The following is a 56,479-nucleotide window of genomic DNA, read 5'->3' as shown; positions in this document are numbered from 1 at the left end:
GGGCTGAATGGTTTTTCGAAATACATGTTTGATCGTTATGTTAGAAAAATTTACCAAAAAGGGGTAACTTTGCAGGTAACCGGCTTAAGATACTTTAATGTTTATGGGCCTAATGAGTTTCATAAGGGGAAGATGGCTTCGGTAATTTATCAGTTTTATAAGCAGCTTAAGGAAAAGGGCGTTATAAGGCTTTTTGGAGAAGGTGGCGGATATAGGGCTGGAGAACAAAGAAGGGATTTCGTATATGTTAAAGATGTAGTAAAAGTAAACCTATTTCTTTTTGAAAGGGAAATTTCAGGTATATTTAACTGTGGAACAGGGGTTTCAAGGAGCTTTAATGATGTGGTTAGAATATTAATTCAGCTAAACGGTAAAGGAAGCTACGAATATATTCCCTTTCCTGATGAGCTAGTTGGAAGATATCAAGGTTATACTCAAGCAGATTTAACCCTTCTCAGGGAGGAGGCAGGGTACAGCGAGGCTTTTGCCTCTTTGGAGGAGGGCATCCGTGAGTATTTTGCTTTTCTTGAGAGTTTATGATATACTTCAAAGAGCTTGTAAATCACACATGTCCGGAGAGAAGGGGCGGTGCCTAAGAAGGGGTTCCTCTTCTTGAAGATGGACATGGAGGGTATAAAACCAAAATTTTAAGGAGGGATGTTTGCGTGGCTATAGTTAGTATGAAACAGCTTCTTGAGGCTGGTGTACATTTCGGACACCAAACTAAACGCTGGAATCCTAAAATGAAGGAGTACATTTTTACAGAGAGAAACGGTATTTACATCATCGATCTTCAAAAGACCTTAAAGAAGATTGAAGAGGCTTATAACTTTGTCAAGGAGAGAGTTATGAATGGTGGGACTGTTCTTTTCGTTGGTACGAAACGTCAGGCACAAGACGTGGTCAAGAGCGAGGCTGAAAGGTGCGAGATGTTTTATGTTAACCAGAGGTGGCTTGGTGGACTTTTGACGAATTTTAAGACCATAAGAAAGAGGATTGAAAGGCTTAAGGAGCTTGAGGAGATGGAAAAGGAAGGAATGTTTGAGGTTTTACCTAAAAAGGAAGTAGTGAGACTTGAAAGAGAAAAGAGTAAGCTTGGAAGGTATCTCGGTGGCATTAAGGAAATGACCGATCTTCCTGATGTTCTTTTTGTCGTAGATCCAAGGAAAGAAAAAATCGCTGTTACCGAAGCTAATAGACTTGAAATACCTGTAGTTGCTATAGTTGATACTAACTGTGATCCAGATCCTGTTGATTATCCTATTCCGGGTAATGATGATGCTATAAGATCTATAAAGTTAATAACAAGTATCATAGCTGATGCTGTCTTGGAAGGTAAACAAGGGGTACAGATAAGAGGAGTACAAGAAGGTGAAGAGGTTGCGGCTGAGGAAGAGGATATGACCATGAGAGAGGAGCTTTTGGAGAAGTATGGAGATGTTTTTGATGAACTTGAAGAGGATTTTGATGAAGAAGAGGAAATAAAGAAACGTCGTCGTAAGGGGGAGATGTAGTTATGAGTATATCTGTGGATCAGGTCAAGGAGCTTAGGGCAAGGACTGGAGCAGGTGTTGTGGAGTGTAAAAAGGCTCTTGAGGAAGCAGGTGGGGATATAGAAAAGGCGATTGAGATACTAAGAAAAAGAGGGATAGCTAAAGCTGTTAAGAAGATGGGTAGAGCGACAGGAGAGGGAGTCATAGCTTCTTACATACATTCTGATAAGAAGCTCGGAGTTATAGTGGAGGTTAATTGCGAAACGGATTTTGTTGCTAGAACTAAAGAGTTTCAGGAGCTTGCTCATGAAATAGCTATGCAGATAGCTGCAGCGGCTCCCCAATATATTTCTCCTGAGAATGTGCCTCAAGATGTATTGGAGAAGGAAAAAGCGATTTATAGGGAGCAGGTGTTGGCCGAGGGTAAGCCTGAGCATGTGGCCGAAAAGATAGTAGAGGGTAGGATTAAGAAGTTTTTTGAGGAGACTTGTTTGCTCGAGCAAGCTTATATAAGGGACCAGAACAGAAAGATAAAGGATATAATAGCTGAGAAGATAGCCCTTCTTGGTGAAAATATAACAGTTAGGAGGTTTGCTCGTTTTAAGGTGGGGGAGGAGTAAATATGGATATTCCTCGATATAAGAGGGTCCTCCTGAAATTAAGTGGTGAGGTTTTGGGTGGAGAGCAAGGCTTCGGTATAGATACAGAAGAGATGAAGAGGATAGCTTCTGAGATTAGAGAGGCTAAAGAGGCAGGAGTTGAGATAGCTATAGTGGTTGGGGGAGGAAACATATTCAGAGGGTTAGCTGGAAGCGCTAAGGGTATGGACAGAGCTACTGCTGACTATATGGGTATGATAGCTACAGTTATAAATGCCTTGGCGTTACAGGATGCTTTGGAAAAAATTGGTGTACCTACCAGGGTTCAAACCGCGATAGAAATGAGGGAAGTTGCAGAGCCCTATATAAGAAGAAGAGCGATAAGGCACCTTGAGAAGGGAAGGGTAGTTATATTTGCCTGTGGTACAGGTAATCCATTTTTCTCTACTGATACTGCAGCTGCCCTAAGAGCTGCTGAGATAGGTGCAGAAGCCATACTTAAAGCTACAAAAGTTGACGGAATTTATGATGCTGATCCAAAGGTTTATAAGGATGCGATAAAGTTCTCTCATATTGAGTATCTTGAGGTTCTGAATAGAGGTTTAAGAGTTATGGACTCTACGGCTATATCTTTGTGTATGGATAACGAGATACCTGTTATAGTTTTCAATATAAAGGTTCCAGGAAATCTCCTCAGGATAATAAAGGGAGAGGAGATAGGCACCTGTGTTGGAGGTGGTGCTAAAAAATGAAGGATAAGCTTCTTAAGGACGTTGAGACTAAGATGAAAAAGGCCATCGATATGATAAAGAAAGATATGGCTTCAGTAAGAACGGGGAGAGCCCATCCTGCCCTTCTCGAGGATATAAAAGTAGATTATTATGGAACACCTGTACCGATAAACCAACTTGCTACCATAAGCGTTCCAGAGGCACGCTTAATAGTTATCCAGCCATGGGATAAAAGTACACTTAAGGAGATAGAAAAGGCTATATTAAGATCCCCATTAGGTTTAATTCCTCAAAATGATGGTAATGTTATAAGGGTTTCTATTCCGCCCTTAACAGAAGAAAGAAGAAAAGAGTTGATAAGATTGGTCAGAAAGAAAGCCGAAGAGGGAAGGATAACGGTAAGGAATATAAGGAGAGATGTTATGGAGGAGCTTAAGGAGAAGAAGGAAAATGGAGAGCTTCCTGAGGATGACTACTTCAGGCTTTCGAAGGATATACAGGAGTTAACCGATAAGTACATAGAGCAGGTTGAGGAGATACTAAAATTAAAAGAAGAAGAGATAATGGAGGGTTAAGGAAGAGCTAATTAGCTCTTCCTTGCCCTTTAGTGATGAGGAAAGTAATAGTAATTCTATTTTCAGTAATAATTGTGATATCAGCTTGTATTTTTTATTTTAGGGTAGAGAGCGCCTCTCAACCTCCTAAGATTTCGACTCTAAGTGTTAAGCTTGAGAAGATGGAAGAATTTATAGAGGCTAAAGCTTTTGTTTTTTGTGAGGGATCTCTCTTGGTTTCCCCTTCTTCTGGGAAGGTAACGTGGCTAAAAAAGGATGGAGAGAGGGTTAAAAAGGGCTCTATTGTTGCTAAAGTTGGTGATAGGGATGTTTTGGCTGGAGAAAGCGGCATCCTACTCTATGGAGTTGATGATCTTTCTGGTATATGGAAGCTCGAAGATGCTTGGGAGAGAGGGATTATAAATATACCTTCTGGGAAGATAAGGTTAATCGAAGATGGCTCAATTGTCAAAGCGGGCTCTCCTATAGGGGAAATCAGGGATAACTTATTTATAAATCTTTTTTTGAGAGTTAAGAAAGAAGATTTTGATGCTAGGTGGTTAGAGAAAAGGAAGATTTCTTTGGTTTTTCCTTCTTTTAAGAGAGAGGTATTAAGTAAGCTTGTAGATATAAAGGTTGTGGAGGGTGATCTTTTTGTTATTTTATCTTTAGTAGGCTGGGACGAGCTTGTAAGACTAAGGAGTGTTGATGTTAGACTTATCAAGAGGAAGCTTACGGGGGCTGTAATACCTATCAATGCTATAATAATTAAAGATGGTAAGAGTGGAGTTTATATGGTTAAGGGAGGGAGGGTTTTCTTTAAAGAAATAAAGTTTAAGGAGCTTAGCTCAGCTTTGGCTATAACTTCGGATTTAAAAGACGGTGATAGAATAGTTGTTGAACCTGATAAGGTAAGTGAAGGGGCTTTTGTAAGATGGTAGATGTGAAAAGCAGAGTTGAAAGCGTTTTAGAAAGAATAAATAGGGTATGTGAAAGGGTTGGAAGGTCTTATGAAGAAGTCAAACTTGTAGCTGTTAGTAAAACGTTTCCTCCGGAGGCGGTACGAGAAGCATTCTTTGCTGGAATTCGCTTAGTGGGGGAGAATAAGGTTCAAGAGGCTTTGGAGAAATATGAGGCTTTGAAGGATCTTGACATAAAATGGCACATGGTTGGTTATTTACAGAGAAACAAGGTTAAGAAGGCTTTAAAAATATTTGATTTCATTCAGTCGCTTGATCGTTTGTCTTTAGCAGAGGAGATAGATAAGGAAGCGAAAAGAATGGGCATAGGTAAGGTCAAAGTCTTAGTTGAGGTTAATATTTCTGGTGAGCCTACTAAGCATGGTGTTAAACCTGAGGAGCTTCTTGAATTTATAAATAGTTTAAGTAGTTTTGGATCTATTGATGTTAGAGGCCTTATGACTATAGGTCCGTTAACCGAAGATAGGGAAAAGATTAGAAAGTCATTTAGGAAAATGAAGGAGCTTTTTGATAAAGTAAGGCAAGAGTTTCCATCTCTTAATTGGGAGTATCTCTCGATGGGTATGACCGATGACTTCGAAATAGCTATAGAAGAGGGATCAAACATGGTTAGGATTGGGAGGGCTATATTTGGTCCAAGGAGTGATTGATATGGGGTTTTGGGATAAGGTTATGGGCTTTATAGGTTTTGTCGAGGAAGAAACAAAGGAGGAGCCTCAATCGAAGCTACCTGCTTGGGAAGAGCGGGAAAGCAAGATTTCAGCTTCCTCTGGAGGAAAGAAGGTAGTCCAAATATGGACTCCAAGAAATGGAAGCGATGCTAAGGAGATGGCAAATGCCCTTAAAAAAGGATGGCTTGTTATTATGGATCTTTCTCTTCTTGAGAAGGACGACGCTAAGCAAATGCTTCACTTCGTGTATGGGGTTGTCTTTGCTATAAGAGGTGTTATGAAATCTCTCGGAGAAAACGTTTTTTTACTTGTTCCACCAGGGTTTGAAGTTTTTGAACAGCCCTTTCCAAGAGGAGGTGTAAGGCTTGGCGAAGTTGACACCTCTGGACATTCAGAACAAGGAATTTAGCAGGGCTTTTAGAGGGTATAGGGAAGAGGAGGTAGATGAGTTTCTTGACTTAATAGTTGAAGATTATAGTGCCTTATTTAGGGAGAACGCGGAGCTGAAAGACAGGATAAAAGAGCTCGAGAATAAAATAAGCGAATATAGGAAGATGGAATCCTCCATGCAGGAGGCTCTTCTTTTAGCTCAAAAGGCTGCTGAAGAAAGGCGTTTAAATGCTGAAAGAGAGGCGGAAATAATAATTAAAGAAGCTAAACTTGAGGCGCAGAGGATAATAGATGGAGCATTAGCTAAGCTTCAAGAGGTAGAAAGAAGGATAAAGGAGCTTCAGAAGGAAAAGGAGAGATTCCTTTTAGAGATGAAAGCCCTTATTTCTACTTTCTGGGGACTTCTTGGAAAAGAGCTAGAGAAGGAGCAGAGACTTGAAATTAAAGCTCAAGGTTCAAACTGGGGTGAGGAAAGGGAAAGTAGCGGGCTTTCGAGAGGAAGCTCTTGAGGTTAGGGCTTTTGTGCAATCTTCAAGCTTAAAAGTGAAGATCGCTTGAATAACTGGAGAGGTAACCTTAAAGATAGGATTATAGAAATAGAAGGTTTAGCGAATATGAGGTTTCTAGAGCTCTTTGGACAGGAGATAAGGTACATTAAGGGTATCGGTCCAAAAAGAGCTTTAGATTTTGAGAAGCTCAATGTCAGAACCCTTGAAGATCTTATTTATCTTCTTCCTCGCCGATATGAGGATAGGAGAGAAGTTCGTTCTCTAAAGGAAGTGATTTTTGGTGACCTTAATCTGGTTAAAGCGAAGGTTCTTGGAGTTGAGGAAGTATCAGTTAGGAGGAATTTTAAGGTTATAAAGGCTCTTATTTCCGATGGAACAAGAAAAAAGGCTTATGCTGTTTGGTTTAATAAGGACTACGTGAAAAAACTCCTTTCTCTGGGAAAGGAGTTTTTATTTTATGGAAAGGTTGTGAGCAAGTATGGGGAGATACAGATTCAAGATCCAGAGTTTGAGCCGATTGAGGATGTAGGGGAACTTAGTGTTGGGAAGATTCTACCTATTTATCCTCTTGCAGGGAACTTGACCCAGAAGATCTTAAGATCTGCAGTAGAAACGGCTCTTGAGCTTCTGATTCCAGAGATCCCCGAGATAATTCCGCAAGACATCTTGGAAAGAAACTCGCTTATGCCTTTAACCTCTGCTTTGAAAGAGGTTCATTTTCCGTCTTCGTTAGAGTTGGCTTTGAAGGCTAGGGATAGACTGGCTTTTGATGAACTTTTCTTACTTCAGCTGTTTTTAGCTTTAAAAATGAGGGATAGAAAGATTGAGAGTGCTCCTATATTTAAGGTAAGAGGAGATCTTTTAAGGGAGTTTTGGAATAGGCTTCCCTTTACCTTGACCAATGCTCAGAAAAGGGCATGGAGGGAGATTCAGTCAGATTTATCAAGCGGTAAGCCCATGAACAGGCTTCTGCAGGGAGATGTTGGATCTGGAAAAACTGTTATTGCGATAGCATCTATGCTCCTTGCGGTAGAGAACGGATATCAAGCTGTATTGATGGCTCCAACTGAAGTTTTAGCTGAACAACACTTTTGGGTATTGGACCAATATCTTACCCCATTAGGAGTCAAGATAGGTTTACTAATCGGTAGCTTGAAGGATAGAACAAAAAAGCGTATTCTTGAAGAGTTATCTAATGGAGAAACTAAAGTAGTCGTTGGTACTCATGCGCTTATTCAGGAAGGGGTGGAGTTTAAGAACCTTGGATTAGTTATTATAGATGAACAGCATAGGTTTGGTGTTATGCAAAGGGCTGCACTTCTTAAAAAGGGCAATTCTCCTCACGTTCTTGTTATGACTGCTACTCCTATACCTAGAACCCTTAGTCTAACTATATATGGTGATCTTGACGTTTCAGTTATAGATGAGATGCCACCTGGCAGAGAACCCGTTATGACCTATTGGGTTACAAGTAAAAGGAGAGAGAAGGTATATGAGTTTGTGAAAAATAGAGTTTCTCAAGGGGAGCAAGCCTATGTTATATGTCCATTAATTGAGGAGTCGGATGTTCTTGAGGCTGAGGCTGCAACAAAGCTATTTGAAGAGCTTAAAGCTACTTTTCTAAAAGACGAAAAGCTTGGGCTTCTTCACGGAAGAATGAAGATCGAAGAAAAAGAAAGTGTTATGAAGGCCTTTAAGGCAGGTAAGATAGAAGTTCTTGTTGCTACTCCTGTAGTAGAAGTTGGTATAGATGTTCCTAATGCTACCGTTATGGTTATAGAGAATGCCGATAGGTTCGGTTTGTCTCAGATTCATCAGCTTAGAGGAAGAGTAGGAAGAGGTCATAAACGATCTTATTGCATTCTTTTGGCGGATCCCAAAACAGAAGAAGCTAGAAAGAGGCTGTCAGTTATAGTTTCTACGACAGACGGTTTTAAGATAGCAGAAGAGGATTTAAAACTGAGAGGGCCTGGAGAATTATGTGGTGTAAGACAGCACGGGGTTACCGATTTTAAAGTTGCAGATATATTAAGGGACTATGATCTTCTTTCAATAGCAAGAAATGAAGCATTTTCATTGGTTAAAGAATCCCCTGACCTTAAAGAGTATCCTATTTTAAGGTTAATGGTTAAAAGAAGATTTGCTGAAGCTGGTGATTTAATAAATGTCAGTTAGACATACTACTTCTCTTGTGATGAGAGCTCTTTTTGATACTTTGGGAAATATAAGGGGGAAAACATTTCTTGAGCTTTTCGCTGGAAGCGGTAAGATCGGTGAAGAGGCCTTAAAGAGGGGTGCTAAGGAGGTTTTTTTTGTAGAAATTGATCCGCGTATGGTAAGGGAGATTTCGAAAAAGGTAGCTCGTGACTATATTTTATGTATGGATTATAAAAAAGCAATTAAAAAGCTCTACCTTGATGGAAAAAAGTTCGATATAATCTTTGCAGATCCACCCTATGGGATGGGTTTTCCTAGTGAGATTTTAAGGGTTCTAGAGGAAGTTCCTTTACTTAAGGATGATGGACTTCTTGTTATTGAGAGGTTTTTCAAGGAAGATTTTGAACCGGGAAGTTGGAAATTACTTAAGGAGCGTAGATATGGAGATACTATTTTAAGTTATCTCTATAAGGGGGTGTAATGGGTGAAAGCAGCTGTTTACCCGGGGAGCTTTGATCCAATTACATATGGTCACGTGGATATAATTGAAAGGGCTTCAAGGATATTTGATAAGCTTATAGTTGCTGTTGTTACTAATCCTTCAAAGAGGCCGCTTTTCTCTATGGAGGAAAGAATAGACATGATAAAAGAAGCAATTAGGCATGTTAGTAATGTTGAAGTAGACGGTTTTGATGGACTTCTTGTAAACTACCTTAGAGAGAGGAAAATAGATGTAGTTATAAGAGGTATGAGGGCTGTAACTGATTTTGACTATGAGTTTCAGATGGCCTTAACCAATAGAAAGCTTAATAAAAATGTGGAAATCGTTTTTTTACTTTCTGATTCCAAGTATCTTTATCTTACTTCTCGCATGGTTAAGGAAATAGCGAGTTTCGGAGGATGTGTAAGGGGAATGGTTCCTCCTTATGTAGAGGAGATGCTACTTAAGAAGCTTAAAGTTTCTTCGTCAACATCTCTCTGAACAGGTTGGAAAAGCTCTAAGCGTTTTCCAATTCCCGCTTCGTATATTCTTGTGGCTTTCAGGTCGAGTTTAAGCATAATCGAGGCGGGTTCGTTTAGCCCCGTCGGTCTAGTTATAATGGGAATGGAAGATCGTCTTTTTATTTCTTTTAGAAGCTCTTTCCCTTTAGTTGAAAATCCTAGAAGGAAAGCGTAAAGCGCGCCTGTTTTTTGAAAGAGTTTGTTTTCCCTTTCCTTAAATCCTACTAGAAGATGTATCAATATTCTAGATATCCTTGTTAGAGTGTATCTTTTGGTTTTAATTCCCTGAAGTAATTCTTCAATGGTTATGGCCTTTAAACCAGCTTTTTTAATTCTATTCTCAAGGCCCTCCTTTACTTCGGCTATCTCTCTTATCTCACTTACTTCTAATCTCTTGATCAGTATTAATATCTCTCTTTCAAAATTTTTTATAGAGACGAGTTCGTTATTTTCTTCAGCCTTCTTTAATATCTTATAAGTTATTGGAGGAACTATATCTTTTACGCTAGAGACCCCGCTTTCAAGAATTCTCTTTCTTATTGCTGTTGCGCTTGAAAATTTTCCCTTTATTTCTGGATCAAGATAGGCGCTTCCTATCCTTTTTATTGTCATGGGTTTTATACTGCTTTTAAGCTTTAGTAGGCTTAAAAGGTATTCTATTCCTAAGATGTTGTTAGAGCCTTTAAGGGTTTCTGGATTAATTCCTTTTCTTTTAAGTTCGTTTTCTAAAGCCTTTAATCTTGCTTCAGGATATGGTAGTCCCTCTTTCGAAAATTTAACTATATCGGCCTTGAAATTTTCCGATTCTTGGTATAGAATTTTTGCGATAGTCTGAAGTTCTTCTAGGTTTCCTGATTCGCTTCCGAAGCAGAGATGAGTTATCACTCCTAGGGAGTTAAGAAGGGATATAGCACCGAACGCGAAAACGCCAGCATTATGTGAGGCAAAGGGAAAGGGGAGTTCAAAAACTATGTCTACACCAGCAGCGAGGGCCATTTCAGCTCTCTTATATTTGTCTACGATAGCGGGTTCTCCTCTTTGTAAGAAATTCCCGCTCATCACAGCTATGCTAAAATCGGCTTCCGTAAGTTTTATGCTCTTGTGGAGATGGTATAAATGCCCTGTGTGAAAGGGATTGTATTCAGTAATAAGGCCTACAACTTTCATATTTATTCCCCCTTAGTATATTTTATTAAGGCTTTTTATTTTTTTAAAGGGGGCGATTTTGAATGGCGATGGTGATAGAATTAGAAGAGCTTGAAAGAGAGCCTGGGAAAGTCTTAGAGTTTACTTTTGAGGAAAACTTCGAGTCCTTCGATTACAAAGGGGAAAAGGTAAATTTCTCTGAGGAGGTTTTTGTAGAAGGCGGTGTTGTTAAAGTAAAAGAGGGGTTTATGGTTTGGGGCGAGGCTACAACAACTTTAAAGCTTCACTGTAGTAGGTGTTTAGAGCTTTTTAGCTTTCCTGTTAAGGTTGAGTTTGAAGTAGAATATAGGAGGGGGGAGGAGCAATTTACTTCTTCCAAGGAAAGATCCTTGAACGAAGATGATTTTAGAATATCTTACTTCGCTGGTGAAAATATAGACATAGAAGGGGATATAAGGCAGTTTATAATTTTATCTATACCAATGAAACCCTTATGTAAAGAGGATTGTAAGGGACTTTGTCCCGTGTGTGGTAAAAATCTCAATGAGGGAGATTGTGGATGTGAGCGTGATGTAGAAGATCCCAGATGGAGTGCTTTAAAAGGGCTTATGAAGGGAGGTGTGAGCGATGGCAGTTCCGAAGAGAAAAACGTCAAAGGCTCGTAGAGATAAGAGACTGGCTCAATGGTTAAGGAGTATTAAGACGCCCAGTTTAACTACTTGCTCTCATTGTGGGGAAATAGTTCCCACTTATAGGGTTTGTCCTGAGTGTGGTTATTACGATGGAAGAGAGGTACTTGTTGTAGAGGAAAAAGAGGAAAAGTAATTTAAGGTGACTGAATTATGAGGCTCCCTCAGTGTTTTTTGAGGGAGCCTTTTTCTTTTTAGGCTTTTTCTATTTCTATTCTGTCTCCGTCATCAAGCTGGTCTAATAAATTAAGGTCTCCTTCTATTTTCCCTACGATTGTTACAGCGCTTGCTGGTATTATCTTATCTGGAGGGCTTATGGGAGTAGGTCCCCAGAAGATGCACATGGCTTTTCCAGGAGGCCAGTATCCTATGTCTCCTTTGTTTACCACCTCTTTTCCATCTTCTAACTCCATGGTAACGGGTATCTTAAAGTAAAACTCTTGTCCCCATCTATTACCGTGGGATTTTATAGGTAATGCTTCGTAGATCTTTTGAGCAGTTAAGGTTTCATTCAAAACCCCCTTTAGCTCTAATCCTTTAAATCTTATTACAATGCTTTTCACTATCTTCACCTCCTTTTTCAAAATAGAGAAAAGAATATTATATTAGATAGAGCATGAAAGATGGTAGAAGCTAAGATAGAGCCGGTTTCCTCACGAAGGTAGCCAAATATAAGAGATGGTAAGAAGACCCCAACATTTACGGGAGTTATACCCTTAAAAAGGTGAACGACTGTGAAAAGGATAGAGGTAAGTATAATGCTTTTCCAAGGATTTAGGGTAAGCTTCGATATCTCCGTTTGGAGATACCCTCTAAAAAAGAGCTCTTCAGGTAAAGCTACACCGATAAATTGATATAAAGCTGCGCTAAAGGTTATACCCCTAAAGCCCTGACTAATAGACAAAGCTATGGAGGCTATAGTGAAAGGTAAGAGAAAGATTAATGAAGCTAAAGCGCAAAGCTTTAAAGATTTTTCCCAGCTTTTTAGTGTTATTCCATAGCTCTCCCAATGTTTCTTTGGAACGATTAAGAGAGGAAGATAAAGCATGTAGGCTATAGCTAAGTCTCTCTTTAACCAGATCGTTAAGAAAAGCCCAATGTAGCTAAACAAAACTTTCAAAAACCTGGTTTCCAAGAAGAAGACCCCTTTCGGTTAGCTTTATTCTATTTTGATCTTCTTCAAGAAGTCCCTCTTTTTTCAATTTTTCTATAATTTCTTTATATTTTTCTTCTATCCTAATGCCGAACCTTTTAAAGAAGCCCTCTTTATCTATGCCTTCTAACATTCTTAAGTTCATAAATATGGTTTCCTTCATTTCCTCTTCCTTGTCTATCCTTATAACCTCTGAATATCCTAAGAACCAATCAAAGTTTTCTTCCCTTTTAAATCTCCATCCTTCGTAAAAAGAGGAAGCTCCCGGTCCTATTCCTATATAGGGTTCGTTTTTCCAGTAAGTAATGTTATGTTGGCAAAAGTGCCCTTCAATGGCAAAGTTAGAAATCTCATAGTGTATATAATTTTTCTCTTTAAGGAGGTTCTTTGCCATAGTGAAAGCTTCATATCCTTCATCTTCCGGAAGTTCATATAGCCCTGATTTAATTTCCTCGTATAAGGGGGTTTTTTCTTCGAGAATTAGACTATAAAGTGAAAGATGCGGAGGGGAAAAGGAAAGCACCTCCCTTAGCGTTTTTTCCCATTCATCTAAAGTTTGGGTTGGTATAGCATATATTAAATCTACGTTCCAGCTCTTAAAGTTAACTTTACTAACAAGTTCCATTGCCTCTATAGCCTCTTGAGCTGAGTGAGGTCTTCCCAAGATTTTGAGTAGCCTGTCATTTAGACTCTGTATTCCTAAGCTTAGCCTGTTTACCCCTTCCTCTTTAAGGCCTTTAAGCTTCTTTTCGTTTATGGTTTTAGGGTTAGCTTCGACTGTTATCTCAGCGTTTTCACTTATATTGAAGCTCTCTTTAATTTTTCTTAGTATTAGAACTAACGTTTCTTCGTCATATACGGTTGGTGTTCCTCCACCTATATAGATGGTTTTTATTACCTTTTCGGATAGTTTCTCGCGCCAGAAATCTATCTCTTTAAATAAATTTCTTAGATATCTTTGAGATAATTGATCTTCAAAGGGAATAGAAAAGAAATTACAATATTTACACTTTCTTATACAAAAAGGAACATGCACATAAAGGGCTATCATTCTTTCTCTAGCTTCATTAAAGCTAAGAAGGCCTCTGTTGGGACATTTACCTTTCCTAAGGCTTTCATTCTCTTTTTACCTTCCTTTTGCTTTTCTAATAGCTTTTTCTTTCTTGTTACATCTCCACCGTAGCATTTTGCAAGAACATCTTTTCTTAAAGGTTTAATATCGACTCTTGCTATAACCTTTTTTCCTATAGCTGCTTGGATCGCTACTTCGAATAGCTGACGAGGTATCATCTCTTTTAGCTTTTGAAGGAGAGCTAAAGCCTTATGGTAGGCTTTCTCCCTGTGGACTATAAAGGAGAAGGCATCTACAGGTTCATAATGAATGAGTATATCTACTTTTACCAAATCAGAAGTTTTATAACCTATAGGTTCGTAATCCATTGATGCGTATCCTTTGCTTAGCGATTTTAGTTTATCGTGAAAGTCGATGATTATTTCCGCAAGCGGAACCTCGTATATAAGCATGACCCTTTCTGGACTTAAGTAATCCATGCTTTTGAAAGAACCTCTTCTTTCCTGAAGGAAGGACATTATGTTTCCAACGAATTCTGTTGGAGTGAATATGGTTACTCTAGCGAAAGGCTCCTGTATTTCTCTTATCTCTCCCAGAGGTGGAAACTTGGCAGGGTTATCTATCTCTAAAACCTCTTCAGAGTGTTTTACTACCTTGTATACTACGTTAGGTGCGGTAGCTATAAGGTCGAGTTCAAACTCTCTTCTTAGTCTCTCTAAAGCTACCTCCATATGAAGCATTCCTAGGAATCCGCATCGAAAACCTGCTCCCAAAGCTGCTGATGACTCTGGCTCAAAATAAATGGAAGCATCGTTCAATCTTAACTTTTCAAGAGCGTCTCTTAGGTTTTCAAAATCATTTCTATCTACAGGATAAACACCACAAAAAACCACCGGTTTTACCTTTTTGTAGCCTGGTAAGGGTTCTTTCGCTGGGTTTGAGGCATCGGTTATAGTATCTCCAACTCGAGCTTGTCTTATCTCTTTTATTCCTGCTATAACGTATCCAACCTCGCCTGGGCCAAGCTCATTTATAGGCTTCATATGAGGTGTAAAGATTCCAACCTCTTCTACCTCGTAAATATTTCCTGTAGACATCATGATTATTTTTTGGCCAGCCTTTATTGTCCCATCCTTGACTCTTATGTAAATTACAACACCTCTATAGCTGTTATAAATTGAGTCGAATATGAGTGCTCTTAGAGGGGCATTAGGGTCTCCTTTTGGAGGAGGTATCTGTTTTATAACCGTGTCTAATATTTCTTCTACTCCTATTCCTTCCTTTGCGCTTGCAAGTATTGCTCCAGAGGCGTCTAACCCTATGGCTTCCTCTATTTCTCTTTTAGCTCTTTCGGGATCGGCATTTGGAAGGTCTATTTTGTTTATTACCGGGATTATCTCAAGATTACTTTCTATAGCAAGGAAGGCATTTGCTACAGTCTGAGCCTCTACTCCCTGGGTTGCGTCCACGACAAGTATTGCTCCCTCACATGCGGCTAAGGAGCGAGATACCTCATAAGTGAAGTCTACATGGCCTGGTGTATCTATAAGATTTAGAACATATCCTTTGTACTCCATTCTAACCGGTTGAGCTTTGATGGTTATGCCTCTTTCTCTTTCTATTTCAAGCATATCGAGGTATTGCTCTACCATTTTCCTTTCCGGTATGGTTCCTGTGATCTCAAGAAATCGATCAGCCAGGGTTGATTTTCCATGATCTATATGGGCTATTATACAGAAGTTTCTAATCCTTTCAGGGGCTATCATAAATTATCTATATCCCTCCTTAAAAATTTTTCTAACACTTCGAGCCCCTTGATTAAAATTTCGCTTTCAAAACCAAAACCGATTCTTATATGCTCGGGCATATCAAAGCAGCTTCCGGGTACAAGAAGAACACTGTCTCTTTCCATGAGAGCCTTACAAAGATCCTCGCTATTCTCTACTTTCTTTAACCAAGGGAAACAAACACAACCTTCTTTTGGAGGAATCCAATCTATAATGTCCCTGTTTTTTTCCATCCAATTGGAGATTATATCAAAGTTTTTCCTCAATATATCTCTGCTTCTTTTAAGAATTTTGTCTTTATTCTGAAGCGCTTTATAAGCTAAAAACTGATTTAATGGAGAGATGGATATCGCAACATAATCTCTGATCTTCCAGCATCTCTCTATGAAGCTTTTTGGAGCGATTATCCAGCCTATTCTTAAACCAGGTAAACCGAAGCTTTTTGAGAGTCCTCCTGTGACTATTACTTCATTAGAAAGCTTCCTTGCTGATGGTGTTATAGGATTTTCTTTTGAGAGGTTAAGATAAACTTGATCAAACATTATCTTCTTACCGGCCTTAATCAGGTTTTCTATTATATATTGCATCTTTTCCTCTTCGAGAGCTGCTCCCGTGGGATTGTGTGGATGGTTCAAGATAACTGCTTGAGAGTCTCTAGCGGTTTCTAATAGTTCTTCTACATCTACTGAGAATCCATTTTCTCTTTTAAGCCTGTAAAGCTTAACTTTTTTCCCAAATGCTTTAGGTAGCTCATAAAGCTGATTATATTCTGGAAATTCGGCTAAAAAGGTTTCACATTCTTCAGAGAGAGCAGCTATGGCAAGAAAGTTTGCTTCTATAGATCCGTTTGTGATCAATACCTCCTCAGGGTTTGTATTAAGAAAAAGCTTTGAAACTTCCTCTCTAAGAATGCTTATCCCTTGAATTTCTCCATAGTCAAGTTTTATGTCAAGTAGCTCTTCCCATCGGAAATCGGTAATTTCTTTAAGTTCCCTTAGGGATAAGGGAGCTATCGATGTTTCTCCAAGGTGATATTTAGCCTTTGGTTCATGCTCGTTAAGCCATGCCTCTACCTTGAAGGGTTTAAAATACAAAAAGAAACACCTCCTTAATATTGAAGAAAGCAAATTATATTATAACATAGCTGTGTTATAATAGTTTTTAGTCACTTAAGCTATGGAGGGATCAACATGTTTGACGCAGCTGAGTTTGTTGAGAGAGCTGTTTCCTGGATCAGGGATGAAATAGGAGAGGCTGGAGCTAAAGGGGGGGTTGTTGGTATAAGTGGTGGGGTTGACTCTGCCGTGGTTGCCCTACTATTGAAGAGAGCAATGGGGGAAAATATGCTTGGGCTCATAATGCCTTGTCGTTCTGTTTCATCAGATCTTAGTGATGCTTTAGAATTTGTTAAAGCTTTTGAAATTCCTTATAGACTGGTAGATCTCTCTTCTATTTACGAGGCTTTTCTTAATATCTTAGGTGAAGTTGATAAGAGGGGAGACATTGCTTTGGCTAATATTAAGCCTCGCTTAAGGATGATAACCCTTTACTACTTTGCAAATAGGCTTAACTATCTTGTGGTCGGAACTGGGAATAGGAGTGAGCTTGAGGTTGGATATTTCACTAAGTATGGGGATGGTGGAGTTGATATACTTCCTATAGGAAGTTTGGTTAAGTCTGAGGTGAGAGAGGTTGCTAGACATCTCGGTGTTCCGGAGAAAATAATACATAAACCGCCAACTGCTGGACTTTGGGATGGACAAACCGATGAGGGGGAAATGGGCATAACTTACGAAGTTCTTGATAAATATCTTCTTGAGGGTAAAGCTGATCCTGATATAGTTAGAAAAATCGAGGGAATGAGAAAGAGAAGCGATCATAAGAGGATGCCTCCAAAGGTACTCCTCTTCAAGAAATAGGGAGGTGTTTTTTCATGGCGGGTCATTCTAAGTGGGCAAATATTAGACATAGGAAGGCCCAGGTTGATGCTCAGAGAGGAAAGCTTTTTGCTAAAGTTATAAGAGCTATAATTACAGCAGCCCGTGAGGGTGGAGGGGATCCGGAAAAGAATCCTAGGTTAAGGCTTGCTATCCAGTGGGCTCGTGAAGTTAATATGCCTTCGGAGAATGTAAAAAGAGCTATTCAGCGTGGAACAGGCGAAATCCCAGGTGCTGCCTATGAGGAAGTCAGCTATGAGGGTTATGGGCCTGGTGGTGTTGCTGTCTTGGTTGAAGCTATGACTGATAATAGGAATAGGACAACGGCGGAGATAAGACATATTTTCAGTAGATACGGTGGAAGCCTTGGCGAGGTTGGTTGCGTGAGCTGGGTATTTGAGAGAAAAGGGATTTTGAGTTTCGAAGGGGTTAGTGAGGACAAGGTAATGGAAGTAGCTCTCGATGCAGGGGCGGAAGATGTTAGAGTTCAAAGCGATGGAACTATCGAGGTTATTACTGACTCTAAAGATTTCATGGCTGTTAGAGAAGCTTTCGAAAAGGCTAAAATTAAGCCTGTGCGGGCCGAAGTAACTATGATTCCAAAGAGCACTACTCGTCTTGAGGGAGAGGATGCTGTAAGGATGCTTAAGCTAATGGAGGCGCTTGAGGATCACGATGACGTTCAGCATGTATATGCTAACTTTGACATACCTGATGAAATAATGGAGAAGATCGGTGCTGCAGCGTGAGGGTAATGGGAATTGATCCGGGTTTAAGAGAACTAGGTTATGTGATACTAGAAGAGGGTTTTAAGCTTCTTAAATCTGATACGCTGTATACCTATCCAGACCTTGAAAAAGCAGAGAGATTAAAAATTATATATGAGCGTTTAGAAGAGGAGGTAAGGATATACTCCCCTTTTCTTGTCTGTATGGAGAAGGTCTTTTTTCATAAAAATGTTAAAAGCGCTATGGAAGTGGGAGAGGTAAGAGGAGTTGTATCTCTTTTATGTGCTCAAAGAGGAATTAAACTTTTAGAGATCTCTCCTCTTGAGCTTAAGAAAGCTTTAACCAACTGGGGAAGAGCTTCTAAGAAGGAAATAGCAGAGGTTTTAAAGAGGTTTTTTGGTTTAAGTTTTTCTACATCGCATGAGTTTGATGCAGCGGCCTTAGCTATATGTGGTTTGACTTATCTAAAGAGGTGTAGTTCTTTTAATGATAGATTATCTGAGGGGAAAGGCAGTTGAAAAAAAGGAGAAAGAGTTATTTCTTGACGTAAATGGTTTTGGTTTTAAGGTTTTTGTTGTTTCGAGAGACCTTTCCTTAATTCGGGAAGGGGATGAGGTTCTACTTTATGTTTACCTGAACTACAAAGGGGAAAGGCTTGAGCTTTTTGGATTTTTAAGGAGGGAAGATAGGGATTTTTTTGAGAGGCTTTTAAGTATAACGAAAATAGGAACTAGGATCTCCTTTGAGATTTTAGAGAAGTTTTCTTGGAAGGAATTTTTAGATGCTATTGAGAGGGAGGATGTGGTTCTTCTCTCTTCTATTCCTAAGGTTGGGGAGAAAAGAGCTAAAAGGATTATCTTTGAGCTTAAGGGTGAGCTATTAAGTGGCGAGGGAATTTTCTCTGAGGTCAAGGATGCCCTTTTAAGTTTAGGGTATAGCGAGAGGGAAGCTAATATGGCAATCTTAAAGTTAGCAAGGTATGGGATTGGTTCTAGGAAGGTTGAGGATTTGGTGAAAGAGGCTTTATCTTTCCTTAAGGGGGACAATTAAGCGTTGGAAGCTTGGGAGAAATCCTTAAGGCCGAAAACGCTTGCTGATTTTATTGGTCAAGGGGAGCTTAAAAAGAGGATATCTTTACTTATAGAGGCCTCAAAGGCTCGTGGAGATTCTCCAGATCACATACTGTTTTACGGTCCACCAGGTCTAGGTAAGACGACATTGGCGAGTATTATAGCTAATGAGCTATCTTCTCCGTTTTTTCAGCTAAGTGGTCCATCTATTTCAAGGGCTGGAGATCTTGCAGCTATATTAAGTGGCCTTGAGAAGGGTAGTGTTCTTTTTATAGATGAGGTCCATAGAATACCCCGATCTTGTGAGGAGATGCTTTACTCTGCTATGGAGGATTATAGGATTGATATAGTTGTAGGTAAGGGAGTGATGGCTAAAACTATAAGTATAGATCTTCCTCCTTTTACTCTTATAGGAGCGACGACAAGGCTTGGCCTTTTAACTGGTGCCTTAAGGAGTAGATTTGGTGTTATAGAAAGGATAGATTTTTATCCTGTAGAGGAGCTTGAACAGATAGTGTTTCGTTCAGCTATGATATTGGGAGTAGAGATATCAAAAGAGGCTGCTAAGGAGGTGGCCATAAGAGGTAGAGGGACTCCGAGAATAGTAAATAGGTTATTAAAGAGGATAAGAGATTATGCTCAGGTTGAAGGAAGAGAGTTCATAGATAGGGAGCTTACTTTAAGGGCATTAGATTTTTATGGTGTAGATCCTTATGGGTTGGATCTGACGGATTGGAGGCTTATCTCAATCATAATAGAGAAGTTTTCCGGTGGTCCTGTTGGTATAGAGACTCTTGCAGCGGCTTTAAATGAAGAGCCTGATACTATATCTGAGGTGTATGAGCCTTATCTCATGAGAATGGGCTTTATAGAGAGGACTAAAAGAGGAAGAGTTGCGACCCAAAGAGCTTATGAAATCTGGAAAAGGAGGGGTTGCAATGGAATCTTTGGGTAAAATCTTGATAATTTTTGGTCTGATAATAGTTATTACAGGGCTTGTATTAACTTTCGCTCCAAAGATTCCTTATATCGGTAAGCTTCCAGGAGATATATATGTAGAGAGAAAGGGAATGGTGATCTACTTCCCCATAGTTACAAGTCTAGTTTTAAGTTTGGTGTTAACTTTGCTTTTGAATTTGATTTTTAGGAGGTGAATTTAAAATTTTTGACTACGAGTTTCCAGAAGAGCTTATAGCTCAGGAGCCTATTAGTCCGAGAGATCACTCACGATTGATGGTTTTAAGGAGAAAAGAAGGGACAATAGAACATGCGATATTTTATATGTTACCGCGATTCTTAAAAGAGGGGGATCTTCTCGTTTTTAATAAAAGCAAGGTTATAAAAGCTCGGCTTTTAGGAACAAAGAAGGGTGGTAGCGCTAAAGTAGAGCTTCTACTTATAAGAAGATTTGATGATAGTTTGTGGGAGGTTATAGCCAGACCAGCTAAGAGGCTTAAAAAGGGAACTGAAGTTGTGTTTGAGGATGGTTTAACTTGTGTGGTTGAGGAGGTTTTAGAAGAGGGCTTTAGAAGGGTTCGTTTCTCAGTTGGAGGGGAGAAGTTTCTGGAGTTGCTTGATAGAATAGGGGAAGTACCTGTTCCTCCTTATATAAAGAAAGATGTGGAGGATCCTAATCGTTATCAAACTGTTTATGCTGAAGTTCCTGGATCAGTTGCTGCTCCAACTGCAGGATTTCACTTTACTGAAAGGCTGTTAGAAGAGCTTAGGAAGATGGGTGTAAGGACTGCTTTTCTTGTTCTTCACGTTGGTGCTGCTACTTTTCTTCCTGTGAGAGGAGATGTGAGTGAACACAAAGTTCCCCCTGAGTATTATGAGGTTTCTGAAGAATGTGCTTTAGAGGTTAATTCTGCTTTGAAAGAGGGACGAAGAGTTATAGCTGTTGGGACGACCACCACAAGGGTTTTAGAGAGCGTTTGCGATAGTGAAGGTTTCATATCTCCTGGGAGAGGATGGACTGACTTATTTATTCTTCCCGGCTTTAATTTTAGGATCATAAGCGGTCTTATAACTAACTTTCATCTTCCAAGGACGACCTTGCTGGCCTTGGTTTCGGCTTTTGCAGGTGAGGAGTTTTTGAAAAGGGCGTATGAAATAGCTGTTAGGGAGAGGTATCGCCTATATAGCTTTGGCGATGCCATGCTGATTCTTTGAAGGGGGTGACCTAGTTATGGGATTGGTATTAGGTGCGTTAACCCCCCATCCGCCTATAATAATCCCTGAGATAGGTGGGCTTGAGCTTGAAAAGGTTAAGAGTACCGTTGATAGTTTAAGAAAGCTTGCTAAAAAACTTAAGGAGATAGATGTTAAAAGGCTTATAATTATAACTCCTCATAATATAGTTCTTGGTGACGCTCTTGGAGTTCTTTGGGCTGATGGTTTTAAAGGTAGCTTGGGGCAGTTTGGGGGACCGAGGGATTTCTCTTATCCCTCAGATAGAGATTTTGTGGAGCGTTTTGTTAGAGAAGCTCAAGATAAACGCCTCCCTGTCGATTTTATAAGAAACTCTCGATTAGATCATGGTACTTTAGTTCCTCTTTACTATCTTTTAGGAGTTAAGGCGAGTATTCCTATAGTTGTTTTAAGTTTTGCTTTTCTTCCTTCACATACTCTTTACGAAATCGGCGCTTTTTTGGAGGAGTTTCTTTCTAGGGATCCGGTTCCTACATGCATTATAGCCAGCGGTGATCTATCCCATAGATTAACTCATGATGCTCCTGCTGGATACTCTCCTCAGGGTAGGGAGTTTGATAGGAGGATAGTGGAGATAATAAAGGGTTTTAGAAAAGAGGATATTCTAAATATGGATCCTTATTTCCTGGAAGAGGCTGGTGAGTGTGGTTACAGACCGATCGTTATTTTGTTTGGTGCCTTTGATAAATGGGAAGTAAAAACGGAGATTTTATCTTACGAGGGTCCTTTTGGTGTTGGCTATTGTGTAGCAGCTATATATCCTCAAAGGAGGCTGGTTTGGGAAGAGCATCCTCTGGTGAGATTAGCTCGAAAGGCGGTTGAGTCTTATGTTAAACAGGGTAAGGTTATATCTCCGCCTCCCCCCTCAGAATTGACTCCCGAGATGAAGGAGAGGGCTGGAGTATTCGTTTCCATAAAAAAGAAGGGGAAGTTAAGGGGTTGTATAGGTACTTATCTTCCTACTTGTAGAAATGTCGCTGAGGAGGTAATAAGGAATGCTATAGCTGCTTGTAGCGAGGATCCTCGCTTTGATCCCGTTAGAGAAGATGAATTACCCCTTTTAGAGTACTCTGTGGATATCTTAACAGAACCGGAGCCTGTTGATGACTTAGCCGAGCTTGATCCTAAGCTTTACGGAGTTATAGTTGAAGCTTCTGATGGTAGAAAAGGTCTTCTTCTTCCCGATCTTGAAGGGGTAGATACAGTTGAAGAGCAGATAGAAATTGCCTCCAGAAAGGCAGGTATTCTTCCTGGAGAGTCAAAAAGGATTTATAAATTTACGGTCAGGAGGTATAAGTAAGTGATACCTAAGGAAGCGCTTTTTTATGAAGCTCTCCAGGAAAAGAGGGTAAAATGCCTTTTGTGTCCTCATAACTGTGTAATTCCTGATGGAGCTTTAGGATTATGTAGAGCTAGGGAAAATAAAGGAGGAAAGCTTTTTACAAGGATATACGGTGAGTGTGCGGCTATAAATATGGACCCTATTGAGAAAAAGCCCCTTTATCATTTTTATCCTGGTACCAAGATTCTGTCTATAGGAACGCTTTACTGTAATTTCTCCTGTAAGTTTTGCCAAAACTGGCATCTTGTTCGAGGAGAGGTGAGAACTGAGTATGTACCTCCTGATAGAATAGTTGAAGCGGCTATAGCTTATAAGAGTATTGGTATAGCTTATACTTATAACGAGCCAACGATCTGGTATGAATTCGTCTATGATACAGCTAAGCTTGCTAAAGAGAGAGGGCTTAAAAATGTTCTTGTTACCAATGGCTTTATAGAAGAGGCTCCCTTAAGGGAACTTCTTCCTTTCATAGATGCTATGAATATAGATCTTAAAGCTTCAAATGATGATTTTTATAAGCGTTTATGCGGAGGAAGGCTTGATCCGGTCTTAAGGACGATAAAGCTGGCGAATTCCTCATGTCTCGTTGAGGTTACCAATCTCCTTGTTACAGGTGAAAACGACTCTGATGAGGATATTAAGCTGGTGGTGAATCTAGTTTATGAGATAGATCCTCTAATTCCTCTTCACTTTTCAAGGTATTTCCCACAATATAAAATGTCTAATCCTCCGACGCCACTTTCAAGACTTTATAGGGCCTATGAGATAGCAAGAAGTAAGATGCCTTATGTTTACTTAGGCAATATCTGGGAGGAAAAATATGAAACTACTTATTGCTTAAGTTGTGGTAAGCCTGTTTTGAAAAGAAGCGGCTATAGCATTATTGAGATAAATCTTGAGGGGAAAAGGTGTGTCTTTTGTGGAGCTGAGAATAGATTCATCCTTTGATTTGGAGGGATACTAAGATGAAAGAAGTTGTGATAGATGGAGAAAACCTTCGGATTGAGGATTTTGTTAAAGTTGCTAAATATGGTTGGAAAGTAAGAATAGCTTCGGGTGTTAAGGAAAAGGTGGACAAGTCAAGAAGGGTAGTTGAGGAGGCAATATCTTCTAAGAAGATCATTTATGGAATAACTACGGGTTTTGGAGATCTCGCTAAGGTAGCCATACCTACTGATAAAATCAAGGAATTACAGAGGAATCTTGTAAGAAGTCATGCCTGTGGAGTTGGAGATCCATTTCCCCCTTCCATAGTTAAAGGAGCTATGCTTTTAAGGCTTAATGCTTTAGCCAAAGGGTATTCTGGTGTTAGATACGAAATTCTTGAATTTTTGGCGGAGATGATAAATAGAGATATCTGTCCATATGTTCCTATGAAAGGTTCAGTTGGCGCTAGTGGAGATTTAGCCCCTCTTGCTCATATAGCTTTAGCGATGATGGGAGAAGGGAATGTCTTCTATAAAGGGAAACTACTTCCTGCATCTTTAGCCTTTAAGGAGGAGCTCTTGCCTCCGATAGTTTTTGATGCGAAGGAAGGCTTAGCCTTAATAAATGGGACTTCAATGATGGCTTCGGTGGGTGGTTTTGCTCTTTATGAGGCTTCAAAGATCCTTAAGCTTGCTGATGTTTCTCTTTCATTGAGCATAGAAGCTTTAAAGGGTATTCCAGACGCTTTTGACTTGAGGATTCATCGACTTCGTCCTCATCCAGGGCAAGAGGCCTGTGCCTCTAACGTTTTAAAGCTTATTGAGGGAAGTGAAATAATTTATCTTTCACCTAGGGAGAGGACTCAGGATGCTTATTCTATAAGATGTGCTCCTCAAGTTCATGGGGCTGCAAGGGATGCGCTATCTTTTTTAAGAGGAATTTTAGAGAGAGAGTTTAACTCTGTTACTGATAACCCCCTTGTTTTTCCCGAGGATAAGGAGATACTTTCTGGAGGTAACTTTCATGGAGAGCCATTAGCTATAGGTATGGATCTGCTTTCTATAGCTTTATCTGAGGTAGCTAACATTTCAGAGCGAAGGGTAGCAAGATTAGTTGATGGGCATTTAAGTAACCTGCCGGACTTTCTGATTTTCTCTAAGGGATTGAACTCTGGATTCATGATTCCTCAATATGTAGCTGCAGCCCTGGTGTCTGAGAATAAAGTCTTGGCTCATCCGGCGGCTGTGGATTCTATTCCTACTTCTGCCAATCAAGAGGATCATGTAAGTATGGGTATGAATTCGGGTTTAAAGCTTCTTAATATTATTGACAATGTATATAAAGTCTTGGCTATTGAAATGCTTGTAGCTTGTCAGGGTATAGATTTTAGAAGCCCTTTAAAGCCTGGAAAAGGCACAATTAAGGCCTATTCTATGATAAGGGAAGAAGTACCGTTTCTTGTGGAAGATTCTCCCCTATATATAGATATATCAAAGGTTGAAAAGATCTTGAAGGGGGATCTTTTTTTGGAGGAAGTGGAGGGCGCTGTAAATGGTTTATTCTGATAGTTTGAAAGGGTATGTTTTTGTTTTCCTAGCTGCGTTTTTCTGGGCTAATATAGCTATATTAGGAAGGATCCTTTTCAAGGCAGGAATGTCACCTTATGAGGTGGTTTTTTGGAGAGCCTTGTTAGCCTGTCTTATAGTTGGGGCTTATCTTTATCTTTCGAAAAAAGGCTTTCTTCGTGGTATAAAGAAAGGTGATTTCTTCTATCTTGCGCTTCTTGGCAGTATAGGAGTAGGGTTCAATTACTTGGGTTTTATTGCTTCTATAAAATATATTAAGATAGCTACTGCGCTTTTAATCCTCTATACGTTTCCCTCATTGGTAGTGGTTTTAGGGAGGATCTTTTTAGGGGAAAGGATAACTAGGGTAAAGCTCTTATCTCTTTTTCTGTCCATGATAGGTTTGGTAATCATCTTGGGAGGGGATATCGTGTTTTCTCCTGAAGGTTACTTTTGGGCCTTGATCTCTGCGATCGGTAATGCCTCTTATGCTTTAATAGGAAGAAAGTTTTCAGGGAAGATCGAAAGCTTAAAGACCCTTTTTTGGGGGTTTCTTTTTGGAGCAATATTTCTCTTTGTTGTCTTACTTATAGCTGAGGGTAAGGTGAGAATTCCCACAGAGGCTGAATTCGGTTATCTTCTCATTTTAAGCTTCTTTTGTACCTTTTTACCTTATATGTTTTTCCTCTTTTCTTTTAAATATCTTGAAGCTGGTAAGGCAAGCATTGGCGCGCTTTCTGAAATCCCCATGACAACTTTTCTTGCTTTTTTATTTTTTTCTGAGAAGCTTAGCCTGTCTCATTTCCTTAGCGGTGGTTTAATAGTTTTTTCGATACTTCTTCTTATAAAGAGAGGGGGGTAGGCTTTGCTCTGGCAGCAAATAGCTAATGGTATTTCTATAGGTAGTATATATGCTTTAATAACTATGGGGTTAGCTATGGTTTATGGTATATTAAGGATACTTCATGTTGCTCATGCTGGTATTTACACTATAGGTGCCTATATTGGGCTTTACCTTTTTAATCTAACCGAGAGTTTCTTGATTTCATCTATTTTTTCAATGGCTCTTTGCGCTGTTATAGGGGTAGCCATTCAAAGATTCGTTTACTATCCTCTTCTTAGGTTTCCTCCATTCGTACCGTTAATAGCTGGAATAGCGATGTTTCTATCCATAGGAGAGATATGTAGGTTAATAGCTGGTCCATACCCTCTTTCTTTCCCTGTGGTTATACGCCTTCCCTCGATTAACGTGGCTGGAGTATCTATAGCTCCGATTCAGGTGCTTATATTTTCGGTTACGGCAGTTATACTTCTTTTTCAGTGGTTTTTAACTTCCAAGACTAGTTTTGGTTTAATGATGCGAGCTACAAGTCAAGATATGGAGATGGCTGAGGCAAGCGGAGTAGATTCTAAAAAGGTTGTCGCCTTAACCTTTGCCTTGGGATCTGCTTTCGCTGCTATAGCTGGGATACTTGTAGGGATTAATTACAATCAGGTCTATCCAAGTATGGGTGATATGCCAGCTTATAAATCCCTGGCTCTGATAGTCGTTGGGGGTTTGAGTAGCGTTCCAGGAGCTGTGATTGCTTCTCTTCTTTTAGGTATGGCAGAAACTCTTCTTATTGGTTATGCTGAAATTCCTCTTCCAAGGGATGCTTTAGCATTTATAGCAATGATAGTGGTTATTTTGCTTAAGCCTCAAGGCTTGCTTGGGAGGAGGGGATAGCTAGGTGGGTTATCTTTACACTGTCTTAACCACTCTTATGATAAACTCTATAGCTGTTTTAGGCTTAAATATAATCTTAGGATATGCTGGGCAGATCTCTCTGGGGCATGCTGCCTTTATGGGTATAGGGGCTTATGCTTCCGCTCTTCTTTCTACTAAAGCTGGGTTTCCCTTTTGGTTTTCTTTTCCCCTTGCGGTTTTAATCTCTGCTGTTATAGGTTTTCTTTTGGGACTTCCAAGTTTGAGAGTTAGGGATGACTTCCTTGCGATAACTACCATAGGCATAAACTTTATAGTTCAGGCTATTTTTCTTTATGTTCCATTTTTTGGAGCTGCTTTAGGCATTGGAGGTATTCCTAAGCCTCGAATTGGAGAGTTTGTGTTTAGGGGAGGGTATTACTCACTAATAGTACTGATAGTGCTTTTAGTTGGTATTATTTTATCCTTTAAGTTTTATAGATCTTGGGCTGGGCTTGCCTCAGAGACTATAAGGGAAGATGAACTTGCTGCTAATGTGATTGGGATAAATCCTGTGAGGTTTAAGCTCATGGCATTCGTTTTGGGTAGCGCTTATGCTGGTGCTTCAGGGGCTCTTTATGCTCATTTTATGGGATTCATAAGCTCTGATGACTTTAGCTTTCCTCTTTCTGTTACCTTTCTCTCCATGCTCGTTTTTGGTGGTGTAGGCACGATAAAGGGAAGCATTATAGGTGCTTTCTTTCTGGGAGCTCTTCCAGAAATATTGAGACCGCTTGCGCAATATAGGTTGCTCTTTTATGGTTTTCTCTTGCTTTTAATGTTAAGGTTTTGCCCAGGAGGCTTAGCCAGTCTTATTAGATTAAGGAAATAGCATAAGGGCCCCGGAAACACCTTCCGGGGCCCTTATGCTATAGCTTTGGTTCTTTGCAGAGCTCCGCGAGTCTCTTTAAGAATCTTGCTGCAGGTGCTCCATCTATTACTCTATGGTCAAAGGTTAAAGAAAACCATATTTTTTCTCTAAACCTTATACCATCTTCATTAATTTCCGGGACCTTTCTTATTTTCCCTATTCCAAGTATCGCTACCTCTGGTGGGTTTATAATGGGTGTGAATATATCTATTTCTAGCATTCCAAGGTTAGATATCGTAAAGGTGGATCCTGTTATGTCATCCAAGGTATATTTCTTACTTTCTATTTTTTCTGCTATTTCAGAAAGCTCTTTTGCTATATCTTCGAGGGTCTTTTTATTAACGTTTTTTATAACTGGAACTAAAAGTCCCTCGGGCGTATCAAAGGCTACTCCTATATTAATGTTTTCAAAGACTTTAAGCTTTTCTCCATCGAAGTGCGCATTAAATTGAGGAAACTCAGGAATTAAATTGCTCAGTAGCTTCACGAATACTGCGGTTAAGCTTATTTTAACATTTGAGGATTCTTTTCGTTTTTTAAACTCTCTGAGTAGTTCAGTTACATCTATTTCCATGGTTTCGGTTACGGGAACTGCTGTGTGGAAAGATTTAGAAAGCCTTTCAGCTATGGTTTTCCTTATAGAGGTTAGAGGGATTTCTTTATAGGTTGGGGCTTCCGTCTTTTTCTCCATAGACTCTATAAACTTAAGCACGTCCTCTTTTGTGATTCTTCCCCCCTCACCGCTTCCTTTTACTAGCTTTAGGTCTATTCCCTTCTCTCTTGCTATTCTCTTAGCTAAGGGTGAAGCGTTTATTTCCTCCTCGGTTGCTACCTTTCCTGATTCAGTTTGTGAACTTAAGCTTTCATACTCTTCCCTTGATAGAGCTATTATGGCGATAGGAGTTCCAACCTTAGCAGTTTCTCCTTCTTTTACAAGGATTTTAGCCAGTATACCATCAATAGGGCTTTCTACTACATTAGTTATTTTTTCTGATGATATCTCAACAATAGCTTCTCCCCTTTTAATATTTTCACCTTCTTTTTTTAACCATCGTTCTACTTTTCCTTCTTCCATTGTTAGTCCGAACTTAGGCATTAAGAGCTCATACATTCTTTTTGCCTCCTTATTAAAGATTTGAAATCTCTTTTGCCGCCCTTATTATATCATCTTTGTGGGGAATAACCGCATCCTCGAGGGGGGGAGAAAACGGATGCGGGACATTCTTTGCTCCTATTCTCTTTATAGGAGCATCTAAATACTCAAAAGCTTCCTCATATATCGTGGCTGCTATCTCTGCTCCCCAACCTGCTCTTCTCCATGTTTCATGGGCTATAATAACCTTGTGAGTCTTTTTAACAGAGTTAATTACTGTTTCTTTATCCCAGGGAACCAAGGTTCTTAGGTCTATTACCTCGATGTCTATCCCTTCCTTTTCAAGCTCTTTTGCTGCTTCTAAAGCTTCTAATACCATTCTTGAAGTAGCTATTACTGTTACATCTTTTCCTTCTCTTTTTATATCAGCTTTGCCAAACGGTATAAAATACTCTTCTTCAGGAACTAACCCTTTTGTCTTGTAAAGCCTCTTATGTTCAAAGAAGATTACAGGATCATCGCTTCTTAAGGCGGTTTTCATTAAACCCTTTGCGTCATAGGGTGTAGAAGGAATAACGACTTTTATTCCAGGGATATGCATAAAGATGGTTTCTATAGACTGGGAATGATGTGCTGCTGCTGCCCTTGCTACGCCGTCTGGTCCTCTTAGTATTATTGGAAGCTTTCCTTGCCCGCCTGACATATATCTTATCTTCATTATCTGGTTAACTACAGAGCACATTCCAGTGAATATGAAATCTGCAAAGTGAAACTCAACAACAGGTCTTGCTCCAGCCAATGCGGCTCCAACTGCTGATCCGTATATCACTTCTTCAGATATTGGTGTATCTATTATTCTATCTTTAAACTTTCCTAGTATACATTTATAGGTTCCAAATATGCCTCCTTGCTTAGCTATGTCTTCACCATATGTGAATATGGTGGGGTCTCTCTCCATTTCCTCTCGGATTGCCTCACAAATAGCCTCAGCGAACGTTATCTCTCTCATCCTTTTCCCCCCTTTCCTAGTAATCATAGCCTCTATCATCTACGAATAGATCCGTTAGTGCATCTTCAGGTGGAGGAAGTTCACTTTCCTCTGCGAACTTTATAGCTTCTTCAATTTCCCTTTCCACTTTAGTCCATATCTCCCTCTTCTTTTCTTCGGTTAGAACCCCCTCGCTAAAGAGTTTGCTTTCAAATCTTCCTATAGGTTCCTTTTCCCAGAACTTTTTAACCTCTTCCCTTGTTCTATATAGCTCGGGATCTCCAACGAAGTGCCCCTTTAATCTGTAAGTTTTTGCCTCTATTAAGGTAGGTCCCTCACCTCTTCTTGCTCTCTCAATGGCTTCCTTTGCTGCTTCGTATACTGCAAGGACATCGTTTCCATCAACTGTAACACCAGGTATACTGTATCCCACTGCTCTTGCTGAGATATCTAAAACTGAAGTAGTTTCTGGCATGTAAGCTGTTGAGGCATACATATTGTTTTCGCAAACGAATACCACAGGTAATCTATAGATTGATGCCCAGTTTAATCCTTCATGAAAGCTTCCTCTGTTTGAAGCACCGTCGCCGAAATAGCAAACGACAACTTGGTCCGTCTTCTTAATAAGCTTAATTGCCATTCCAGCTCCGACCGCTATAGGTACTCCTCCTCCTACAACTCCATTTGCACCTAGGACTCCAAGCGAGAAATCCATTATATGCATAGATCCACCTTTACCCTTACAGTAGCCGGTTTTTTTGCCGTATAATTCAGCCATCATTAGCTTTAAATCCGCTCCTTTTGCTATCATGTGTCCATGGCCTCGATGAGTGCTTGTTATGTAATCATCAGGACGTAAGTTAGCTGAGACCCCTGCTGCTACTGCTTCTTCTCCTACATAGGAGTGAATGAAGCCGGGAATTTTGCCTTGTAGAAATAGTTCTTCTGCTTTTGTATCAAAGAGCCTTATCTTTACCATTGTCTCATAAAGCAAAAGCAAATCCTCCTTTTTCAAGCTTTTCACCCCCTTCAAAAAGCTTTCTAGTAGAATTTTATCTTAAAAATATTAATGTAGCAACTGGCTTTGTATACTTTGAAATAAATATTGACAATATTAGATGCTTTAACTTATAATGTTAAATGTAATCTATATCAATGATTTTTCTTTAATGTATTTTGATTTTTGAAGGGGGTGTGTCAAAATGTGGAGAAGGGCGGCGGTTGTGAGGTTTGTATTTTGTTTGGTTCTTGTGCTCCTTCTTTCTAGTTTTGCTTTAGCTCAAACTAAAACGTTAGTAGGTGCCAGCTGTTTTCCTCTTAAGTCTCCATTAGGTAAGTATGGAATAGTTTCATGGGCTGAAAAGGTAGATGCAATGAGCGGTGGTAGATTGAAGGTAAGGCTTCACGAACCTGGCGAGATCGTTCCGGCGACTGAGGTTCTAGATGCGGTAAGGAAAGGAGTAGTGGATGTGGGGATGAATACGCCAGCTTGGCAGAAGGGAGAGTTCCCCGCAGGTGATCTTTTCTATACTCTTCCTGGAGGCGTATTCGATTTTCATGATCTTTTTGTGTGGATGTATAGCGGTGAGGGTATAAAGTTGCAGAATGAGATGTATAAGGGAGCGATTGTAGCGTTTCCATTGGGTTTAACTCCTCCTGAAGAGATCTGGTCCACGAAGCCCATAAAGAGCCTTGAAGATATCAAGGGATTGAAGATAAGAGCTGCTGGTTTAAGCATGGAGCTCTTTAAAGCTCTTGGAGCCTCTGTGGTGCTATTACCTGCAGGAGAGGTGATTCCCGCTTTAAGGAGAGGTCTTATAGATGCTACTGAATTTGCCTATCCTTCGATGGACTATGCATTAGGATTGCATGAGGTTGCGAAGTACCTCTTTAATCCACCTATACATATGAGCTCGAATATCTTCCAGCTCATCATTAATCCAAAGGTTTGGGAGGCTCTTTCCCCGGATCTTAAGGAGATAATAAAGAATGCAGCTGTAGCAGCTACTATAGAGGGTTATGCCCAAGCTTGGGTTGAATCTATGGAGGCTTTTGAGAAGATAAAGCAAGCCGGTGTTCAGATGACAAAGCTTTCTCCTGAGGATCAGAAGAAGGCTAGAGAAATAGCTTTTAAGATACTTGAGGATAAAGCGAAGGAAGACGAGTTCTTTAGGAAGGTTTGGGAATCTCAGAAGAAGTTCCTCCAGAAGATAAGGCCGTTCTACGAGTTTAGTAAGTTTGATATATAGTTAGTCTTAGGGGGAGGCAGCTGCTGTGATGCCTCCCCTTAAAACTAAGGGGTGATGGAGGGGGTAAAAATGGGGGTACTATCTAGTTCTATAGAAAAGCTAGTAAGGATTTGTGGTAAAGGAGGAGCATGGTTAGTAATTCCATTAAATATGGTTGTTCTTTATGAGGTTTTTATAAGGTATGTTTTAAATAAGCCTACCGATTGGGTTTATGATACCGCTTGGATGCTTTTTAGCGCCCTTTTTCTTTTAGGTGGTGGTTGGGTTCTTCAAGAGGGGAGACACGTTAGAATTGATATTATACTTAACGCTTTGCCTGAAAGGTTTAGGTTAATATGGGAGATAATATTTTTCTCGATTATGCTTATACCGGTTATGTTAATTCTTACCTGGAAAGGAATAGAATATGCAACTTATGCATGGAGCACAGGGGAGAGACTTTCGACGACCACATGGGGCTTTCCTTCTGGACCTGTTAAAACAATGATACCTCTTGGGTTCGGTTTAGTTTTCCTCCAGGGCATTTTAGAGCTTATTAAGAACGTTAAGAAGCTCAAACAAAAGGAGGTTTAAGTTATGGCTCCTGAGGTGGTAGCTTTAATAGCTATGATACTTGTTATAAGCTTGGTTCTAGCTGGCATAAGGCTTGCTTTCTCTTTTATGTTTTTAGCGGTTCTCTTTGGATACTTATATAGAGGGCCGAGAATATTTGATCTTTTCATTCAGAAAACTTATGAGGTTATGCAAAATGAGGTTTTGATAGCGGTTCCTCTTTTTGTTTTTATGGGAATAATTTTAGAGAAGAGTGAGGCGGCGGAAAAGTTATTTAGTACTATGTTTCAGCTTTTTGGCCCCATTAGAGGTGGACTTGCCATAACTACCGTAATTATAAGTACGCTTTTTGCTGCTTGTACTGGTATAATAGCTGCTTCTGTAACTATGATGGCCTTGATAGCCTTTCCTGCGATGCTTAAGAGAAATTACGATAAGGGGCTTGCTTCAGGGGTAGTTTGTGCTGGTGGGACGTTAGGTATACTTATTCCTCCAAGTGTAATGTTGGTTATGATGGGTCCGATGTGTAACCTTTCTGTAGCAAAGCTTTTTGCTGGTGCTATATTTCCTGGGTTACTTCTTTCTGGACTTTATGTGGTTTATATATTGGTCCTATCTTGGCTTAAACCAGAAGTAGCACCAGCGATAAGTGCTGCTGAAAGAGCTGCAGATAAAAAGACTCTTATAGTCCAAACTTTAATTTATATGATACCTGTTTTTGGTTTGCTAGTCGGGGTGTTAGGTTCTATTCTCTTAGGCATGGCTACTCCAACAGAGGCTTCAGCTGTTGGAGCTCTTGGTGCAATTATAGTAGCTTTGGCTTACAAAAGATTAAACCTTAAAGTTCTTAAAATAGCAGTTTACGAGACTTTAAAGATAACTTCCATGGTTTTCTTCGTAATAATTGGAGCAGGAATGTTTACAGCGATTTTTCTATTTATGAGAGGCGGAGCTTTAGTTGAATCGTTTCTTTTAGCTACAGGTCTCGGGAAATGGGGGATTTTAGCTTTGATGATGTTTGTAGTGTTTATACTTGGAATGTTTATAGATTGGATAGGAATACTTTATATAGTTATACCTGTTTTTCTTCCTATAGCGGTTAATCTCGGATTTGATCCACTCTATTTCGTTGAGTTAATAGCTATTAATCTTCAGATGTCCTTTTTGACACCTCCCTTTGCTTACGCTATATTCTTCCTTAAGGGAGTTGCTCCACCTGAGGTTAAAACTACCGATATATATCGAGGAGTTGTCCCCTTTGTTGCGCTTCAAGCATTGGGGCTCACACTGTGCATAATCTTTCCTGATATAGTTATGTGGTTACCCACTGTGACCCTTAAATAAGGGGTGGTTATTTTGGGTGAAGTAAGGGTCGTATCGGTAAGCTCTCTATCTAATAGAGTCGTAGTTGGTAGGGTTTTTCCAGGAACGGACCTTATAGAAGGTATATTGAGGATATGCGAGGACCATGGTATATCAAGCGGTAGTATAGATTTAGTGCTTGGTAGCCTTAGAAAATTTACATTTGTTTACCCCATAAGAGATGATCAAAATAAGATGGGCGTAAAGTATTGTGATCCAGTTGAAATTGATGGCCCCATAGAGCTTTTGTGTGGAAACGGTATAGTTGGAGTGGCGTCTAGTGGGGGAAAAGCTCTTCATCTTCATGCAGTTGTGGCTGATAGAAACGGAAGGGTTTATGGCGGTCACGTCTTGCAAGGAAACCCAGTTTTGGTCACCGTTGAGGTGGTTATAAGGGAGCTAAGCGATGTTAACGTAATTAGGGGTTTAGATGAAGAAACTGGCTTTACTTTATTTAGCTTCTCGCCGAAAGGAGGCGTTTGATATGGAAGAGGAGCTTTGGACTTTTCTTGAGAGACATCTTAAAAGCATATACGATGGTGATTGGACCACTTATGAAGCCACCACAAGTAGCGATCTTGCGATCTATGAGTGGTTTGTGACCCCGCATCGTTTAGATGGTTTGCCTTTTCATCGTTTTATGATTGAGAGGTCCTGGGCTACAAGGGGTAAACCTTATCGAATAGATCTCTTAGATAAGAGGCTTCAGGTTTACGGTAATACAGCCATATTTAGCTATACTCTCTTGCTTACTGTGGTGGAGGAAGGAGAGCTAAAGCATAGGACCATTAACGAAACGCGAGTTGCTATACGTTTCCCAGAGGGGTGGAAAATTGTTCATGTGCATAAAAGCCCTGGAGAAAAAATCTCTTAAAGAGCTTTCTTTAAGGAGGGTATTTTATGAAGTTTGATTTCTCTGGTAAAGTTGTTTTAGTTACAGGAGGAGGAAGAGGTATAGGACGATCTATAGCCCTATTTTTTTCTGCTAGTGGAGCAACTGTTATTATATTTGAAATTCTTGAAGAAGAGGGAAAGCTTGTCGTAAATGAGATAAGCGAGCATGGAGGGAAAGGGGAATTTTATAAGGTCGATGTGTCTAACTTTGATGAGGTTAAAAGGGCTATTGATGAAGTCCTAAATAAGCATGGTAAAATAGATGTTCTCGTTAATAATGCTGGTATAGTTTATACTAAGCCTTTCGTTGAGTGCCTTCCTTCTGAATGGGAAAGGGTTATAGCGGTTAATTTAATAGGCGTTTTTAACACTTGTCGCGCTGTTTTCCCTCACATGATAGAAAGAAAGTATGGAAAGATAATAAATATTGCTTCTGTGGCTGGAAAACGCGGAGGAGGAATATTTGGAAACTCCATTTATGCTGCTTCTAAGGGAGGAGTTATAGCTTTCACAAAAGCGTTAGCTAGAGAAGGGGGACCATATGGAGTTAATGTAAATGCCATATGTCCTGGTCCTACAGAGACTAAGATGCTAAACGGGTTTTCTGAGGATAGAAGAAAGCCCTTTATGGAGACCATTCCTTTAAGGCGTTTTGGGAGACCTGAAGATATAGCCCATGCCGTATTGTTCTTGGCTTCAGATTACGCCAGCTTCATCACAGGTGAGATTATGGATGTAGATGGCGGTATAATGATGGATTAATCTATCAGTAAAGTATGGAGAGCGAGAGGAGGATAGTTAGCTGGCTTATAAGGCAAGTTCCTCCAAGGACATCTCCTGTTATTCCGTTGATTTTGATTTCTGATATTCTTTTAATGATGAAGGCTAGCAGAATAGATATGGAGAGGGACAGTGTAAATCTTTGTGGAGATAGGATAAGAGGAGTTGAAAAAAGCAAGGCTAAAAACAAACTTGATCTTCTTTGTGGGAAAAGCGAGGCTGCAAGGCCCTCTTTTTTAGCTGGTTTTGAAATGTGAATTAGGATTGTCATAGCATATCTGCCAAGTACAGAAGCATACATGTAATCTATAGGATTGAGAGTAGAAAATGTAGTATAAAGGGCAATCACATATAAAGTGCCGTAAAAGACGGCAAAGGGACCAACGTTTCCACGTGACATTATTTCCAATCTTTTTTCCCGTGTCGATTGGTTTAAGAAACCATCGAGCATATCCAATAATCCATCAAAATGGAAGAGGTCGAAAAGATAAAAGCCTAAGGCTAGTCCTGCTATTCTGATAGCTATCTCACTTTGAAAGACCGCTGTGAGTGAATATATAAGACCTGGGATATATCCTATCAGAGTGAAATAGGATGAGATATTTTTTAGAATATTTAAGGAGTTTTCAAAGTGGTCAGTTTTGATAGGTAATCGAGATAAGAAGGAGAAGGCAAAGATAATTTCTTCTATTAGCTTCATTAAGTAAGCTTTTACAGTTACCTTCATATCTATCCCTCTTTATTGGTGTATCTAGAAAATAGGAGTATCGATTCTACCGCATCATCAATGTTGAAAACTTCAAAGCAGATAATAGGTATGCTAGTGAGCCTTTCTCCTAAGAAGTTTATTAACTCATTTAAGGTTGCTTCGTTTAGTTTAAGATGATCTTCTTCTCCAATAACTCCCATAAGATGGACTTCTCTTATATTTTTAATATAGCTTTTAGGAAATTTTTTTCCTAACATGTGGTGGCCTATATCGAAGGTAAGGTTCTCATGATAAACGATCTCTTCTTTAAGGTTTTCTAAAGAGACATTTTTACCGTTTTTCAGTAAAAACTTTTCTATTCCTTCCATAGGATGAAGCACATAATTTATAATTTTTAAGTTGCTCTTCAAAAAGAAGTCATACGCCATTTCTACATTTATGATGTTATCAGTTGGTAGATGAACCGTATATAAGAGATTGTTTTTTTCGGTTAAAGAGTTTAATTTTTCTATTTCTGAAATTAGTAGGGCCTTGGTATCTTCATCCCATGTGTAGACAAGTAGTTCTATAAAGTCTACGAAAGGGGAAGCTATGAGGGCATTTTCATAGTATGTTCCTGGTACTAACCAGGATGTCGTTCCTATAACTTGCTTTTTTGGTAGCTTCATTTTATTTTTACTTCTATACCTGATATCATAAAGTAAACTTCGTTAGCTATGTGAGCGATCCTTTTGTTTATATCAGCCAACTTTTCCATATAGTTTCTTGCGAGCTTGTTTTCTGGAATGATAGAGAGCCCGACTTCGTTTGTTACTATGATTAAGTTTGAAACTGTTTGTTTGATCGTTTCAAAGAAAGAATTAAGGAAGCTTTCTACGTCTAATTGATAGTGATAGAGGTTAGCAAGATATGTGGTCATACAGTCAACTATTATAAGCTCGTACTTTGGACTAATTTGTTTAAGAAGCTCTGGAACATATATAGGTTCTTCAAAGGTTTCAAATAAGTTTGAGCGTTCCATTTTATGTTTTTCTATTCTATGTTTCATTTCTTCATCGAATGGAACGCCTGTAGCTAAAAAGGCCAATTTCTTATAGTTCTTACTGAGAGCATATTTGATTGCGAAGGAGCTCTTGCCTGACCTTATTCCTCCTGTTATTAAAACTATCATTGTAATCTGTCTGTTCCCTTGGATACACCAGCATCATCGAAAGTGGCCATCTCTCTGATCATCTTTATAGCGGCCTCAATTATAGCTATAGATAATACCGCTCCAGTACCTTCTCCAAGCCTCATGCCAAGATCTAATATCGGTCTTAGTCCCAATATGCTAAGAAGTAATCCATGTCCTTTGACTCCCGATTTATGCCCTGCAAATGCATACTTTGTTACATTTTGGTTTATCTTCCAGGCTAATAAGAGACCTACAGTTGTGGGAAACCCATCAATAACTATCGGAACCTTTCTATCTGTGGCTTCCAGTATAAACCCGGTCATCTGGCCTATACAAAAGCCGCCTACCTTCTTAAGCACATCTATAGGATCTTTCGGATCGGGCTTGTTAATCTCTATTCCCTTAGTTATTGCTTCCTTTTTTCTAATTAATCCGTCTCTGTCTATCGGTGTACCTATGTCTAATATCTCCTCGATATCGAAACCAAAGCTGACAGCTATTGCACTTGCTGTGGTAGTATTTCCTATCCCCATGTCTCCAACAACAAGCAGATCCGCTCCGTCTTCTATTGCTTCCTTTGCGATCTTTCTTCCAATTTCTATGCATCTTTGGGCTTGTTCTTGTGTCATAGCTGGTCCCTCTGTGAAGTCCATAGTACCATATCCCACTTTAGCTTTAATTAAGTGTTTACTTTCTATGTTAAAATCTCCATCTACTCCAGCGTCTACGACATATACCTCTGCTCCTACATGCCTTGCAAAAACGTTTATCGCAGCACCGCCCCTAAGGAAGTTTAGGACCATTTGGTATGTAACTTCTTTAGGATAAGCTGAAACCCCTTTTTTGGATACTCCATGGTCTGCAGTAAAGACAAAAACCCTTTTATCTTTCGGTAGTTCCGGAATTATCTTGCCTTGAATTAATCCAACCTTAAGGGCTATCTCCTCCAAGAATCCCAAACTTCCTATGGGTTTAGTTAGGTTATTTAATCTTTCAATAATTCTACTTTTTAAAGTTTCCTCTGGTAAGTTTATTTCTTTCATGGTCTTATTAACACCTTTCCACACTCTCCTGTTTCAACTAGTCTCATTGCTTTTTCGAAGTCTTCAAGAGGTAGTTCATGGGTAATTATCGGGTCTATATTAAGTTTTCTGTTTTCAAGAAGCTCTTTAACCTTCCACCAGGTATTGAATATCTTTCTTCCGCTTATCCCATAAACTCTTGCTGCTTTAAATACTAGCAATGAATTAGCCTCTAGGTTTATGTCTCTGTCAAATAGCCCTATTAAACTTACTCTTCCACCTTTAGTTAGAGCTTCTAATCCCTCTTTCAAGGCTTGGGGTGAGCCTGAACACTCAACTAAAACGTCTACTCCATCTCCATTTGTATAGTCTAGCATGGCCTCTACCAGCTTTTCTTCTTTCAAGTTTATAACTACATCTGCTCCCACCCTTTTTGCTAAGGATAGTCTAAAATCTTTAAAATCAGATGCATATATTTTGCTTGCTCCCGAGGCTTTAGCTATTGAGATGGCCAATAGTCCTATCGGTCCACATCCTGTGATCAAAACGCTTTTACCTGATATGTCCTCCGCTAATGTGCCTTCAAGTGCAACTCCAAGAGGTTCTTGAATCGCGCAGTGCCTTAGAGGGATTTCCCTAGAGTTTTTCCATAGGATCTTTTCTGGAGCGACAGTATATTCAGCGAAAGCCCCAGGGGTATGAATTCCAAAGAGAGTCATGGATTTACATATACCGTGGTTACCAGTAAGACACTGTTTGCAGCTCCCACAGAATATATGAGTTTCTGCAGATACTATATCTCCTACCTTAAGCTGCTTTACGCCTTTTCCAACTTCTACCACTTCTCCCACGAACTCATGCCCTAGGATTTGTGGAAGCTTTACATTCTTTTGAGCCCATGTATTCCAGGTAAATATATGATGATCTGTTCCGCAAACTGCCGCGTAAATGACCTTTATTAGCGCTTCATCTTCTTTTATCTTCGGGATTTGCGTTTCTTTCAGAGAGGCTCCTATCCCCACATTTTCCTTTATTATAGCTTTCATTTTTTCCAAGATTTTCTCCTCCTTTCTCTAGAAGATATTATAGCACCTTTGTCTTTTTTATTATTTGAGATATAATAAATAGTTGGTGATACTTAAATGAGCGATGAGATCGTTCTTGAGGTTAAAGGCTTAAGCAAAAGATTTGGTGGTTTGGAAGCTTTAAAGGATGTTTCTTTCTTTGTCAAGAAGGAAGAAATTTTAGGACTTATTGGTCCCAATGGGGCTGGTAAGACTACCTGTTTTAATCTTATAAGTGGGGTCTTAAAGCCTACAAGTGGTGAAGTTTATTTCTTGGGTCAGAGAATTACCGGGCTCTCCCCCCATAAGATTGCTAAGCTTGGCATTGGCAGGACCTTTCAAATAGTTCGTCCATTTAAGAAGCTGGCATCATGGCAAAATGTTCTTTCTGCCTATGGTAGGGAGCGATATGATAACTTACTTGAGAGTTTTAAGTCTTATATTTCACAGAATTTTAAAGGAAAGGCATACGAGTTTATAGAAAGCGTTGGTCTAAAGGGCTTCGAAGACATGTTAGCTGGGGTTCTCCCTTTAGGATTCTTAAGGAGGTTAGAGATAGCAAGAGCCTTGGCCTTAAATCCTAAGCTTCTTCTTCTTGATGAATCTTTTTCTGGTTTAGCTCATGAGGAGATAGAACCTCTTATGGATCTTATAAGAAGCATAAGGAAAAGGGGTGTATCAGTTTTATTAATAGAGCATAATATGAAGGTTGCTATGAAGCTTTGCGATAGAATGGTAGTTTTAGATCACGGTCATAAAATAGCCGAAGGTTTACCGGAGGAAATAAGGAACGATCCTAAGGTCATAGAGGCTTATCTCGGCAGAGGTAGGGGTGAGGAAGTTGCCGCTTCTTGAGCTTTTAGATGTTCATCTAAGCTATGGGAAAATTAAGGCCCTAAAGGGTGTCTCTATAAAGATCGAGCAGGGTGAGCTTGTTACGATCATAGGAGCGAATGGTGCTGGTAAAACCAGTATATTGCGTTCCATAATGGGGTTGGAAAGGATAGAAAAGGGAGAGATATTTTTAGAGGGTAAGCTTATAAACGGTATGGCACCTCATTTAAGAGCTCAGTTAGGTATAAGGATGGTTCCCGAGGGGGCTCGAGTTTTTCCAGATCTTACCGTGGAGGAAAATTTGAGAGTCGGAGCTCTACCTATTACAGACAAGAAAGAGCTCCGAATGAGGATGGATAAAATTTTTGAAGTTTTCCCAGCGTTGAAGGAGAGAGTAAACCAGCTTGCTGGTACAATGAGCGGTGGGGAGAGGCAGATGTTATCCTTGGGAAGGGCGCTAATGTCTAATCCAAAGCTTTTAATGATAGATGAGGCTTCTTTAGGACTTATGCCTATTTTGGTTGAGAAGATCTATGAAGCGATAATGGAGCTTAAAAGAAGAGGTATTACTATACTTCTCGTGGAACAAAATGCTCGTCAAGCCCTTAAGGTTGCTGATAGAGGCTATGTATTGGAGACTGGCCAGATAGTTCTTGAAGGTAGCGCTAAAGAGCTTTCTGATAATCCGATGGTTAAGCGAGCTTACCTTGGTGGTTAAGTGTTTGCTCCCTTTGGGAGCTATAAAATAAAAGGAGGTGGCAATCTTGAAGAAAGCGTTAATTATGATGGTTTTGGTTCTATTAGTAGGAGGGGTAGCATTAGCTCAGGATACTATTAAGATAGGATTCTTTGCGCCTCTCACTGGTCCCGCTGCTGCTGATGGAGCCAGCGCTTTGAACTCTGCACAACTTGCTATTGAATATATTAATGAACAGGGTGGAGTTTTGGGAAAGAAGCTTGAGCTTGTAGTTTATGATGATGGCTTAAAGCCAAGTGAGGCTGTTGCGGTAGCGCGTAAGCTGATAGAAAAGGATAAGGTGGTAGGTGTGGTTAGTGGGTCTTATAGTGGTCCAACGAGAGCAGCTGCTCCAGTTTTTCAGGAGGCTAAAATACCTATGGTTGCCGCTTATGCTGTTCATCCTGAGATTACGAGGGCTGGAGAGTATATATTTAGAAATGGTTTCCTTGGAGAGATTGAGGGAGCTGCTGCGGCAGAAGTAGTTGGGAAGAAACTCAATGCTAAAACTGTTTATCTTTTGACCGTTGATATTGATTACGGTAGGGCTCTTTCTGCAGGATTTAGAAGCAGAGCAGAGAAGATAGGTCTTAAAATAATTGGTGAGAAGTTTTTCCCGATGGGGGAAAAGGATTTTACACCATATCTTACTGAGATAAAGGCTGCTAATCCTGATGCTATATTCATTAGCGGTTATTACTTCCATGCTCCTGCTGTTGTTCAAGCTCGTAATCTTGGGTACACAGGGTATATAGTGGGTGAGGAGGGTTTTGATTCTCCCAAATTTATAGAGATTGCTGGAAAAGCTGCTGAAGGTGTCGTTATAGTCACTAACTTCGATAGAGATGATCCAAGACCCCTAGTGAAGTGGTTCATAAATAAATATAAGGAGAAGTATAAGATTGATCCGGATATGGTTGGGGCTTCCTCTTTTGATGCCGTTTTTATCCTTGTTGAAGGCATAAAGAGAGCGGGTTCTACTGAGGCGGCTAAGATAAAGGATGCTATAGCTTCTTTGAAAGATTTTGATGTCCTGACCGGCAAGATAAAGAGATTTACTAAGATAGGAGAGGTCGTTAAAGCTGTTCAAGTACAGATAGTTAAAGATGGTACTTTCCGTCACTATGGAGTTATTGACGATCCTGAGATAATAAAGCCACCTGAGGAGTGATGTTTTGTGGGAGTAGTTCTAGAAAAGAGAGTTATAAGGGCTCCTAGGGGAAGGGAGCTTCGGTGTAAGGGGTGGGTTCAAGAGGCAGCCTTAAGGATGCTAATGAATAACTTAGATCCTGAGGTTGCGGAAAAACCAGAAGAGTTGATAGTTTATGGTGGAACAGGTAAGGCAGCAAGAAATTGGGAGTGTTTTGATGCATTAGTTAGGTGTTTAACAGAGCTCGAGAATGATGAAACTCTCCTTGTACAATCTGGTAAGCCTGTGGCTATATTTAAAACTCATCCTTGGGCTCCCAGGGTTTTAATAGCTAATGCTAACCTTGTTCCTAAATGGGCTGATTGGGACTACTTTAGGGATCTAGAAGCTCGAGGCCTTATAATGTATGGCCAGATGACCGCTGGAAGTTGGATCTATATAGGAACGCAGGGAATACTTCAAGGAACTTATGAGACGCTTGCTGCCGTGGCTAATAGGCATTTTAATGGGACTTTAAAGGGAAGGCTTGTCTTAACAGCGGGGCTTGGTGGAATGGGTGGTGCTCAGCCTCTTGCTATAACTATGAACGAGGGTGTTGGAATAATAGTTGAAGTTGACCGTCAGAGAATTAAAAGAAGGCTTGAAACCGGCTACTTAGATGTAATGGTTGAAAGCTTAGATGAGGCCTTGAATATAGCCTTAAAGGCTAAGGATGAGGGTAGAGCTATATCTATTGGCCTTCTTGGAAACGCTGCGGATATCTTTCCTGAGTTTGTTAAAAGAGGTATAGTTCCTGATGTGGTTACTGACCAAACGTCAGCTCACGATGAGCTTAATGGTTATGTTCCTGCCGGTATATCTTATGAGGAGGCCTTAGAGCTTAGAAGAACTGATCCTGAAAAGTACAAGGAGATGGCCTTGGATTCTATTGCTAGGCATGTGAAGGCTATGCTTGACCTTCAGAAAAGGGGAGCAGTAGTTTTTGACTATGGTAATAATATAAGAACTCAAGCTTATAAGAGAGGAGTCAGAAACGCTTATGATTTCCCTGGATTTGTAGTTGAGTACATAAGACCTCTTTTCTGTGAAGGTCAAGGTCCCTTTAGGTGGGTTGCTTTATCTGGGGATCCTGAGGATATTTACAGGACTGATCAGGCGGTCATAGAGACTTTTCCAGAAAAGAAACATCTTGTACGCTGGATTCAGATGGCTAACAAGAAGGTTAAATTCCAAGGGCTTCCAGCTAGGATCTGCTGGCTTGGTTACGGTGAGAGGGATAAGATGGGTTTAATATTTAATGATCTTATAAAGAAGGGAGAAATTAAAGCACCTATTGTCATAGGTAGAGATCATCTTGATACAGGCTCTGTTGCATCGCCTTACAGAGAAACGGAGGGAATGAAGGACGGAAGCGATGCTATAGCTGATTGGCCGATTCTTAACGCTCTTTTGAATACCGCTAGCGGTGCAAGTTGGGTTTCCTTCCATCATGGAGGAGGGGTTGGAATAGGGTATTCTCTTCATGCAGGACAGGTAACGGTAGTTGATGGTACTGATGAAGCTGCTGAGAAGGTTAAGAGGGTTTTAAGGAACGATCCTGGAATAGGTGTAGTTAGACATGCTGATGCTGGATATGATAAAGCTATAGAATGGGCTAAAAAATATGGTATAAAAATTCCCATGCTTAAATAGATTATTGGACTTTAAGTAGTAATCTTAAGGTGGGACTCTTCTTAGCGAGAAGGGTCCCACCTAATTTTTAGGGAGGTAGTCTTCGATGTCCAGGAAGCTTGTTGAGTGTGTCCCAAACTATAGTGAGGGAAGGAGAGCAGATGTGATAAATAAGATAGCGGATTGCTTTAGGGGAAAAGAAAAGGTTTGGCTTTTGGATGTCTCTTCTGATAGAGATCATAACAGAATGGTTGTAACTGCTATCGGAGATCCTGAGGCTATGTTTAATGCCGTGTTTGAGTCCGTTAAGATTGCATCAGAGCTGATAAACATGGAGGAGCATAAAGGGGGGCATCCGAGAATAGGTGCAACGGATGTTATTCCGTTTGTTCCCTTAAAAGGGATAACAATGGAGGAGTGTATCGAGCTTGCAAGAAAGCTTGGTAAGAAGATAGCTGATGAACTTGGTATCCCGGTTTACCTCTATGAGGAGGCTGCTTTAAGGCCTGAGAGAAAGAGGCTTGAGGTTATAAGAAAAGGAGAGTATGAGGGGCTAAAGGAGGAAATTTCCAAACCTGAGCGTCATCCTGATTATGGTTTACCTAAGCTTCATCCAACAGCGGGGGCAACGGTTGTTGGAGCAAGAAAGCCTCTTATAGCCTTTAACGTTAATCTTGGAACTAACGACATAAACATAGCTAAAAAAATAGCTCAGTTTGTTAGAGCTTCAAGCGGTGGATTAGGCTTTGTTAAAGCTATAGGAGTTGAATTGAAAGAAAAAGGATTGGTCCAAGTCTCAATGAATTTAACTGATTATACCAAAAATGCGGTTTACAGAGTTTATGAGCTTGTTAAGATAGAGGCAGAAAGGTGGGGAGTACCGGTAGTTGAGAGTGAAATAATAGGTCTTCTTCCCGCTGAGGCTTTGTTTGATTCTATTTCTTACTATCTTAAATTACACAATTTTGATCCAATGAAGCAGGTTATAGAGATGCGCTTACTCGAACTGGAGGAATAGGAAATGGTCGATATTCTCATCTATAACATATCTCAGCTTATTAGGGTTAAGGATGATAAAAAAGGACCAAAGATAGGAGAGGAGATGCTTGATCTAGGAGTGATTGAAAGTGCTGCTATAGCTATTTGTGATGGTCGAATAATAGATGTAGGTAAGTCTGAGGATCTTTTTGAAAAATATGTTGATGCTTCTAATAAGATAGATGCTAGTGGATGTATAGTTTTGCCAGGATTTGTTGATGCTCACACTCATCTTCCTTTTATTGGAACTAGAGAAGATGAGTTTCTTATGCGGCTTAAGGGAGTAGAATATATAGAAATACTCAAAGCAGGTGGTGGAATACTAAATACTGTCGAAAAGGTAAGAAGTGCAAGCAAGGAAGAGCTTTTCAAGACCACAATAGCTAATGCTTTTAAGCTTCTTTCTTCAGGCATAACTACTGCTGAGGCAAAAAGCGGATATGGTTTAAACCTTGAGGACGAGATTAAGCAACTTGAGGTTTTAAGGGATATAAATCTTTTAGGACCGCTTGAGGTTATTCCAACTTTTCTTGGAGCTCATGCTATTCCTAAGGAGTATAAGAATGACCGAAAGGGATATATCGAGCTTCTTAAAAATGTTGCTTTACCTGAGGTTGTAAGCAGAGGATTAGCGGTTTATTGTGATGTCTTCTGTGATGAAGGGGTATTTTCAATTGAAGAAACCGAGGAAATCTTAACTAAAGCTAAAGAGTTAGGTTTAAAGTTAAGGATTCATGCTGATGAAATAGCTCCAGTTGGGGGAGCTGAACTTGCAGCTAACCTGGGGGCCAAGAGCGCAGAACATCTAATAAAGGTGAGCGATAGAGGAATAGAAATGATGGCAGAAAAAGGTGTCTTTGCTGTTTTATTGCCTGGTACCTCTTTTTCTCTAAGAAAACCTTATGCTCCAGCTAGAAAGTTTATTTCAGCTGGTGTTCCTGTGGCTTTGGGAACGGATTTTAACCCTGGCAGCTGCTATTGTAGTTCTATGGAGATGGTGCTGCAATTAGCGGTTCTAGCTATGGGAATGCTTCCTGAAGAGGCTATAGTTGCTTCTACTTTGAATTCTGCTTACTCTGTTGACATTGGGGATAAGGTTGGAAGTATCGATATAGGAAAGCAAGCTGACATAACTATTATGGACGTTCCTAAATATGCTTTTCTTTTCTACGAGATAGGTAGAAGTCACGTTAAGACTGTTATAAAGAAAGGGAGGATCGTTTATGAAGCTAAAAGAGAGTACTCTTGAGGGATTTTTGAAGGAGCTTTCCTCTTCCTCTCCGGTGCCCGGAGGAGGAAGCGTTGCTGCATTAATGGGGGCTTTAGGTGCTGCTTTAATCTCTATGGTTTCTAATCTTACTTTAGGGAGGAAGGGTTATGAGCCCTTTGAAGATGACATAAAGAGATTACTTAATATATCTGAGAGCTTGATGGGAAATCTCCTCCAAAAGGTTGATGAAGATGCGGAAGCCTTTAACTCTTTTATGAGCGCTCTTAAGCTTCCAAAGGATAGTGAGGAAAGACAAATGGCACTTGAAGAAGCACTTAAGAAGGCTACTTTGCTTCCCCTTTCTGTTATGGAGCTTTCCTTCGAGGTTTTAAAGCTTTCTAAAGAGCTTTTAGATAAGGGAAATAAAAATGCAATGAGCGATGTTGCTGTTGCAGCTATATCAGCTTATGCAGGGATGGAATCAGCATATTTCAATGTTCTTATAAATTGCCTTTCTATGAAAGATAATGAGTTTAGGAGATCTTCTAAAGAAAAAGCTCAAGCCCTCTTAAAAGTGGGTAAATCTATCTATAGTGAGGTAATGGAAATAGTAGAAGGGAGACTAAATGTTTAGTCTCCCTTCTCTATAATTATCTTTTCTTTTATCTTTATACCCTTTTTTCTAAGCTCCTCGGTTATATATCTATAAAACTCTTCATTCATACCGAGCTTCTCTGGTGTTATAATGCCTTTTTCTGTAATTTTTTCTTGTAATATGAGCTTTGAGACTATTACGCAAGGAAAAGCGGTAACTCTTGCCATAGAGTGGGTCCAACTTTCCTCGTCGAATCTATCAAACAATTCCCACCTAAGTGTTAATTTATCTCCGTTTTTTCTTCCACTTACCTCTACGATCATTATAGTTATATCTCTATCTCCCTTTTCAGGTTCTAACTGCCATAGAGGAAAAAGAAGTTTTGCTGTCAAATTAATATGCTCTTCGTTTAGCATTTTCATCTGCTTTAAAGCCTTTATTATATTGGCATGCCCTGGATATCTTAAGGTCTTTTCTTCCATGTTTTTGGCTTTTATTGTGTATAAGAGAGATCTTAGCCCGTCTGTATAAAAGGCCTCTAACTTTCCAAATCCTGGAAAGCATATCTCTTCTAATCCAGTTAATGCTTCAACCACACTTTCTTTGCCATCCACTATTATTCTTGCAGGCCTTGTATATTCCTCTAAGACGTCATAAGGGGAAAACACCGCTTTATAAGAGAACGGAGGTTCTGGTTTTTCTGGCAACCCTCCTACATATATCTTAGCATAATTTACCTCATCTAATAAGGATGCTCCTCGCCCAACTAACAAATTCGATAGACCAGGAGCAACCCCCATGTCGAAAACTGCTGTAACCTTTCTTTCTTGAGTTAGTCTCTCGAGTTCAAGGAAGTTTTCCGGCATGAAAGATACATCGCAGTAGTTTTTCCCCAGGTTAATTATTGTTTGTGCCACTTTGTAGCCTATTTTTCCTGGAAGAGCTCCGCAAACCAAATCTACGTTTTTTGTAAGATTCTTTAGTAATTCTTCATCAACTGCAGATCCTTTCACTTTCTTAATTCTTTCATTTAGCTTATTTAGGTTTTCTTCATTTAAATCTAAGACAGTTACGTCAAAGTCTTTCGATAACTCTGAAGCTATTGTTTTACCTACTAATCCGCATCCAAGTAGGAGAACTTTCTTCAACTTTATCCACCTCCAGCTTAATAAGCTTACAATAAAATTTTTCCTTTTGCAATATGCTATAATTTTTAAGGGTGAAAGGAAGGGGGTGCTCTTTATGCAAGACAAGATTAAAAGGTTGGTGGAAGAAGTAAAAAGTGAGCTTGTTGAAATGAGGCATTATCTTCACGCTTATCCTGAACCTTCTTTTGAAGAGTATGAGACTACTAAATTTATAGTCAGCAAGTTAAGAGAATATGGAATTGATGATATTAAGGTGGGTTGCGGAGGTAAAGAATCCGGTGTTATAGCTACCATAAGAGGGAAGGCTTTAAAGCCCATGATAGCTTTAAGAGCTGATATAGATGCCTTAAGAATGAGGGAGGAAAATAGATCTCTACCGTATTGTTCTAAGAATGAGGGTGTTATGCACGCTTGTGGGCATGATGCTCATATAGCGATTCTTTTAGCTACAGCTAAGGTTTTATCCCAAATTAAGGAGGAGCTTCCTGGGAGCGTTAGACTGATTTTTCAACCAGCAGAGGAAAGCGCTGCAGGTGCTAAAGAAATAATAAAGGTTGGTGGGATGGAAGATGTTGATGCTGTAACTGGGCTTCATGTATGGGCTTACTATCCATCTGGAACTTTAGGTTTCAGAAAAGGGCCGTTTTTTGCCGCTGTAGATAGAATAGAGATAAATGTTAAGGGTAAAGGTGGACATGGAGCTGCTCCTCAGTTTGCTGTTGATCCTATAGTTATATCTTCTGCTATTATCCTTGCTCTTCAGACTGTGGTTTCGAGGGAAGTAGATCCGATAGAGCCGGCTGTTGTATCTATATGTAAAATAGAGGGCGGAACGGCGTTTAATATAATTCCTGAAGAGGTTAAGATGGTAGGAACGATAAGGACTTTCTCACCTAAAACGAGGGAAAAGGTTGTTTCAAGAGTTGAGGAGATCGCGAATAGTGTGGCTAAGGCTATGAGGGGCTCGATAGAGTTTGTAGACTATTATTCTACGCCAGCTTTAATCAATGATTCTAAATTTACAGAGTTTGCTTCGAATATAGCTAAAAGGCTCTATGGAGAGGAGAGTGTAATAGAAGCGGATATAAATATGGGTGGAGAGGATTTTTCCCTTTATTTAGAAAGGGTTCCAGGTACTTTCTTTTTGCTTGGCACCGGCAATAAGGAGAAAGGTACTGACAAACCCCATCATAATCCTTACTTTGATGTGGATGATGATGCTCTTCCAAAAGGTGTAGAGCTCATGGCAAACATAGCTTATGAGTTTCTGAGGAGAGGGAAATTATGAACTTTATATTTGCTCCATGGAGGATAGAGTATATTCGTGCTCCTAAGGCTTCAGTGTGTTTCTTATGCGATTTACCCCGAGAGGATAAGGATGATGAAAACCTCATACTTTATAGGGGGAAGTCGTGTTTTATCATAATGAACAATTATCCTTACAACCCAGGACATCTTATGATTGCTCCCTATAGGCACATCGGTGAGCTTGAAAAACTATCTAAGGATGAGCTTTTAGAGATGATGCTTCTGACTCAGAAGGCGATTTTTCTACTTAAAAAAGCTATGAGGCCTGATGGTTTTAATCTTGGCTTTAACATAGGTAAGGTAGCAGGTGCGGGTCTTGAGGATCATGTTCACCTTCATATAGTTCCTAGATGGAATGGAGATACCAACTTTATGCCCATTATAGCTGATACAAAGGTAGTCCCTCAGGCTGTTAGGGATACTTATAAAACCCTAAAAGATGTTCTTTCGTCTTGTGATTGAAAGTTGGCTGTGTTAGAATAGAAAGCGTAAATTTTGAGGAAAAGGAGGTTTTGCGAATGCAGCAACAGCCAAGTGTTTTAGGAGGTTTGCTTCCTCTAATACTTATATTTGTAGTTTTTTATTTCCTTTTAATTTGGCCTCAGAGAAAGCAGAGGGAAAGGCATAGGAGGATGATAGAGAGCTTAAGAAGGGGAGATAAGATAGTAACGGTAGGTGGCATATACGGTACTGTGCGAGATATAAAGGATGACAGTTTCATAATTGAGATTGATAGGTTAGAGGAGGACAAGCCGGTCAAGATACGTGTGACAAAAAGTGCAATAGCTGCTAAAAGGGAGAGTGTAGAGGAGACAAGCGAGTCTAAAGAGAACAAGGAGTAATTAGGTAGAACTATTAAAGCTTCTAAAGCTTTAGACAATATTATAAGGTCTTAAGATTATACGAAGAGGTGACCTTTATGTTAGATATGGTGGATTTGATTAAGCTGGAAAAGAACCCAAAGGTCAGAGCTTATATTCAGGCAGCTGATGATTTTCTTTCTGCCTTAGGGTATACTGAACATGGTTTTAGACATGCGGCGTTTGTCGCTAAGGTTGCGAGGAACATTCTGGTTAAGCTTGACTATGGGGAAAGAATGGCTGAGCTTGCTGCTATAGCTGGGTATTTGCACGACATAGGTAATATATGTGGGAGAGAAATGCACGGGCCTGCTGGTGCTTTGATAGCTTTTAGACTTCTTGAGGAGATAGGGATGGATCCATCTGAGATAGGAAAGATCATGGTTGCTATAAGCAATCATGAGGAAGAGATAGGGATACCTGTGGATCCTATAACAGCTGCATTGATACTCGCAGATAAGTCTGATGTCCATTACAGTCGTGTTAGAAATCCCGACATAATAAGCTTTGATATCCATGATAGGGTTAACTATGCAGTGAGAAGATCCTTTCTGAATGTTGATAAAGATAGTAGAAAGATTACTTTAGAAATTGAAATAGATACTGAGATCTCACAGGTAATGGAGTATTTCGAAATATTCTTAACTCGAATGCTGATATCTCGCAAGGCTGCTCATATACTAGGTTGTGAGTTTGGCCTTGTAATAAATGGGGTTAAGCTTCTTTAAGGGGGTGTTTAGCTTGAAGCGGGGAGACATCATTCGTTTAGTTCTGATAGCTAGTATTATTATAGCTGCTGCTGTTTATGTTTTTCCAATTGAGGGACGAATAAACTTAGGGTTAGACCTTAAGGGAGGTTCTCATATAATTCTTCAGTGCGTTTCTACACCTAACGCTCCCGTGACCGAGGATTCTGTTGCAAGGGTTTTAGAAATTTTGAGAAATAGGATAGATCAGTTTGGGGTTGCTGAACCTGTGATTCAGAAAGCTGGACCGGATAGGATATTGGTTCAGCTTCCTGGTGTTAAGGATCCTCAGGCTGCTATAGAGCTTCTTGGTAAAACTGCTTTACTTGAATTTAGGGAAGTTGAGGATGTCGGTCCTCAAAAGCCTCTGGAACCTCAAAGGAGAAATTATTCTTCGGAAGAGGAATATAAAGGCGCCTTATCAAGATATGAAGAGGCATTGAAGCTTTATAATGAGGCTTTGAAGGAGTTTGAGGAGAAAGCCAAAAAGGAGACAGGCTTTACTGTTAACTTTGAGAAGGATACGGGTAGAGTATATCTTCTTGGAAAGACTTGGTTAACAGGTGGTTATCTTAGAGATGCAAGAACAAGCTTTGATAGATTCGGAGCTCCTGCTGTTAGTCTTGAATTTAATAGCGAGGGAGCTAAGATTTTCGAAGAGGCAACGAGAAAAAATGTGGGAAGACAGCTTGCGATCGTTCTCGATGGAAATGTTATTTCAGCTCCCGTCGTTCAAGAGGTTATTCCAGAGGGCAAGGCACAAATAACCGGTAGATTTACCCTTGATGAAGCTCAAAGGCTTGCGATTCTTCTAAGAGCGGGAGCTTTGCCTGTAAAAGTTGATGTGGCTGAAAATAGATCCATAGGTCCTGCCTTAGGTCAGGATTCTATAAGAAGAGGTATTAGAGCAGGTCTATTTGGAGCTGCTTTAGTATTTATCTTCATGGTTCTTTATTATGGTTTACTTGGTCTTGTTGCAGATTTTGCTCTTGCTGTTAATGTTCTTTTGGTTTTTGCCGCTCTTTCTGGACTTGGGGCTACACTGACACTTCCTGGAATAGCTGGTATAGTTCTTAATATAGGTATGGCTGTAGACGGAAATATCTTGATATTCGAAAGGATAAAGGAAGAGCTTAAAGAGGGGAAAACGGTAAGAGCTGCTATAGATGCTGGTTTTAGGAAAGCCTTTAGGACCATATTTGATGCTAATATTACCACTCTTATAGCTGCTGTAGTTCTATTTTACTTTGGTAGTGGGCCTATAAAAGGATTTGCTGTTACCTTAAGTCTTGGTGTAATAATAAGTATGTTTACAGCGATCACTGTGACGAGAAGCATACTTGATGTTCTGCTTTCAATGAAAGTTAAAGCTTTAAAGACGCTTGTTGTTCCAAAAGCAAAGGAGGGATAGGCAGTGTTTTTCTTAAAGGATGTTCCAAATATAAACTTCATGGGCAGTAGAAAACTTGCTTTTATAATTTCAGGTGCGTTAATAGTTTTAAGTTTATTCTCTCTTTGGTTAAGAGGTTTAAACTTAGGTATAGATTTCGCAGGAGGAACCGTTTTTCAAGTTACTTTTCAAAAGGATTTTGATGTAGCTGACATTAGAGTGGTTCTCTCGCAGTTTGGCTTGGGTAACAGTGTTATTCAAAAATCAGAGGATGGTAGCTTTATTATAAAGACTAAAAATCTGGGAAAAGAAGAGCAAATAGCGGTTTTTGATGCCTTAAGGAAGGACCTTGGGGAGCTTAATATATTGAGAATAGAAAGTGTTGGTCCTATAATAGGGGAGGAGCTTAGAAAACAAGCCTTTGTCGCTCTCGTTATAGCTTTGTTGGGTATACTTATTTATATAACGCTGCGTTTTAAATTTGATTTTGCTGTGGTTTCTGTTTTAGCTTTGATTCATGACAGTCTTATAGTTCTTGGTTTTTATTCGCTTCTCTGGAAAGAGATAAATCTACCATTTATAGCTGCTATTCTTACCATTATTGGTTATTCTCTTAATGACACTATTGTAGTCTTAGATAGAGTTAGGGAAAACTTGAGGGTAGCTTCAAGGAAGTTTGATTTTAAGACGTTGATTAACATGAGCATAAATCAAACGCTTTCAAGAACTATAAATACATCTTTAACCACTCTTCTTCCGGTTTTAACTCTTTATCTATTCGGAGGAGAGGTATTGTCTAACTTTGCTTTAGCTCTCTTATTAGGTATAATAATAGGGACGTATTCTTCAATATACATAGCTGGAGCGTTGTTGGTTGAGTGGGATTTAAGAAGGAGAAGGAGGCCAGCAACCTTAAAAGTTACACGTACTTGAGAAGGAGGTGAGGTTTAGTTGTTTGAAGTGATTAGGAAGCTTTTGCTTAGCGGTTTAGGAGTGTTAGCCTTTACAAGAGAGCAGATCGAATCACTAGTAAGGGAGCTGGTATCTAAGGGAGAATTGAGGGAGGAGGAGGGGAAGAGAATACTTGAGGAGTTTGTTAAGAGGATGGAGATGAGAAAAGAGGAGATGTATGAAAGGATAAGGCAGGAAATAATAAAATTTATGGATATAATAGATCTGGCTCGAAAAAGCGAACTTGAAGAGTTGAAGAAAAGATTAAAATCCTTTGAGACACGCATTGAGCTCCTTGAAGAGATAGTGAAGGATCTTAAAAGGGGTGAAGCGTGATGAAAGTTGGAATATTAACTAAGCTCAAAGGATATGTATCTGGTAAGATCCTTGAGGGTATAGCGAGTATATTAGCTTCGGATGATGCAGCTGCAGATGAAAAGATAAAGAGAATTTTTCAACTTTTGTCTGCTTTATCCTTAACTAAGTTTCACAAGGAGTCTTTTAAGGAGATTGCTAGAATGGCTGATACGGGCCACCCCTTTTTCCTTTTATGGAAACGCGTCTTTAAGGAACTTTCTCCAAAGCCCAGGGAAAAGCTAATTTGGAATCTTCTCGTTAATGCCATGATTCTCGGCAGAGTTATAAGAGATAATAAGGAGGAAGAGCTTGGCATACATCTTCCTTTTTTCATGGTTATAAGTCCTACCATGAAGTGTAACTTAAAGTGTAAGGGATGTTATGCGGGAGATTATGATACCTCTAACGATCTTACCTTTGAAGAGATAGATAGGATATTGACTGAAGCCAAGGAGTTAGGCATGTATTTCTTTACCGTTTCTGGTGGAGAGCCTTTCACGAGGAAGGATATGTTTGACATATGGGCGAAGCATGATGATGCTTATTTTAACGTTTATACTAACGGGACTTTAATAACTAAGGACGTTGCTCGAAAGCTGGCAGAGCTTGGTAATGTCGCGCCTATGATAAGCATAGAGGGATCTAAGGAAACTACCGATAAGAGGAGAGGAAGCGGTATTCACGAGAAAGCCCTTCAGGCAATGGATAATTTGAGGGAGGCTGGGGTTTTATTTGGCTTTTCGGCGACATTAACCAGTGCTAGTGCCGATTCCTTAACAAGAGATGAATTTATAGATGAGATGATAGAAAGAGGTTGCAAGGTTGGTTGGTTCTTCCAATACATACCTACTGGAGAAAACCCTGATCTTTCTTATATGTCGACTCCCGAACAGAGAGCGAGGCTTCATGAGAAGGTGGAGTATTGGCGCTCGACGAGGCCTATCTTTTTGGGTGATTTTTGGAATGATGGTAGGTATGTAGATGGATGTATGGCTGGAGGAGAGAGGTATCTTCATATAATAGCTAATGGAGATGTGGAGCCTTGTGTTTTTATGCACTTTGCTGTAGATAATATAAGAAATAAGAGCCTAGTTGAGGTCCTTAAATCTCCGTTCTTCCAGGCTATAAGGGAAGCTCAGCCATATTGTGATGATAATCTTCTAGCTCCTTGCTTGATAATAGATAAGCCTCATCTTTTAAGAGAGATAGTTAAGAAATGCGGGGCTCATCCAACACATCCTGGTGCTGATAAGCTCATAGGTGAACTTGCATCGGGTTTAGATGAGTACTCTAGAAAGATACATGAGATATACAAGAAGCGCTGGGAAGAATATGAAAGATGGCTTTATGTCAGAAGCATATTGTTTAAGGAGGATAAAGAATACTATAGAAAGAGAATGGAGAAACGCTGGAAAGAGATGGGACTTGATCCTGAAGATATATATAGAAAAGCTCAAGAATGGAGCAGTAAGCTTGAAGACTGGCGTGGTAAAGCAGCTACTGGTGCGGAGGGTGAGTAGATATGCCGAGGATTTTGGTGGTTTATCACTCTCGTACTGGTAATACAAAGGCCATGGCTGAAGCTGTGGCTGAAGGTGTGAGAAATGAAGGAGTAGAAGTCACTCTTAAGAACGTTATTGAGGCGAGTCCTGAGGATATGCTTAATCACGATGGTATAATAATTGGAACTCCTACTTACTTTGGTGCCCCATCCGCAGAGATTAAGAAGCTTATCGATAATAGCGTTAAATATTACGGAGATCTTGAAGGTAAGGTGGGAGCTGCTTTTGCTTCTTGTGGGGTTTTGGGTGGAGGGGCTGAAACCGCTGCTTTAGATATAATCAAGGCCTTTTTAATTCATGGTATGATAGTTCAGGGAATAACTAATGGTGCTCATTATGGTCCTATATCTGTTGGTAAGCCAAATGCCTTGATCTTAAGCGAGTGTAAGGAGCTTGGTAAAAAAGTTGCTAGACTAGTTAAAAAGCTGTTTTAATGATGTAAGTTTTAAGCTTTAGGGGACTGCAAGATGGAAGTTCTTGCAGTCCCCGTTATTTTTAAGTATAGATTTTATCGAGTTGAAAAGAGGGAGTGGGTATGAAAGTTTATATAGCTGGTCATAGAGGGCTTGTGGGATCGGCTCTTCTTAAAAAGTTGAAGGAGAAAGGTTATGAAAATATATTATTTAGGTCTAGTAAGGAGCTCGACTTAAGAAGGCAGTCTGATGTTGAAATGTTTTTTGAGGAAAATAAGCCTGATCAGGTATATTTATGTGCTGCTAAAGTAGGTGGTATACTTGCTAATAGTACTTTTAAGGCAGAGTTTATATATGATAACTTAGCTATAGCCTTAAATGTAATTCATTCTTCCTATAAATTTGGAGTGAAGAAACTTCTGAATTTGGGCTCCTCTTGCATCTATCCGAAGAACTCTCCTCAGCCTATGAAGGAGGAGTATCTTCTTTCTGGTTATCTTGAGCTTACAAATGAGCCCTATGCTATAGCTAAGATATCTGCTATAAAGCTTTGTAGATACTATAATGAACAGTACGGAACTAACTTCATATCGGTTATGCCGACGAACCTCTATGGGCCAAATGATAATTTTGATTTGTATACATCTCATGTTCTTCCAGCATTGATCAGAAAGTTTCATTTAGGTAAAGCCCTTGAGGATGGGGATTGGGAATCGATAAGAAGAGATTTAAACGCTAGGCCGATAGAGGATGTAAACGGCGAATGTTCGAAGGAGGTTATCTTAAAAATATTAGAGAAATATGGAATCCAATTTGATAAGCTTTCGCTTAAGGTAAATGTACTTATATGGGGAAGCGGGGAGGTTTATAGGGAGTTTCTATATGTAGAGGACCTTGCAGATGCTTGTGTCTTTTTAATGGAAAGCATTGATGCTCCTGAGATGAGAAAACTTTGCCCAGATTATTTCGTTAATGTGGGTACGGGTGAGGATATAAAGATAAAAGATCTAGCGGGTATTGTAAAGAAAATAGTAGGTTTTAGCGGAGAAGTAAGACAAGATCTTTCCAAGCCTGACGGTGTTCAGAGAAAATTACTTGATGTTTCAAAGATAAGAGAGCTTGGTTGGACACCTAAGGTAGGATTGGAGGAAGGGATAAAGAGGACTTATGAATGGTATATTGGAGTATAATTAGGAGTCCGTTATTGGGGAATTTTTGCAAGTGTCGTAGGTTTTTGATAGTTTAAGGGATGAAGGAAATATTAATCTTAATTCAGCGTAATTTACTTGAAGCGC

The 56,479-nt window shown here is 39.8% G+C and carries 66 protein-coding genes (2 of these 66 only partly in view); 51 read left to right on the top strand and 15 right to left on the bottom strand.

All coding sequences use genetic code 11. The annotated features are described in order from the left end of the window. The 12 genes from NZ900_03180 to coaD form a co-directional block, all read left to right on the top strand. A protein-coding gene (locus NZ900_03180) for an NAD-dependent epimerase/dehydratase family protein (protein MCS7233099.1) crosses the window boundary here: on the top strand, window positions 1-540 show its 3' portion. It extends 51 nt beyond the left edge of the window; 540 of the gene's 591 nt are visible here — the last part of the coding sequence; its start codon lies beyond the left edge, outside the window; it ends in the stop codon at window positions 538-540. Window positions 541-665: 125 nt separating this feature from the next. Next, entirely contained in the window at window positions 666-1,514 is an 849-nt protein-coding gene (rpsB, locus tag NZ900_03175) for a 30S ribosomal protein S2 (GenBank protein MCS7233098.1), read from the top strand. 2 nt (window positions 1,515-1,516) lie between these two features. Beyond that, window positions 1,517-2,113, top strand: coding sequence for a translation elongation factor Ts (gene tsf, locus NZ900_03170; protein ID MCS7233097.1), 597 nt, complete (start codon window positions 1,517-1,519; stop codon window positions 2,111-2,113). A gap of 2 nt (window positions 2,114-2,115) precedes the next feature. After that, window positions 2,116-2,844: a UMP kinase gene (pyrH, locus tag NZ900_03165; GenBank protein MCS7233096.1), complete on the top strand. Its 729-nt coding sequence runs from the start codon at window positions 2,116-2,118 to the stop codon at window positions 2,842-2,844. After that, on the top strand, window positions 2,841-3,398 hold the full coding sequence (frr, locus tag NZ900_03160) for a ribosome recycling factor (GenBank protein MCS7233095.1): 558 nt from the start codon (window positions 2,841-2,843) through the stop codon (window positions 3,396-3,398). Before pyrH ends, frr begins: the two co-directional genes overlap by 4 nt. A gap of 35 nt (window positions 3,399-3,433) precedes the next feature. After that, window positions 3,434-4,318, top strand: coding sequence for a hypothetical protein (locus NZ900_03155; GenBank protein MCS7233094.1), 885 nt, complete (start codon window positions 3,434-3,436; stop codon window positions 4,316-4,318). After that, a complete protein-coding gene (locus NZ900_03150) occupies window positions 4,312-5,007 on the top strand; it encodes a YggS family pyridoxal phosphate-dependent enzyme (GenBank protein MCS7233093.1) in 696 nt (231 codons plus the stop codon). Before NZ900_03155 ends, NZ900_03150 begins: the two co-directional genes overlap by 7 nt. Next, window positions 4,988-5,437, top strand: a complete 450-nt coding sequence (locus NZ900_03145) for a cell division protein SepF (protein MCS7233092.1) — start codon at window positions 4,988-4,990, stop codon at window positions 5,435-5,437. Before NZ900_03150 ends, NZ900_03145 begins: the two co-directional genes overlap by 20 nt. Continuing rightward, window positions 5,394-5,927 (top strand): DivIVA domain-containing protein, encoded by a 534-nt coding sequence (locus tag NZ900_03140; GenBank protein ID MCS7233091.1) that lies wholly within the window; start codon window positions 5,394-5,396, stop codon window positions 5,925-5,927. The genes NZ900_03145 and NZ900_03140 overlap by 44 nt, the downstream gene beginning before the upstream one ends. A gap of 105 nt (window positions 5,928-6,032) precedes the next feature. Next, window positions 6,033-8,102 carry an ATP-dependent DNA helicase RecG gene (gene recG, locus NZ900_03135; protein MCS7233090.1) on the top strand — a complete coding sequence of 690 codons (2,070 nt, stop codon included), beginning with the start codon at window positions 6,033-6,035 and terminating at the stop codon, window positions 8,100-8,102. After that, on the top strand, window positions 8,092-8,565 hold the full coding sequence (locus tag NZ900_03130; protein MCS7233089.1) for an RsmD family RNA methyltransferase: 474 nt from the start codon (window positions 8,092-8,094) through the stop codon (window positions 8,563-8,565). The genes recG and NZ900_03130 overlap by 11 nt, the downstream gene beginning before the upstream one ends. Window positions 8,566-8,568: 3 nt before the next feature. After that, on the top strand, window positions 8,569-9,066 hold the full coding sequence (coaD, locus tag NZ900_03125) for a pantetheine-phosphate adenylyltransferase (GenBank protein MCS7233088.1): 498 nt from the start codon (window positions 8,569-8,571) through the stop codon (window positions 9,064-9,066). Here coaD and NZ900_03120 read toward each other — a convergent pair. Beyond that, window positions 9,009-10,253 carry a nucleotidyltransferase gene (locus NZ900_03120; protein MCS7233087.1) on the bottom strand — a complete coding sequence of 415 codons (1,245 nt, stop codon included), beginning with the start codon at window positions 10,251-10,253 and terminating at the stop codon, window positions 9,009-9,011. The genes coaD and NZ900_03120 overlap by 58 nt on opposite strands. A gap of 62 nt (window positions 10,254-10,315) precedes the next feature. Between NZ900_03120 and NZ900_03115 the strand changes: the two genes are divergently transcribed. Further along, window positions 10,316-10,897: a DUF177 domain-containing protein gene (locus NZ900_03115; GenBank protein MCS7233086.1), complete on the top strand. Its 582-nt coding sequence runs from the start codon at window positions 10,316-10,318 to the stop codon at window positions 10,895-10,897. Then, entirely contained in the window at window positions 10,860-11,057 is a 198-nt protein-coding gene (gene rpmF / locus NZ900_03110; protein ID MCS7233085.1) for a 50S ribosomal protein L32, read from the top strand. The genes NZ900_03115 and rpmF overlap by 38 nt, the downstream gene beginning before the upstream one ends. A 58-nt stretch (window positions 11,058-11,115) precedes the next feature. On the opposite strand, the gene NZ900_03105 is transcribed toward rpmF, so the two are convergent. The 5 genes from NZ900_03105 to NZ900_03085 are packed head-to-tail and all read right to left on the bottom strand — an operon-like array spanning window position 11,116 to window position 16,027. Further along, window positions 11,116-11,484 (bottom strand): cyclophilin-like fold protein, encoded by a 369-nt coding sequence (locus NZ900_03105; GenBank protein ID MCS7233084.1) that lies wholly within the window; start codon window positions 11,482-11,484, stop codon window positions 11,116-11,118. A gap of 17 nt (window positions 11,485-11,501) precedes the next feature. Then, complete coding sequence (locus NZ900_03100) at window positions 11,502-12,056, bottom strand: CPBP family intramembrane metalloprotease (protein MCS7233083.1); 555 nt, start codon at window positions 12,054-12,056, stop codon at window positions 11,502-11,504. Further along, window positions 12,025-13,125 (bottom strand): radical SAM family heme chaperone HemW, encoded by a 1,101-nt coding sequence (hemW, locus tag NZ900_03095; GenBank protein ID MCS7233082.1) that lies wholly within the window; start codon window positions 13,123-13,125, stop codon window positions 12,025-12,027. The genes NZ900_03100 and hemW overlap by 32 nt, the downstream gene beginning before the upstream one ends. Next, window positions 13,122-14,912, bottom strand: a complete 1,791-nt coding sequence (gene lepA, locus NZ900_03090) for a translation elongation factor 4 (GenBank protein ID MCS7233081.1) — start codon at window positions 14,910-14,912, stop codon at window positions 13,122-13,124. Before lepA ends, hemW begins: the two co-directional genes overlap by 4 nt. Further along, complete coding sequence (locus NZ900_03085) at window positions 14,909-16,027, bottom strand: aminotransferase class I/II-fold pyridoxal phosphate-dependent enzyme (protein MCS7233080.1); 1,119 nt, start codon at window positions 16,025-16,027, stop codon at window positions 14,909-14,911. Before NZ900_03085 ends, lepA begins: the two co-directional genes overlap by 4 nt. A 96-nt stretch (window positions 16,028-16,123) precedes the next feature. On the opposite strand from NZ900_03085, the gene NZ900_03080 reads away from it, so the two are divergent. From NZ900_03080 to NZ900_03020, 13 genes are read left to right on the top strand one after another with little or no spacing between them, the layout of a single operon-like run. Beyond that, window positions 16,124-16,852: an NAD+ synthase gene (locus tag NZ900_03080; protein ID MCS7233079.1), complete on the top strand. Its 729-nt coding sequence runs from the start codon at window positions 16,124-16,126 to the stop codon at window positions 16,850-16,852. A gap of 14 nt (window positions 16,853-16,866) precedes the next feature. Next, on the top strand, window positions 16,867-17,619 hold the full coding sequence (locus NZ900_03075) for a YebC/PmpR family DNA-binding transcriptional regulator (GenBank protein MCS7233078.1): 753 nt from the start codon (window positions 16,867-16,869) through the stop codon (window positions 17,617-17,619). A gap of 5 nt (window positions 17,620-17,624) precedes the next feature. Next, the gene (locus tag NZ900_03070) at window positions 17,625-18,116 is read left to right on the top strand and encodes a crossover junction endodeoxyribonuclease RuvC (protein MCS7233077.1); all 492 of its coding nucleotides are present in this window, start codon (window positions 17,625-17,627) and stop codon (window positions 18,114-18,116) included. Further along, a complete protein-coding gene (gene ruvA / locus NZ900_03065) occupies window positions 18,085-18,648 on the top strand; it encodes a Holliday junction branch migration protein RuvA (GenBank protein MCS7233076.1) in 564 nt (187 codons plus the stop codon). The genes NZ900_03070 and ruvA overlap by 32 nt, the downstream gene beginning before the upstream one ends. Before the next feature lie 3 nt (window positions 18,649-18,651). After that, window positions 18,652-19,623 carry a Holliday junction branch migration DNA helicase RuvB gene (gene ruvB, locus NZ900_03060; GenBank protein ID MCS7233075.1) on the top strand — a complete coding sequence of 324 codons (972 nt, stop codon included), beginning with the start codon at window positions 18,652-18,654 and terminating at the stop codon, window positions 19,621-19,623. Next, window positions 19,607-19,822, top strand: coding sequence for a DUF2905 domain-containing protein (locus NZ900_03055; protein ID MCS7233074.1), 216 nt, complete (start codon window positions 19,607-19,609; stop codon window positions 19,820-19,822). Before ruvB ends, NZ900_03055 begins: the two co-directional genes overlap by 17 nt. Window positions 19,823-19,829: 7 nt before the next feature. Next, window positions 19,830-20,840 (top strand): tRNA preQ1(34) S-adenosylmethionine ribosyltransferase-isomerase QueA, encoded by a 1,011-nt coding sequence (queA, locus tag NZ900_03050; protein ID MCS7233073.1) that lies wholly within the window; start codon window positions 19,830-19,832, stop codon window positions 20,838-20,840. Between the two features lie 16 nt (window positions 20,841-20,856). Further along, window positions 20,857-22,179, top strand: a complete 1,323-nt coding sequence (amrA, locus tag NZ900_03045) for an AmmeMemoRadiSam system protein A (GenBank protein MCS7233072.1) — start codon at window positions 20,857-20,859, stop codon at window positions 22,177-22,179. Further along, window positions 22,180-23,169: an AmmeMemoRadiSam system radical SAM enzyme gene (gene amrS, locus NZ900_03040; GenBank protein MCS7233071.1), complete on the top strand. Its 990-nt coding sequence runs from the start codon at window positions 22,180-22,182 to the stop codon at window positions 23,167-23,169. Window positions 23,170-23,186: 17 nt separating this feature from the next. Further along, the gene (hutH, locus tag NZ900_03035; protein MCS7233070.1) at window positions 23,187-24,713 is read left to right on the top strand and encodes a histidine ammonia-lyase; all 1,527 of its coding nucleotides are present in this window, start codon (window positions 23,187-23,189) and stop codon (window positions 24,711-24,713) included. Further along, window positions 24,700-25,575 carry a DMT family transporter gene (locus tag NZ900_03030; protein ID MCS7233069.1) on the top strand — a complete coding sequence of 292 codons (876 nt, stop codon included), beginning with the start codon at window positions 24,700-24,702 and terminating at the stop codon, window positions 25,573-25,575. Before hutH ends, NZ900_03030 begins: the two co-directional genes overlap by 14 nt. 3 nt (window positions 25,576-25,578) lie before the next feature. Beyond that, window positions 25,579-26,439: a branched-chain amino acid ABC transporter permease gene (locus NZ900_03025; GenBank protein MCS7233068.1), complete on the top strand. Its 861-nt coding sequence runs from the start codon at window positions 25,579-25,581 to the stop codon at window positions 26,437-26,439. A gap of 4 nt (window positions 26,440-26,443) precedes the next feature. Then, a complete protein-coding gene (locus tag NZ900_03020; protein MCS7233067.1) occupies window positions 26,444-27,289 on the top strand; it encodes a branched-chain amino acid ABC transporter permease in 846 nt (281 codons plus the stop codon). 37 nt (window positions 27,290-27,326) lie between these two features. Here NZ900_03020 and NZ900_03015 read toward each other — a convergent pair whose 3' ends face one another. Genes NZ900_03015 through NZ900_03005 form a run of 3 tightly spaced genes read right to left on the bottom strand, consistent with a single transcriptional unit; the run spans window position 27,327 to window position 30,388 of the window. Continuing rightward, a complete protein-coding gene (locus NZ900_03015) occupies window positions 27,327-28,439 on the bottom strand; it encodes a 2-oxo acid dehydrogenase subunit E2 (GenBank protein MCS7233066.1) in 1,113 nt (370 codons plus the stop codon). Between the two features lie 16 nt (window positions 28,440-28,455). Continuing rightward, window positions 28,456-29,430, bottom strand: a complete 975-nt coding sequence (locus NZ900_03010; GenBank protein ID MCS7233065.1) for an alpha-ketoacid dehydrogenase subunit beta — start codon at window positions 29,428-29,430, stop codon at window positions 28,456-28,458. Between the two features lie 16 nt (window positions 29,431-29,446). Beyond that, window positions 29,447-30,388: a thiamine pyrophosphate-dependent dehydrogenase E1 component subunit alpha gene (locus NZ900_03005; GenBank protein ID MCS7233064.1), complete on the bottom strand. Its 942-nt coding sequence runs from the start codon at window positions 30,386-30,388 to the stop codon at window positions 29,447-29,449. A gap of 223 nt (window positions 30,389-30,611) precedes the next feature. Between NZ900_03005 and dctP the strand changes: the two genes are divergently transcribed. The 6 genes from dctP to NZ900_02975 all read left to right on the top strand — a co-directional run bounded on the left by dctP (window position 30,612) and on the right by NZ900_02975 (window position 35,228). Further along, complete coding sequence (dctP, locus tag NZ900_03000) at window positions 30,612-31,658, top strand: TRAP transporter substrate-binding protein DctP (protein ID MCS7233063.1); 1,047 nt, start codon at window positions 30,612-30,614, stop codon at window positions 31,656-31,658. 69 nt (window positions 31,659-31,727) lie between these two features. Continuing rightward, a complete protein-coding gene (locus NZ900_02995) occupies window positions 31,728-32,231 on the top strand; it encodes a TRAP transporter small permease subunit (GenBank protein MCS7233062.1) in 504 nt (167 codons plus the stop codon). 3 nt (window positions 32,232-32,234) lie between these two features. Next, window positions 32,235-33,554, top strand: a complete 1,320-nt coding sequence (locus NZ900_02990) for a TRAP transporter large permease subunit (GenBank protein MCS7233061.1) — start codon at window positions 32,235-32,237, stop codon at window positions 33,552-33,554. 12 nt (window positions 33,555-33,566) lie between these two features. After that, window positions 33,567-34,055, top strand: coding sequence for a DNA-binding protein (locus NZ900_02985; GenBank protein ID MCS7233060.1), 489 nt, complete (start codon window positions 33,567-33,569; stop codon window positions 34,053-34,055). Between the two features lies 1 nt (window position 34,056). Beyond that, the gene (locus NZ900_02980) at window positions 34,057-34,446 is read left to right on the top strand and encodes a nuclear transport factor 2 family protein (GenBank protein MCS7233059.1); all 390 of its coding nucleotides are present in this window, start codon (window positions 34,057-34,059) and stop codon (window positions 34,444-34,446) included. A 26-nt stretch (window positions 34,447-34,472) separates the two neighbouring features. Then, window positions 34,473-35,228, top strand: a complete 756-nt coding sequence (locus NZ900_02975; protein ID MCS7233058.1) for an SDR family oxidoreductase — start codon at window positions 34,473-34,475, stop codon at window positions 35,226-35,228. A gap of 4 nt (window positions 35,229-35,232) precedes the next feature. Here NZ900_02975 and NZ900_02970 read toward each other — a convergent pair whose 3' ends face one another. From NZ900_02970 to tdh, 5 genes are read right to left on the bottom strand one after another with little or no spacing between them, the layout of a single operon-like run. Next, on the bottom strand, window positions 35,233-35,973 hold the full coding sequence (locus NZ900_02970; GenBank protein ID MCS7233057.1) for an adenosylcobinamide-GDP ribazoletransferase: 741 nt from the start codon (window positions 35,971-35,973) through the stop codon (window positions 35,233-35,235). A gap of 2 nt (window positions 35,974-35,975) precedes the next feature. After that, a complete protein-coding gene (locus tag NZ900_02965) occupies window positions 35,976-36,623 on the bottom strand; it encodes a hypothetical protein (protein ID MCS7233056.1) in 648 nt (215 codons plus the stop codon). After that, window positions 36,620-37,126, bottom strand: a complete 507-nt coding sequence (cobU, locus tag NZ900_02960) for a bifunctional adenosylcobinamide kinase/adenosylcobinamide-phosphate guanylyltransferase (GenBank protein MCS7233055.1) — start codon at window positions 37,124-37,126, stop codon at window positions 36,620-36,622. The genes NZ900_02965 and cobU overlap by 4 nt, the downstream gene beginning before the upstream one ends. Next, window positions 37,123-38,172, bottom strand: coding sequence for a nicotinate-nucleotide--dimethylbenzimidazole phosphoribosyltransferase (gene cobT / locus NZ900_02955; GenBank protein ID MCS7233054.1), 1,050 nt, complete (start codon window positions 38,170-38,172; stop codon window positions 37,123-37,125). Before cobT ends, cobU begins: the two co-directional genes overlap by 4 nt. Then, a complete protein-coding gene (gene tdh, locus NZ900_02950) occupies window positions 38,169-39,209 on the bottom strand; it encodes an L-threonine 3-dehydrogenase (GenBank protein MCS7233053.1) in 1,041 nt (346 codons plus the stop codon). The genes cobT and tdh overlap by 4 nt, the downstream gene beginning before the upstream one ends. An 84-nt stretch (window positions 39,210-39,293) precedes the next feature. On the opposite strand from tdh, the gene NZ900_02945 reads away from it, so the two are divergent. From NZ900_02945 to NZ900_02915, 7 genes are all read left to right on the top strand, one after another. Further along, a complete protein-coding gene (locus NZ900_02945; GenBank protein MCS7233052.1) occupies window positions 39,294-40,070 on the top strand; it encodes an ABC transporter ATP-binding protein in 777 nt (258 codons plus the stop codon). After that, window positions 40,057-40,767 carry an ABC transporter ATP-binding protein gene (locus tag NZ900_02940; protein ID MCS7233051.1) on the top strand — a complete coding sequence of 237 codons (711 nt, stop codon included), beginning with the start codon at window positions 40,057-40,059 and terminating at the stop codon, window positions 40,765-40,767. Before NZ900_02945 ends, NZ900_02940 begins: the two co-directional genes overlap by 14 nt. A 46-nt stretch (window positions 40,768-40,813) precedes the next feature. After that, window positions 40,814-41,956 carry an ABC transporter substrate-binding protein gene (locus NZ900_02935; GenBank protein ID MCS7233050.1) on the top strand — a complete coding sequence of 381 codons (1,143 nt, stop codon included), beginning with the start codon at window positions 40,814-40,816 and terminating at the stop codon, window positions 41,954-41,956. A gap of 6 nt (window positions 41,957-41,962) precedes the next feature. Next, window positions 41,963-43,627, top strand: a complete 1,665-nt coding sequence (hutU, locus tag NZ900_02930) for a urocanate hydratase (protein ID MCS7233049.1) — start codon at window positions 41,963-41,965, stop codon at window positions 43,625-43,627. An 85-nt stretch (window positions 43,628-43,712) separates the two neighbouring features. Further along, the gene (gene ftcD, locus NZ900_02925; protein MCS7233048.1) at window positions 43,713-44,624 is read left to right on the top strand and encodes a glutamate formimidoyltransferase; all 912 of its coding nucleotides are present in this window, start codon (window positions 43,713-43,715) and stop codon (window positions 44,622-44,624) included. 3 nt (window positions 44,625-44,627) lie between these two features. Further along, on the top strand, window positions 44,628-45,893 hold the full coding sequence (hutI, locus tag NZ900_02920) for an imidazolonepropionase (protein MCS7233047.1): 1,266 nt from the start codon (window positions 44,628-44,630) through the stop codon (window positions 45,891-45,893). Continuing rightward, window positions 45,868-46,488: a cyclodeaminase/cyclohydrolase family protein gene (locus NZ900_02915; protein MCS7233046.1), complete on the top strand. Its 621-nt coding sequence runs from the start codon at window positions 45,868-45,870 to the stop codon at window positions 46,486-46,488. Before hutI ends, NZ900_02915 begins: the two co-directional genes overlap by 26 nt. Here NZ900_02915 and NZ900_02910 read toward each other — a convergent pair. Then, a complete protein-coding gene (locus NZ900_02910; GenBank protein ID MCS7233045.1) occupies window positions 46,485-47,597 on the bottom strand; it encodes a saccharopine dehydrogenase NADP-binding domain-containing protein in 1,113 nt (370 codons plus the stop codon). The genes NZ900_02915 and NZ900_02910 overlap by 4 nt on opposite strands. A 94-nt stretch (window positions 47,598-47,691) precedes the next feature. Here NZ900_02910 and NZ900_02905 point away from each other — a divergent pair, with 94 nt between their 5' ends. From NZ900_02905 to NZ900_02855, 11 genes are all read left to right on the top strand, one after another. Further along, window positions 47,692-48,885 (top strand): amidohydrolase, encoded by a 1,194-nt coding sequence (locus NZ900_02905; GenBank protein MCS7233044.1) that lies wholly within the window; start codon window positions 47,692-47,694, stop codon window positions 48,883-48,885. Continuing rightward, window positions 48,882-49,367, top strand: a complete 486-nt coding sequence (locus tag NZ900_02900; protein ID MCS7233043.1) for an HIT domain-containing protein — start codon at window positions 48,882-48,884, stop codon at window positions 49,365-49,367. Before NZ900_02905 ends, NZ900_02900 begins: the two co-directional genes overlap by 4 nt. A 56-nt stretch (window positions 49,368-49,423) precedes the next feature. Continuing rightward, on the top strand, window positions 49,424-49,747 hold the full coding sequence (yajC, locus tag NZ900_02895; GenBank protein ID MCS7233042.1) for a preprotein translocase subunit YajC: 324 nt from the start codon (window positions 49,424-49,426) through the stop codon (window positions 49,745-49,747). An 86-nt stretch (window positions 49,748-49,833) separates the two neighbouring features. Beyond that, complete coding sequence (locus tag NZ900_02890; GenBank protein ID MCS7233041.1) at window positions 49,834-50,493, top strand: HD domain-containing protein; 660 nt, start codon at window positions 49,834-49,836, stop codon at window positions 50,491-50,493. Between the two features lie 13 nt (window positions 50,494-50,506). Continuing rightward, window positions 50,507-51,922 carry a protein translocase subunit SecD gene (secD, locus tag NZ900_02885; GenBank protein ID MCS7233040.1) on the top strand — a complete coding sequence of 472 codons (1,416 nt, stop codon included), beginning with the start codon at window positions 50,507-50,509 and terminating at the stop codon, window positions 51,920-51,922. Between the two features lie 3 nt (window positions 51,923-51,925). Further along, on the top strand, window positions 51,926-52,834 hold the full coding sequence (gene secF / locus NZ900_02880; GenBank protein ID MCS7233039.1) for a protein translocase subunit SecF: 909 nt from the start codon (window positions 51,926-51,928) through the stop codon (window positions 52,832-52,834). Window positions 52,835-52,852: 18 nt separating this feature from the next. Next, entirely contained in the window at window positions 52,853-53,188 is a 336-nt protein-coding gene (locus NZ900_02875; GenBank protein ID MCS7233038.1) for a hypothetical protein, read from the top strand. Further along, window positions 53,188-54,729, top strand: coding sequence for a radical SAM protein (locus tag NZ900_02870; GenBank protein MCS7233037.1), 1,542 nt, complete (start codon window positions 53,188-53,190; stop codon window positions 54,727-54,729). The genes NZ900_02875 and NZ900_02870 overlap by 1 nt, the downstream gene beginning before the upstream one ends. Window positions 54,730-54,731: 2 nt before the next feature. After that, on the top strand, window positions 54,732-55,205 hold the full coding sequence (locus tag NZ900_02865; protein ID MCS7233036.1) for an NAD(P)H-dependent oxidoreductase: 474 nt from the start codon (window positions 54,732-54,734) through the stop codon (window positions 55,203-55,205). A 101-nt stretch (window positions 55,206-55,306) separates the two neighbouring features. Beyond that, window positions 55,307-56,374 carry a GDP-L-fucose synthase gene (locus tag NZ900_02860; protein MCS7233035.1) on the top strand — a complete coding sequence of 356 codons (1,068 nt, stop codon included), beginning with the start codon at window positions 55,307-55,309 and terminating at the stop codon, window positions 56,372-56,374. 59 nt (window positions 56,375-56,433) lie between these two features. Next, window positions 56,434-56,479: the beginning of a hypothetical protein gene (locus NZ900_02855; GenBank protein ID MCS7233034.1), read on the top strand. 1,157 nt of this gene lie beyond the right edge of the window; the window shows 46 of its 1,203 coding nt (coding positions 1-46); it begins with the start codon at window positions 56,434-56,436; its stop codon lies beyond the right edge, outside the window.

Source organism: Synergistota bacterium (assembly GCA_025060595.1).
GTDB lineage: Bacteria > Synergistota > GBS-1 > GBS-1 > GBS-1 > 42-11.
The sequence above is the reverse complement of the archived record's forward strand: the minus strand, read 5'-3'. Positions and strand labels throughout refer to the sequence as shown.

Coding starts and splice junctions, on each gene's coding strand:
- NZ900_03015 (MCS7233066.1), bottom strand. CDS start 28,439: ATGTATGAGCTCTTAATGCCTAAGTTCGGACTAACAATGGAAGAAGGA.
- hutH (MCS7233070.1), top strand. CDS start 23,187: ATGAAAGAAGTTGTGATAGATGGAGAAAACCTTCGGATTGAGGATTTT.
- NZ900_03075 (MCS7233078.1), top strand. CDS start 16,867: ATGGCGGGTCATTCTAAGTGGGCAAATATTAGACATAGGAAGGCCCAG.
- NZ900_02990 (MCS7233061.1), top strand. CDS start 32,235: ATGGCTCCTGAGGTGGTAGCTTTAATAGCTATGATACTTGTTATAAGC.
- frr (MCS7233095.1), top strand. CDS start 2,841: ATGAAGGATAAGCTTCTTAAGGACGTTGAGACTAAGATGAAAAAGGCC.
- NZ900_03115 (MCS7233086.1), top strand. CDS start 10,316: ATGGCGATGGTGATAGAATTAGAAGAGCTTGAAAGAGAGCCTGGGAAA.
- NZ900_02890 (MCS7233041.1), top strand. CDS start 49,834: ATGGTGGATTTGATTAAGCTGGAAAAGAACCCAAAGGTCAGAGCTTAT.
- NZ900_03120 (MCS7233087.1), bottom strand. CDS start 10,253: ATGAAAGTTGTAGGCCTTATTACTGAATACAATCCCTTTCACACAGGG.
- yajC (MCS7233042.1), top strand. CDS start 49,424: ATGCAGCAACAGCCAAGTGTTTTAGGAGGTTTGCTTCCTCTAATACTT.
- NZ900_02970 (MCS7233057.1), bottom strand. CDS start 35,973: ATGAAGGTAACTGTAAAAGCTTACTTAATGAAGCTAATAGAAGAAATT.
- NZ900_03010 (MCS7233065.1), bottom strand. CDS start 29,430: ATGAGAGAGATAACGTTCGCTGAGGCTATTTGTGAGGCAATCCGAGAG.
- pyrH (MCS7233096.1), top strand. CDS start 2,116: ATGGATATTCCTCGATATAAGAGGGTCCTCCTGAAATTAAGTGGTGAG.
- NZ900_03055 (MCS7233074.1), top strand. CDS start 19,607: ATGGAATCTTTGGGTAAAATCTTGATAATTTTTGGTCTGATAATAGTT.
- recG (MCS7233090.1), top strand. CDS start 6,033: ATGAGGTTTCTAGAGCTCTTTGGACAGGAGATAAGGTACATTAAGGGT.
- tsf (MCS7233097.1), top strand. CDS start 1,517: ATGAGTATATCTGTGGATCAGGTCAAGGAGCTTAGGGCAAGGACTGGA.
- amrA (MCS7233072.1), top strand. CDS start 20,857: ATGGGATTGGTATTAGGTGCGTTAACCCCCCATCCGCCTATAATAATC.
- NZ900_02945 (MCS7233052.1), top strand. CDS start 39,294: ATGAGCGATGAGATCGTTCTTGAGGTTAAAGGCTTAAGCAAAAGATTT.
- dctP (MCS7233063.1), top strand. CDS start 30,612: ATGTGGAGAAGGGCGGCGGTTGTGAGGTTTGTATTTTGTTTGGTTCTT.
- NZ900_03080 (MCS7233079.1), top strand. CDS start 16,124: ATGTTTGACGCAGCTGAGTTTGTTGAGAGAGCTGTTTCCTGGATCAGG.
- ftcD (MCS7233048.1), top strand. CDS start 43,713: ATGTCCAGGAAGCTTGTTGAGTGTGTCCCAAACTATAGTGAGGGAAGG.
- cobU (MCS7233055.1), bottom strand. CDS start 37,126: ATGATAGTTTTAATAACAGGAGGAATAAGGTCAGGCAAGAGCTCCTTC.
- NZ900_02995 (MCS7233062.1), top strand. CDS start 31,728: ATGGGGGTACTATCTAGTTCTATAGAAAAGCTAGTAAGGATTTGTGGT.
- NZ900_02980 (MCS7233059.1), top strand. CDS start 34,057: ATGGAAGAGGAGCTTTGGACTTTTCTTGAGAGACATCTTAAAAGCATA.
- cobT (MCS7233054.1), bottom strand. CDS start 38,172: ATGAAAGAAATAAACTTACCAGAGGAAACTTTAAAAAGTAGAATTATT.
- NZ900_02860 (MCS7233035.1), top strand. CDS start 55,307: ATGAAAGTTTATATAGCTGGTCATAGAGGGCTTGTGGGATCGGCTCTT.
- NZ900_02975 (MCS7233058.1), top strand. CDS start 34,473: ATGAAGTTTGATTTCTCTGGTAAAGTTGTTTTAGTTACAGGAGGAGGA.
- NZ900_03070 (MCS7233077.1), top strand. CDS start 17,625: ATGGGAATTGATCCGGGTTTAAGAGAACTAGGTTATGTGATACTAGAA.
- NZ900_02965 (MCS7233056.1), bottom strand. CDS start 36,623: ATGAAGCTACCAAAAAAGCAAGTTATAGGAACGACATCCTGGTTAGTA.
- NZ900_03005 (MCS7233064.1), bottom strand. CDS start 30,388: ATGGTAAAGATAAGGCTCTTTGATACAAAAGCAGAAGAACTATTTCTA.
- NZ900_02870 (MCS7233037.1), top strand. CDS start 53,188: ATGAAAGTTGGAATATTAACTAAGCTCAAAGGATATGTATCTGGTAAG.
- ruvA (MCS7233076.1), top strand. CDS start 18,085: ATGATAGATTATCTGAGGGGAAAGGCAGTTGAAAAAAAGGAGAAAGAG.
- NZ900_03150 (MCS7233093.1), top strand. CDS start 4,312: ATGGTAGATGTGAAAAGCAGAGTTGAAAGCGTTTTAGAAAGAATAAAT.
- NZ900_03030 (MCS7233069.1), top strand. CDS start 24,700: ATGGTTTATTCTGATAGTTTGAAAGGGTATGTTTTTGTTTTCCTAGCT.
- hemW (MCS7233082.1), bottom strand. CDS start 13,125: ATGATAGCCCTTTATGTGCATGTTCCTTTTTGTATAAGAAAGTGTAAA.
- NZ900_03130 (MCS7233089.1), top strand. CDS start 8,092: ATGTCAGTTAGACATACTACTTCTCTTGTGATGAGAGCTCTTTTTGAT.
- hutI (MCS7233047.1), top strand. CDS start 44,628: ATGGTCGATATTCTCATCTATAACATATCTCAGCTTATTAGGGTTAAG.
- rpmF (MCS7233085.1), top strand. CDS start 10,860: ATGGCAGTTCCGAAGAGAAAAACGTCAAAGGCTCGTAGAGATAAGAGA.
- NZ900_02900 (MCS7233043.1), top strand. CDS start 48,882: ATGAACTTTATATTTGCTCCATGGAGGATAGAGTATATTCGTGCTCCT.
- lepA (MCS7233081.1), bottom strand. CDS start 14,912: ATGATAGCCCCTGAAAGGATTAGAAACTTCTGTATAATAGCCCATATA.
- NZ900_02905 (MCS7233044.1), top strand. CDS start 47,692: ATGCAAGACAAGATTAAAAGGTTGGTGGAAGAAGTAAAAAGTGAGCTT.
- NZ900_02865 (MCS7233036.1), top strand. CDS start 54,732: ATGCCGAGGATTTTGGTGGTTTATCACTCTCGTACTGGTAATACAAAG.
- NZ900_02915 (MCS7233046.1), top strand. CDS start 45,868: ATGAAGCTAAAAGAGAGTACTCTTGAGGGATTTTTGAAGGAGCTTTCC.
- NZ900_03155 (MCS7233094.1), top strand. CDS start 3,434: ATGAGGAAAGTAATAGTAATTCTATTTTCAGTAATAATTGTGATATCA.